The 56,407-nt window shown below is 69.6% G+C and carries 54 protein-coding genes and 1 pseudogene (2 of these 55 only partly in view); 21 read left to right on the top strand and 34 right to left on the bottom strand.

Going from position 1 to position 56,407, the window contains the following annotated elements; translation table 11 throughout:
* Positions 1-94, top strand: partial view of a LysR family transcriptional regulator gene (locus LUX31_RS30410; protein WP_235478503.1) — the final stretch only. It extends 854 nt beyond the left edge of the window; only the last 94 of its 948 coding nucleotides appear in the window; its start codon lies off the left edge, out of view; the stop codon is at positions 92-94.
* A 164-nt stretch (positions 95-258) separates the two neighbouring features.
* Complete coding sequence (locus tag LUX31_RS30405; protein ID WP_235478502.1) at positions 259-918, top strand: ATP-binding protein; 660 nt, start codon at positions 259-261, stop codon at positions 916-918.
* A 297-nt stretch (positions 919-1,215) separates the two neighbouring features.
* Here the strand turns inward: LUX31_RS30405 and aroA are convergent, their stop codons facing one another.
* Both aroA and LUX31_RS30395 read right to left on the bottom strand, forming a co-directional pair.
* The gene (gene aroA / locus LUX31_RS30400) at positions 1,216-2,466 is read right to left on the bottom strand and encodes a 3-phosphoshikimate 1-carboxyvinyltransferase (RefSeq protein WP_235478501.1); all 1,251 of its coding nucleotides are present in this window, start codon (positions 2,464-2,466) and stop codon (positions 1,216-1,218) included.
* 198 nt (positions 2,467-2,664) lie between these two features.
* On the bottom strand, positions 2,665-3,582 hold the full coding sequence (locus LUX31_RS30395) for a peptidoglycan-binding protein (protein ID WP_235478500.1): 918 nt from the start codon (positions 3,580-3,582) through the stop codon (positions 2,665-2,667).
* Between the two features lie 512 nt (positions 3,583-4,094).
* Between LUX31_RS30395 and LUX31_RS30390 the strand changes: the two genes are divergently transcribed.
* Both LUX31_RS30390 and LUX31_RS30385 read left to right on the top strand, forming a co-directional pair.
* A complete protein-coding gene (locus tag LUX31_RS30390; protein WP_235478499.1) occupies positions 4,095-5,897 on the top strand; it encodes a glycoside hydrolase family 3 protein in 1,803 nt (600 codons plus the stop codon).
* A 311-nt stretch (positions 5,898-6,208) separates the two neighbouring features.
* The gene (locus LUX31_RS30385) at positions 6,209-6,904 is read left to right on the top strand and encodes a hypothetical protein (RefSeq protein ID WP_443046014.1); all 696 of its coding nucleotides are present in this window, start codon (positions 6,209-6,211) and stop codon (positions 6,902-6,904) included.
* Positions 6,905-6,972: 68 nt separating this feature from the next.
* Here LUX31_RS30385 and LUX31_RS30380 read toward each other — a convergent pair whose 3' ends face one another.
* The 10 genes from LUX31_RS30380 to LUX31_RS30340 form a co-directional block, all read right to left on the bottom strand.
* Positions 6,973-7,788 (bottom strand): carbohydrate ABC transporter permease, encoded by an 816-nt coding sequence (locus tag LUX31_RS30380; protein ID WP_235478498.1) that lies wholly within the window; start codon positions 7,786-7,788, stop codon positions 6,973-6,975.
* A 1-nt stretch (position 7,789) separates the two neighbouring features.
* Positions 7,790-8,620: a carbohydrate ABC transporter permease gene (locus LUX31_RS30375; protein WP_235478497.1), complete on the bottom strand. Its 831-nt coding sequence runs from the start codon at positions 8,618-8,620 to the stop codon at positions 7,790-7,792.
* 124 nt (positions 8,621-8,744) lie between these two features.
* Positions 8,745-10,043, bottom strand: a complete 1,299-nt coding sequence (locus LUX31_RS30370) for an ABC transporter substrate-binding protein (protein ID WP_235478496.1) — start codon at positions 10,041-10,043, stop codon at positions 8,745-8,747.
* 48 nt (positions 10,044-10,091) lie between these two features.
* The gene (locus tag LUX31_RS30365; RefSeq protein WP_235478495.1) at positions 10,092-11,189 is read right to left on the bottom strand and encodes an LLM class flavin-dependent oxidoreductase; all 1,098 of its coding nucleotides are present in this window, start codon (positions 11,187-11,189) and stop codon (positions 10,092-10,094) included.
* A gap of 147 nt (positions 11,190-11,336) precedes the next feature.
* Positions 11,337-11,411 (bottom strand): putative leader peptide, encoded by a 75-nt coding sequence (locus LUX31_RS37995; RefSeq protein WP_443046080.1) that lies wholly within the window; start codon positions 11,409-11,411, stop codon positions 11,337-11,339.
* Positions 11,412-11,544: 133 nt separating this feature from the next.
* Entirely contained in the window at positions 11,545-12,996 is a 1,452-nt protein-coding gene (locus LUX31_RS30360; protein WP_235478494.1) for a S28 family serine protease, read from the bottom strand.
* A gap of 130 nt (positions 12,997-13,126) precedes the next feature.
* Entirely contained in the window at positions 13,127-13,486 is a 360-nt protein-coding gene (locus LUX31_RS30355) for a hypothetical protein (RefSeq protein WP_443046079.1), read from the bottom strand.
* A 181-nt stretch (positions 13,487-13,667) separates the two neighbouring features.
* Positions 13,668-17,411, bottom strand: coding sequence for an ABC transporter ATP-binding protein (locus tag LUX31_RS30350; protein ID WP_235478492.1), 3,744 nt, complete (start codon positions 17,409-17,411; stop codon positions 13,668-13,670).
* 104 nt (positions 17,412-17,515) lie between these two features.
* Positions 17,516-18,550, bottom strand: a complete 1,035-nt coding sequence (locus LUX31_RS30345; RefSeq protein ID WP_235478491.1) for an esterase-like activity of phytase family protein — start codon at positions 18,548-18,550, stop codon at positions 17,516-17,518.
* Between the two features lie 62 nt (positions 18,551-18,612).
* Positions 18,613-19,470 carry a serine hydrolase gene (locus LUX31_RS30340; RefSeq protein WP_235478490.1) on the bottom strand — a complete coding sequence of 286 codons (858 nt, stop codon included), beginning with the start codon at positions 19,468-19,470 and terminating at the stop codon, positions 18,613-18,615.
* A 207-nt stretch (positions 19,471-19,677) separates the two neighbouring features.
* On the opposite strand from LUX31_RS30340, the gene LUX31_RS30335 reads away from it, so the two are divergent.
* Positions 19,678-21,987 carry an ArnT family glycosyltransferase gene (locus tag LUX31_RS30335; protein ID WP_235478489.1) on the top strand — a complete coding sequence of 770 codons (2,310 nt, stop codon included), beginning with the start codon at positions 19,678-19,680 and terminating at the stop codon, positions 21,985-21,987.
* Between the two features lie 264 nt (positions 21,988-22,251).
* Complete coding sequence (locus LUX31_RS30330; protein WP_235478488.1) at positions 22,252-23,061, top strand: endonuclease I family protein; 810 nt, start codon at positions 22,252-22,254, stop codon at positions 23,059-23,061.
* 130 nt (positions 23,062-23,191) lie between these two features.
* Here LUX31_RS30330 and LUX31_RS30325 read toward each other — a convergent pair whose 3' ends face one another.
* From LUX31_RS30325 to LUX31_RS30305, 5 genes are all read right to left on the bottom strand, one after another.
* Positions 23,192-23,344: a hypothetical protein gene (locus LUX31_RS30325; protein WP_235478487.1), complete on the bottom strand. Its 153-nt coding sequence runs from the start codon at positions 23,342-23,344 to the stop codon at positions 23,192-23,194.
* A 23-nt stretch (positions 23,345-23,367) separates the two neighbouring features.
* Positions 23,368-23,787: a hypothetical protein gene (locus tag LUX31_RS30320; protein ID WP_235478486.1), complete on the bottom strand. Its 420-nt coding sequence runs from the start codon at positions 23,785-23,787 to the stop codon at positions 23,368-23,370.
* Positions 23,788-23,882: 95 nt separating this feature from the next.
* The gene (locus LUX31_RS30315; protein WP_328285706.1) at positions 23,883-24,317 is read right to left on the bottom strand and encodes a hypothetical protein; all 435 of its coding nucleotides are present in this window, start codon (positions 24,315-24,317) and stop codon (positions 23,883-23,885) included.
* Positions 24,318-24,433: 116 nt separating this feature from the next.
* Positions 24,434-27,157: a caspase, EACC1-associated type gene (locus LUX31_RS30310; RefSeq protein ID WP_235478485.1), complete on the bottom strand. Its 2,724-nt coding sequence runs from the start codon at positions 27,155-27,157 to the stop codon at positions 24,434-24,436.
* A gap of 2 nt (positions 27,158-27,159) precedes the next feature.
* Entirely contained in the window at positions 27,160-27,591 is a 432-nt protein-coding gene (locus LUX31_RS30305) for an effector-associated constant component EACC1 (protein WP_235478484.1), read from the bottom strand.
* Positions 27,592-27,878: 287 nt separating this feature from the next.
* Here LUX31_RS30305 and LUX31_RS30300 point away from each other — a divergent pair, with 287 nt between their 5' ends.
* Both LUX31_RS30300 and LUX31_RS37990 read left to right on the top strand, forming a co-directional pair.
* A complete protein-coding gene (locus tag LUX31_RS30300; RefSeq protein ID WP_235478483.1) occupies positions 27,879-28,274 on the top strand; it encodes a hypothetical protein in 396 nt (131 codons plus the stop codon).
* A gap of 23 nt (positions 28,275-28,297) precedes the next feature.
* A complete protein-coding gene (locus LUX31_RS37990) occupies positions 28,298-28,900 on the top strand; it encodes a transposase family protein (protein WP_443046013.1) in 603 nt (200 codons plus the stop codon).
* Between the two features lie 63 nt (positions 28,901-28,963).
* Here the strand turns inward: LUX31_RS37990 and LUX31_RS30290 are convergent, their stop codons facing one another.
* The 7 genes and pseudogenes from LUX31_RS30290 to LUX31_RS30260 all read right to left on the bottom strand — a co-directional run bounded on the left by LUX31_RS30290 (position 28,964) and on the right by LUX31_RS30260 (position 32,654).
* Entirely contained in the window at positions 28,964-29,398 is a 435-nt protein-coding gene (locus tag LUX31_RS30290) for an NUDIX domain-containing protein (protein WP_235478482.1), read from the bottom strand.
* Positions 29,399-29,474: 76 nt separating this feature from the next.
* Positions 29,475-29,847: pseudogene (locus LUX31_RS30285) on the bottom strand (formylglycine-generating enzyme family protein); the annotation flags it as partial.
* Positions 29,848-29,924: 77 nt separating this feature from the next.
* Entirely contained in the window at positions 29,925-30,551 is a 627-nt protein-coding gene (locus LUX31_RS30280) for a hypothetical protein (RefSeq protein ID WP_235478481.1), read from the bottom strand.
* A gap of 9 nt (positions 30,552-30,560) precedes the next feature.
* Positions 30,561-30,725, bottom strand: a complete 165-nt coding sequence (locus tag LUX31_RS30275; RefSeq protein WP_235478480.1) for a hypothetical protein — start codon at positions 30,723-30,725, stop codon at positions 30,561-30,563.
* An 18-nt stretch (positions 30,726-30,743) separates the two neighbouring features.
* Positions 30,744-31,493 (bottom strand): class I SAM-dependent methyltransferase, encoded by a 750-nt coding sequence (locus tag LUX31_RS30270; protein ID WP_235478479.1) that lies wholly within the window; start codon positions 31,491-31,493, stop codon positions 30,744-30,746.
* Positions 31,494-31,551: 58 nt separating this feature from the next.
* On the bottom strand, positions 31,552-31,752 hold the full coding sequence (locus tag LUX31_RS30265) for a DUF397 domain-containing protein (RefSeq protein WP_235478478.1): 201 nt from the start codon (positions 31,750-31,752) through the stop codon (positions 31,552-31,554).
* 143 nt (positions 31,753-31,895) lie between these two features.
* Positions 31,896-32,654, bottom strand: a complete 759-nt coding sequence (locus tag LUX31_RS30260) for a GntR family transcriptional regulator (RefSeq protein WP_235478477.1) — start codon at positions 32,652-32,654, stop codon at positions 31,896-31,898.
* Positions 32,655-32,888: 234 nt separating this feature from the next.
* On the opposite strand from LUX31_RS30260, the gene LUX31_RS30255 reads away from it, so the two are divergent.
* From LUX31_RS30255 to LUX31_RS30245, 3 genes are all read left to right on the top strand, one after another.
* Positions 32,889-33,284 carry an ATP-binding protein gene (locus LUX31_RS30255; protein ID WP_235478476.1) on the top strand — a complete coding sequence of 132 codons (396 nt, stop codon included), beginning with the start codon at positions 32,889-32,891 and terminating at the stop codon, positions 33,282-33,284.
* Between the two features lie 71 nt (positions 33,285-33,355).
* Entirely contained in the window at positions 33,356-33,655 is a 300-nt protein-coding gene (locus LUX31_RS30250) for a hypothetical protein (RefSeq protein WP_235478475.1), read from the top strand.
* Complete coding sequence (locus LUX31_RS30245) at positions 33,652-34,104, top strand: type II toxin-antitoxin system VapC family toxin (RefSeq protein WP_235478474.1); 453 nt, start codon at positions 33,652-33,654, stop codon at positions 34,102-34,104. The genes LUX31_RS30250 and LUX31_RS30245 overlap by 4 nt, the downstream gene beginning before the upstream one ends.
* An 84-nt stretch (positions 34,105-34,188) precedes the next feature.
* Here the strand turns inward: LUX31_RS30245 and LUX31_RS30240 are convergent, their stop codons facing one another.
* Complete coding sequence (locus tag LUX31_RS30240; RefSeq protein ID WP_235478473.1) at positions 34,189-34,953, bottom strand: alpha/beta fold hydrolase; 765 nt, start codon at positions 34,951-34,953, stop codon at positions 34,189-34,191.
* 168 nt (positions 34,954-35,121) lie between these two features.
* Between LUX31_RS30240 and LUX31_RS30235 the strand changes: the two genes are divergently transcribed.
* Both LUX31_RS30235 and LUX31_RS30230 read left to right on the top strand, forming a co-directional pair.
* A complete protein-coding gene (locus LUX31_RS30235) occupies positions 35,122-36,354 on the top strand; it encodes an FAD-dependent monooxygenase (RefSeq protein ID WP_235478472.1) in 1,233 nt (410 codons plus the stop codon).
* A 90-nt stretch (positions 36,355-36,444) separates the two neighbouring features.
* A complete protein-coding gene (locus LUX31_RS30230; protein ID WP_235478471.1) occupies positions 36,445-37,164 on the top strand; it encodes a TetR/AcrR family transcriptional regulator in 720 nt (239 codons plus the stop codon).
* 22 nt (positions 37,165-37,186) lie between these two features.
* Here LUX31_RS30230 and LUX31_RS30225 read toward each other — a convergent pair whose 3' ends face one another.
* Both LUX31_RS30225 and speB read right to left on the bottom strand, forming a co-directional pair.
* Complete coding sequence (locus tag LUX31_RS30225; protein ID WP_235478470.1) at positions 37,187-38,887, bottom strand: thiamine pyrophosphate-binding protein; 1,701 nt, start codon at positions 38,885-38,887, stop codon at positions 37,187-37,189.
* A complete protein-coding gene (speB, locus tag LUX31_RS30220; RefSeq protein WP_235478469.1) occupies positions 38,884-39,900 on the bottom strand; it encodes an agmatinase in 1,017 nt (338 codons plus the stop codon). The genes LUX31_RS30225 and speB overlap by 4 nt, the downstream gene beginning before the upstream one ends.
* A 129-nt stretch (positions 39,901-40,029) precedes the next feature.
* Here speB and LUX31_RS30215 point away from each other — a divergent pair, with 129 nt between their 5' ends.
* Positions 40,030-41,514: a PucR family transcriptional regulator gene (locus tag LUX31_RS30215; RefSeq protein WP_235478468.1), complete on the top strand. Its 1,485-nt coding sequence runs from the start codon at positions 40,030-40,032 to the stop codon at positions 41,512-41,514.
* Positions 41,515-41,586: 72 nt separating this feature from the next.
* Positions 41,587-42,429 carry a phosphatase gene (locus LUX31_RS30210; protein ID WP_235478467.1) on the top strand — a complete coding sequence of 281 codons (843 nt, stop codon included), beginning with the start codon at positions 41,587-41,589 and terminating at the stop codon, positions 42,427-42,429.
* Between the two features lie 10 nt (positions 42,430-42,439).
* On the opposite strand, the gene tesB is transcribed toward LUX31_RS30210, so the two are convergent.
* The 3 genes from tesB to LUX31_RS30195 form a co-directional block, all read right to left on the bottom strand.
* Positions 42,440-43,321 (bottom strand): acyl-CoA thioesterase II, encoded by an 882-nt coding sequence (tesB, locus tag LUX31_RS30205; RefSeq protein ID WP_235478466.1) that lies wholly within the window; start codon positions 43,319-43,321, stop codon positions 42,440-42,442.
* An 82-nt stretch (positions 43,322-43,403) separates the two neighbouring features.
* Positions 43,404-44,561 (bottom strand): acyl-CoA dehydrogenase family protein, encoded by a 1,158-nt coding sequence (locus LUX31_RS30200; protein ID WP_235478465.1) that lies wholly within the window; start codon positions 44,559-44,561, stop codon positions 43,404-43,406.
* A 97-nt stretch (positions 44,562-44,658) separates the two neighbouring features.
* Entirely contained in the window at positions 44,659-45,267 is a 609-nt protein-coding gene (locus LUX31_RS30195; protein ID WP_235478464.1) for an SACE_7040 family transcriptional regulator, read from the bottom strand.
* Between the two features lie 119 nt (positions 45,268-45,386).
* Here LUX31_RS30195 and LUX31_RS30190 point away from each other — a divergent pair, with 119 nt between their 5' ends.
* From LUX31_RS30190 to LUX31_RS30175, 4 genes are read left to right on the top strand one after another with little or no spacing between them, the layout of a single operon-like run.
* On the top strand, positions 45,387-47,003 hold the full coding sequence (locus LUX31_RS30190) for a carboxyl transferase domain-containing protein (protein WP_235478463.1): 1,617 nt from the start codon (positions 45,387-45,389) through the stop codon (positions 47,001-47,003).
* A 59-nt stretch (positions 47,004-47,062) separates the two neighbouring features.
* Positions 47,063-49,051 (top strand): acetyl/propionyl/methylcrotonyl-CoA carboxylase subunit alpha, encoded by a 1,989-nt coding sequence (locus LUX31_RS30185; RefSeq protein WP_235480111.1) that lies wholly within the window; start codon positions 47,063-47,065, stop codon positions 49,049-49,051.
* The gene (locus LUX31_RS30180) at positions 49,048-50,007 is read left to right on the top strand and encodes a hydroxymethylglutaryl-CoA lyase (RefSeq protein WP_235478462.1); all 960 of its coding nucleotides are present in this window, start codon (positions 49,048-49,050) and stop codon (positions 50,005-50,007) included. Before LUX31_RS30185 ends, LUX31_RS30180 begins: the two co-directional genes overlap by 4 nt.
* Positions 50,008-50,013: 6 nt before the next feature.
* Positions 50,014-51,186, top strand: a complete 1,173-nt coding sequence (locus tag LUX31_RS30175; RefSeq protein ID WP_235478461.1) for an acyl-CoA dehydrogenase family protein — start codon at positions 50,014-50,016, stop codon at positions 51,184-51,186.
* Here LUX31_RS30175 and LUX31_RS30170 read toward each other — a convergent pair.
* Both LUX31_RS30170 and LUX31_RS30165 read right to left on the bottom strand, forming a co-directional pair.
* Positions 51,143-51,847: a biliverdin-producing heme oxygenase gene (locus tag LUX31_RS30170; RefSeq protein ID WP_235478460.1), complete on the bottom strand. Its 705-nt coding sequence runs from the start codon at positions 51,845-51,847 to the stop codon at positions 51,143-51,145. The genes LUX31_RS30175 and LUX31_RS30170 overlap by 44 nt on opposite strands.
* Positions 51,847-53,004 (bottom strand): polyprenyl synthetase family protein, encoded by a 1,158-nt coding sequence (locus LUX31_RS30165; RefSeq protein ID WP_235478459.1) that lies wholly within the window; start codon positions 53,002-53,004, stop codon positions 51,847-51,849. Before LUX31_RS30165 ends, LUX31_RS30170 begins: the two co-directional genes overlap by 1 nt.
* Before the next feature lie 243 nt (positions 53,005-53,247).
* On the opposite strand from LUX31_RS30165, the gene LUX31_RS30160 reads away from it, so the two are divergent.
* Both LUX31_RS30160 and LUX31_RS30155 read left to right on the top strand, forming a co-directional pair.
* A complete protein-coding gene (locus LUX31_RS30160; protein ID WP_235478458.1) occupies positions 53,248-54,168 on the top strand; it encodes a hypothetical protein in 921 nt (306 codons plus the stop codon).
* Positions 54,169-54,201: 33 nt separating this feature from the next.
* Complete coding sequence (locus tag LUX31_RS30155; protein WP_235478457.1) at positions 54,202-54,435, top strand: hypothetical protein; 234 nt, start codon at positions 54,202-54,204, stop codon at positions 54,433-54,435.
* Positions 54,436-54,515: 80 nt separating this feature from the next.
* Here the strand turns inward: LUX31_RS30155 and LUX31_RS30150 are convergent, their stop codons facing one another.
* Positions 54,516-56,282 carry an NlpC/P60 family protein gene (locus tag LUX31_RS30150; protein ID WP_235478456.1) on the bottom strand — a complete coding sequence of 589 codons (1,767 nt, stop codon included), beginning with the start codon at positions 56,280-56,282 and terminating at the stop codon, positions 54,516-54,518.
* A 68-nt stretch (positions 56,283-56,350) separates the two neighbouring features.
* Positions 56,351-56,407, bottom strand: the 3' portion of a protein-coding gene (locus tag LUX31_RS30145; protein ID WP_235478455.1) for an SCO4225 family membrane protein. Its footprint extends 291 nt past the window's final position; 57 of the gene's 348 nt are visible here — the last part of the coding sequence; its start codon lies off the right edge, out of view; its stop codon occupies positions 56,351-56,353.

Genomic DNA, 56,407 nt, shown 5'->3' with positions numbered 1-56,407 from the left:
GCGGACGGGGGCGGAGAGAGATCCGGTGCTGGTGGCGGTGCGGGAGCAACTGCGACTGTCAGCCGCGGAGTTGGTCGGCCGCCAAGCAGGGTGACGGGTCGGAGACCTCCGTGTGGGGTACGTCTGCTGCCCGACCGTGACCTCCATGTCCCCGGTGTCCCGGATTGGTCCAGGCGGGCCCTTGAGCGGCGCTCCCCCGTACGCGAGGGTGGCAGGGGCGGCGGGGGCCCGCGGCGGGAACTTGGGGGAGTGACCGGTATGGGGGAACTGGGGGACCAGGGCAGTCCGTTCGTCGGGCGGGGCCGTCATCTCTCGGCTCTGGACGGGCAGTTGGCGCACGTTGCCGCCGGGGCGTCCCGGATCGTGCTGGTCGACGGGCCCGCCGGGATCGGGAAGACCGCGCTGATCGGGCGCTTCGTCGCCGGGCACCCGGACGCCGAGGTACTGAGGGCATGCGGGGAGGAGAACGAGACCGGGCTTCCGTTCGGGCTGCTCGACCAGCTCCTCTCCCGTACCGCACACGACGAGCAGGTCCTCCCCCGGCCCCCGGCAGCCGACGCGCCGACCGCCGGCGCCCGGCTGCTCGACGTACTCGGTGAACTCCAGACCCGTACCGCCGGGCCGCTGGTCCTCGTCGTGGACGACGCGCACTGGGCGGACTCCTCGTCCCTCCAGGCGCTGGCCTTCGCCCTGCGCCGACTGCGCGCCGACCGGGTGCTCACGGTCGTCGTCGTACGGGAGGCCGATGATCCGGCGTTGCCCGAGGGGTTGCGGCGGCTGCTCACCGGAGAGGGGACGAACGCGACGTGCTGCTTGTCCCAGGGGGCCTGGCTGAGCTGCCCGCTGACCACGTTGGCCGGTGTCGTCGGGATGTTCGTGCCGTCGACGAGGTCCTTGACAGTGATCTCGACCTCGTAGGGCGCCCCGATCTGGAAGATGGCGTCGCCCGCCTCCGCCTCGACCGCGACCTCGGCCGGCTCGTTGGGGTTCAGCGTCGGGTCGGCGTTCGGGCTGGCCGGCTTCCGGGCGAACACCCGGACGATCTCGACGTCGCTCGGTCCCACAGCAATCATCTCCCTCGTTCGGGAAGCGTGCCGCCCGGCCCCCTGCCGGGCGTCCTCCGCGTCCCTCGCCGGGAACATTAGGGACGACACGGACCACCGCGCCTCGGGGTACGCCTCAGGGAAGACCCCAGGTGCGACCCCGGGCACCGCCCTAGCGCGGCAGCTCGGTGCTCAGCTCCGCGAACGCCTCGTGGAACCCGGGGAACGTCTTCCGTACGCAGCCCGGGTCGTCGAAGGTGATCCCGGGGGTGCGCAGGCCGGTCACCGCGAAGGACATGACGATGCGGTGGTCGCCGTACGTCTTGATGTCCGTGCCCTGCGCCGGAGCCGTACCGGGCGGACAGGGGTGGATCTCGATCCAGTCCGGGCCCGTCTCCACCCGTACCCCCAGCCGCCGGAGGTTCTCCGCGCAGGCCTCCAGGCGGTCGCACTCCTTCACGCGGGTGTTGGCCACGTCCTCGATGCGTACGGGGCCGGAGGCGAAGGGGGCGAGGGCCGCCAGGGTCGGCATGGTGTCGGAGATGTCCCGCATGTTGACCGTCAGGCCGCGCAGTTCGCCCGTGCCGGTGACGGTCGTACGGTCGGCGGTGGTCTCCACCCGTGCGCCCATTCGCCGCAGTACGTCGACGAAGGCCAGGTCGCCCTGGAGCGCGCCGGTGCCGAGGCCGGGGACCGTCACCTCGCCGCCGGTGAGGGCCGCCGCCGCGAAGAAGTAGCTGGCGGTGGAGGCGTCGGGCTCGACGGCGTAGGTGGTGGCGCGGTAGCCGCCGGGCGGGACCACGAACACGGCGCCCTCCCTGTGCACCTCCACCCCGAACGCCCGCATCATCGCGATGGTGATCTCCACGTAGGGGGCAGAGACCAGGTCCGTGACGTGGATGCGCAGGCCCTTACGGGTCAGGGGGCCGAGGAGCAGGAGCGCGGTGAGGTACTGGGACGACTCGCTCGCGTCCAGGGTGACGTCCCCGCCCTCGACGCCCGCCGCCTGGATGCTCAGCGGGTGGTGGCCCTCCGCCTCCTCGTGCCGCAGGTCCACGCCCAGGTCGCGCAGGGCGCGGGTGAGGGGGGCCAGGGGGCGGCGGCGCATCTGGGGGGAGGCGTCGAAGCGGTAGGTGCCGTGGCCGGCGGCGACGAGGGCCGGCAGGAAACGGGAGGTCGTGGCGCCGTCGCGGCAGTAGATGTCCGCCTCGGGGGCCGCCGGGCCCTGCGGGCGGCCGTCGATCTGCCAGGCGCCGGGAGTCCGGCCGACCCGGTAGCCGAGGCCGACCAGGCCCTCGGCGAAGCCCTCCGAGTCGTCCGAGCGCAGGGGGCGTACGAGGGTGGTGACTCCGTCGGCTGCGGCGGCGAGGAAGAGGGCGCGGGCGGTGATGGACTTGGAACCGGGGATCTGTACGTCGGCCATGGGCCCTATGCTCGCGCGGGCCGTGTCTCGCGCGTCGGAACGTCCGCGAAATGGACCATGAACGGTAGGCGCTCTGCGGGAAGTGCGCGAGGTTCCGGTTGTCGGTTCGCTGCCGCGCCGTCGTGGCTTGTCGCGCAGTTCCCCGCGCCCCTTAAGGGGCGCTGCCGGACCGGCGGTTCGGCAGCGCGCCAACCACGGTTACGAGAACAGCAGGCGCCACGTCAGTGGCCCCGGGTAGCCGTCCGCGTCGCCGCGCAGTTCCTTGCGGGACTTCTGGAAGTCTCGGACGTTGAGGCGGTCGGCCTCGCCCCAGCTGCGGCTCGGGCCGACCTTGTAGTGGTCGCCGAAGCCGCGCTTGACCAGCTGCTTGCCGAGCTTGAGGACGTGGTCGTTCACCGCGCCCGCCGTGAAGTACTTGCGGCCCGGATAGGCGGGCACCACGACCGGCTTGGGCACGGTCGGCGTCGGGGTGTCGTCGTTCACGTCCAGTTCGTCCTTGGCGTGCTTGACGATCGCGGAGAAGTCGATGCCGCCCGGGTCGCCGTGGTCGTTCTCCGGGACGTGCATGTGGCCGCAGACGCCCTTGAACGCCTTCCACTCGGCGAAGGACAGCCGCTGGCCGCCGCCGTCGGCGTACGAGGTCGGGTAGTCCGGCCACGCCTTCGGGCCGGACAGTGCCACGCCGTGCTCCTCGTGCATCCAGGCCAGGAACCGCGCGACCGACTTCAGCGCCCATTCGGGGGCCTCGGGCCAGTAGACGTGTGCCTGGCCCGCCGTCGTCCACTTCTTGTGCGTCTTGGGGTCGCAGGTGCCGACCAGCTCCACCTGGGTGACGTTGAGCGTGTTGGTCTCGACACCGCCCCGCTTGTTGGCGAGGGCCCGGGACGAGGTCTCTATGTCGAAGTGCTGGTACCACTTCAGCTTCTTCGCGGCGAGATCCGGCACCGCCGTCAGGTTGGGCGCCATCGAACCACCGCTGTACGTGGGCAGGCTGCGCCCCTCGGTGGTGTGCAGGACGACGACGTTGACCTGCATCGAGTCGCCCGGGTAGTCGTCCTGGTACCAGTTCGCCCGGCTGGCGCCCGGGTATCTCTGAGGTCCTGTCTTCGTCGCCATCCCGCGCCTCCTCCGTCTCGGCTTCCCCTGGCCGGTCCCCCGACTGGCACTGCTGCGGCGAGAGAGCATGCAGGGCGTTGGTGGGATCATCGCCCAACAGGCTTGGAATGGAAGAGGGTTGACGCGATTCCGGTGTGTCGGTCCGGTTACGGATCGCCCCGCGTGGGTATCGCACCCGCCCCGCCGTCCACCCCCGTACCAACTTCCCGATTTTGGCCGGATTCCGGGAACCCACCCCGACCCGCCCCCGTCCAACCGACACGACTGCCGGATGAGTCACCGTGGTGCGGTGTCGGCCTCGCTGCTGGCTGCGATCGCTGACCTACCCTCTCCAGCCGCCCGCGGCCGGCAGCGAGCCGTCACCGGCGCGCCCCCCTCCGATGCGCCGGTGACGGCCCCTTTCCGGGGAAAAACGGCCATCTCCCGTTAGTGTGCGCACCCTTGACTGGAAGAAACTTCCCGGTTATTCGTAACGTCTCGGAAGTTTCCTTCACGAGGGAAGGAGCGCCCCCGTGCGCGACTCCGGCACCACCAGACGTGCTCTTCTCGCCGCGACCGCCGGCACCGGTGCCGCGCTCGCCCTCGGGGGTGAGGCACAGCCGTACGACAGTGACGCGCGGTTCCGGCGGATCGTCGCCGGGATGACCCTGGAGGAGAAGGTCGGTCAGCTGTTCGTCATGCGGGTGTACGGGCACTCCGCCACCGCACCCGACCAGGCCGACATCGACGCCAACCTCAAGGAGATCGGCGTCCGGACGGCGGCCGAGCTGATCGCCAGGTACCGGGTCGGCGGGATCATCTACTTCTCCTGGGCTCACAACACCCGCGATCCCCATCAGATCGCCGATCTGAGCAACGGGATCCAGAAGGCCTCGCTCGGCCTCCCCCGTGGGCTGCCCGTACTCATCTCCACCGACCAGGAGCACGGCATCGTCGCCCGCGTCGGCAAACCCGCCACCCTCCTCCCGGGCGCCATGGCCCTCGGCGCGAACGGCTCGCGCACCGACGCCCGTACGGCGGGCAGCATCAGCGGCGCCGAGCTGCGCGCCCTCGGCATCCGCCAGGACTACGCGCCCGTCGCCGACGTGAACGTCAACCCGGCCAATCCGGTGATCGGCGTACGGTCGTTCGGCGCCGATCCGGCCGCTGTCGCGGGGCTGGTCGCGGCGCAGGTCACCGGGTACCAGCGGGCCTCCGTCGCCGCCACCGCCAAGCACTTCCCGGGGCACGGGGACACCGCCGTCGACAGCCACTACGGCTTCCCCGTCATCGAGCACACGCGGGAGGAATGGAACACCATCGACGCTCCGCCGTTCCGCGCCGCCATCCGCGCCGGCATCGACTCGATCATGACCGCCCACATCATGGTCCCGGCCCTCGACGGCTCCGGCGACCCCGCGACCCTCTCCCGCCCGATCCTCACCGGCATCCTTCGCGAGGAACTCGGCTACGACGGGGTCGTGGTGACCGACTCGCTGGGCATGCAGGGCGTACGGGAGAAGTACGGGGACGACCGGGTTCCGGTGCTGGCCTTGAAGGCCGGAGTCGATCAGCTCCTCAATCCACCCTCCCTCGACATCGCCTGGAACGCCGTCCTCACGGCCGTACGGCAGGGGGAGTTGACCGAGGCGCGGCTCGACGCGTCGATCCTGCGCGTCCTGCGGCTCAAGAACCGGCTCGGACTGCTCGACCGGCCGTACGTCACCCACGCCGGCGTCGACCGGGCCGTCGGGGTCGCCGGCCATCTCACCGCCGCCGACCGGATCGCCGAGCGGACCACCACCCTCCTCGTCAACGAACGGAAGCTGCTGCCCCTTTCGAGGGTCGCGCAGAAGACCGTGCTCGTCGTCGGGGCCGATCCCGCCTCGCCGTCCGGTACGACCGGACCGCCGACCACCGTCCTCGCGGGCGCCCTCACGGAACTGGGCTTCACCGCGACCGCCCTCTCGACCGGCACCGCGCCCTCCGCCGCCGTCATCGCCCGGGCGGTCGCCGCCACCGGGGAGGTGGACGCGGTGGTCGTCGGGACGTACAACGTCGGTGCCACGAGAAGCCAGCGGACCCTGGTCGCCCAACTCCTCACCACCGGGCGGCCGGTGGTGTGCGTGGCGCTCCGCAACCCGTACGACGTCGCCCAACTGCCCGCTGTACAGGCCTACTTGGCCTCGTACTCCTGGACCGACGTCGAACTCCGGGCCGCCGCACGGGTGATCGCGGGGCGGGTCCGGCCACGCGGGAAGCTGCCGGTGCCGGTGCTGGACGCGGAGGATCCGACGCGGGTCCTTTATCCGATCGGCCACGGGCTGTCGTACTGACGGTTGTCAGTGCACTGCGGCGCCGTCGTGGCTGGTCGCACAGTTCCCCGCGCCCACGGTTTTCAGGGGCGCGGGGAACTGCGCGACCAGCCCCCACCGGGCCCGCAGCCGACAACGCACCACCCCCCTCCAGCGCGCTGCCGAACCGTAGTTGATCTCGCCGAACTCGCTCGGGAAAGAGAAGCAAGGCGGCGTACACGCCGTACGTCGCACAACCGGCGCACCACCCCCAATAGGCGCAAATCCTCTGGACATCTGGCGTGGCCCGGCCGGCGCGGGCCACGCTGAGCGGGGGTACTCGGGGGGATGCGATGCGCAAGAGGCGTTCTGTGGGGTCCACGGAAGTGGTGCGCGTGCGGGTGCTCGCCTGCGCGGTGCTCGCGGTGGTCGCGCTGTTCATGGGGACGGGGTGCCAGCTGGCGTCAGGTGGCGATTCCGAGGACGGTTCCTCTACCGGGACCTCCGGGGCCGCCGACGGTACGGCGGTCGACCAGCGACCGGCGCCGCCCCGGCCCACCGGCTACGGCACCGTCTTCCTCTCCGTCGACGAGTGCAGTTCCTTCGGCACCACCAGTTTCACCGAGGTGCCCTGCACCAGCGAGCGGGCGGCGGCCCGGGTCGTGGCCCGGTACGACGGCAAGGTGAGTGCCGGTCCGGCGTGCCCGGCGACCACCGACTTCGTGCTGCACATCAGCGAACAGCGGCCCGCCGCCGACGAGGACGGCGACGGGGCCGTCCCGCAGGGCTACTCCTGCATGCGCAACCTCCAGGCCCCGCACCCCGGCGACCCGGGCGGCGGCGGAGGTCCGCGCACGATCGTCGGCGACTGCGTGTACAGCGCGGGGCAGGGGGAGGTGCGCGAGACGGCGTGCGACGGGACGGGCGAGAAGAAGCCGGAGTACGAGGTGACCGAGGCGGTCGTCAAACGCGTCAACTGCCCTGCATCCACGGCCCTTTACGTCCAACTGGGCGGGGATCGGCCAGTGGGGTGCGCGAAAGCGGTGTGAGAGATTCCATTTTGTCGGGCGAAGGTTGGGCGAGGAGTTCCTGACGCCAAGTCAAAAGGGTTGGCCCATCAGCCTCTTACGGCTCCCGCCGTCAGCCCGGACACGAAGTACCGCTGGAGCAGCACGTACACGACGACCACCGGCGCCGACGCGATGACGACGCCCGCGAACAGCAGCGGGTACTGGGTGAGGAACTCGCCCTGGAAGTCCAGCAACGCCAGTGGCAGCGTGCGCTGTTCCTGGGAGCGGACGAAGAGCAGCGGGTAGAGCAGGTCGTTCCAGTCCATGACGAACAGGAAGATGCCGGTCGTCGCGAGCGCCGGCTTCGTCAGCGGGAGGGCGAGAGAACGGAAGGTCCGCAGTGGTCCGGCACCGTCCAACTCGGCGGCCTCGTACAGCTCTTCGGGGATCGTCCGGAGGAAGCCGCCGAGGATGAACACCGCCGTCGGGAGCGTCATCGTCGTGTCCACCAGGCCGAGGCCGAGCAGACTGTCCGTCAGGCCGAGCCGGTCGAAGAGCACGTACTGCGGGACGATCGCCGCCTGCGCGGGCACGGCGAGCCCCGCGACGAGCACCCCGAACACCGCCCAGCCGATCCGCCCGGGCATCCGCGCGCAGAAGAACGCGGCGAGGCTCGCGACGACCAGGGTCAGCGCGACCGCGCCCGCCGTGACGACGAGGCTGTTGGTGAAGGCCGTACCGAGTCCGCCCTCGTCCACCGCCCGGCGGTAGTTGTCGAGGGTGGGCGACGACGGCGGGGCCAGCGGTGAGTCGAAGAGCTGCGGCAGGGACTTGAACGTGCCGAACAGCACCACCAGCAGCGGCAGTACGACGGCCAGGGCGCCCAGGATGAGGACGGCGGGGCGTACGGTTTTGTGGAGCACGTCAGGCAGCCCTCCGCAGCGCCCGCCGCTGGACCCAGGTGAGCAGCGCGATCAGCGCCATGAACACCAGGGACTGGGCGGCGGCGTAGCCGAACTGGTTGTTGGAGAAGGTCGTGTAGACCCGGGTGGAGAGCAGGTCGAGGGCGGGTCCTGGCGGGTTGCCGCCGAGGCCGAGGACCAGGTCGAAGGCCTTGAAGGACTGCACGGTGGTGTAGGCGACCACGATCCCGGTGGCCGGTGCGACGAGCGGCCAGGTGATGTGCCGGAACCGGGCCGCGCGCCCGGCGCCGTCCAGTTCGGCGGCCTCGTACAACTCCTTGGGTATCGCCTGGAGTCCGGCGATGTAGACGACCATCATCTGACCCGCGTGGAACCACACCTGGGTCAGCGCCAGCCAGAACACGGCCGCGTCCGGATTGCCGAGATACACCGACTGCCAGGAGTCCAACCCCACCGCTCTGAGCGCCGAGTTGAGCAGCCCACCGTCCGGGTCGTACACGAACCGCCACACGAAGGCGACGGCCACCGACGACAGCACGGTGGGCAGAAAGAACAGCGCCCGCAGGAGAGTTGAGGCTTTCGTCGTCCGTACGAGGTACAGCGCGAGGAGCAGCGCCAGCGCCGTCTGCGCGAGGACGACGGTCACCGTCAGCTTGAGGTTGTTCTCGGCCGCGTTCCTGAACACGTCGTCCCCGGTGGCGAGTTCGGAGAAGTTACGCAGCCCCACCCTGTGATAGGTGGCGCTGTACCCGTCCCAGTCGGTGAGTGCGTACTGAACCGCTTGGAGGGTCGGGTAGGCGAAGAAGAACAGGTAGAGAGCGAGTGCGGGCACGGGGAACAGCCACAGCGCCCGTGAAGCACGCCGCCGCTGTGACGCGCCCCGACAGGGGCGCGGGGAACTGTGCGACAAGCCCCCACCGACCCGCGCGTTCAAAACCGCCCACCCCGCGGAGCGATCACCGCTTCTGGTCGATGACACGCTGGGCATCCTCGGCCGCCTCCGCCGGCTTCTTGCCCCCGACAACCGCGACCGCCGCGTTCTCGACAGCCGTACGGATGTCGAGGTTCAGGAACTGGAACCGCGGAGCGAGCAGCGTCTTCTTCGTCAGCCAGGGCGCGACCGACTTGAGGTCGGCGTTGGTGTAGTCGACGCCCTCGACGGTGACGTGCTGGCCGGTGCCGTTGGCGTAGGTGCCCGCGTTCGCCGGGTCGCTGAGGAACTCCAGGAAGGCGTAGGCGGCCGGCTGGACGTCGGACGCGCTGTTGACGCCGAGGATGAAGGTGGTGTTGAACACGCCCTCGTACCTGGCCTTTTCGGCGGTCGTGGTGATCGGCGCGACGAGGTCGAAGGGGAACTTGGCGCCGAGTGCGCGCACGCCCGCCATCTGGAAGGAACCGGTGGCCAGCAGGCCCGCCTTGCCCTCGGCGAACAGCTGGGTCACGGCGTCGGTCGTCGAACCGGTGGCGCGGGCCTGGAAGTACGGTGCCAGCTGGGCGTACTGCTCCAGGGTGGTGATGAACCAGTCGTCCGTCGCCTTGTACTCGCCCGACTCGATCTTGGTGAACATGTCGTCGCTGGGCGCGTTGTTCATGACCATGGTGTTCAGCAGCTGGCCCGCGTTGGCGGTGTCGCCGCCGGGCCAGGCGATCGGGGTGTAGCCCTTGCCCTTGAGGTCGTCCAGGAGCTGGAGGAAGCCGTCCCAGTCCTTCGGCGCGCTGGTGTGGCCGGCCTTGTCGAGGGCGTCGGTGTTGGCGAGCGGCATGTTGAAGACGAGCTGGTAGGGCAGTCCGTACTGAACTCCCTTCGCCGCGCCGGGAGTTGTCAGGCTCTTCTGGTACTTGCCGGTGACGTCCGTGCCGGTCAGCGGCGCGTACACGCCCGCCTTCACGATCTGCTCGAACTGGGCGCCCCGGAACGAGGTGAACAGGTCGCCGGTCTTCGAGCCCTGGATGCGGCGGAGGGCGGTCGACTGGTAGTCGGCGGAGGGCGAGATGTCCTGCTCGACACCGGCGTCCGGGTACTTCTTGACGAAGGCCTTGATCAGCTCGGCGATCACCGCCTTGTCCTCGGCCCGCCAGTGGGCGAAGGAGACGGTGCCCTTGACGGCGCCGGAGGTGGCGAGGGCTGAGGGGGAGGCGCTCGCGTCCGCCGCGCCCGAGCCGCCGCCGGGGCCGGCGCACGCGGCGGTGGCGAGGCCGAGTCCGGCGGCGCCGAAGAGACGGAGGGCTGTTCGTCTGTCGAGGGTCGAGGGCATGACGGATTTCCTTTCGGTGGAGGGTTGTTGAGGTGACGTCAGAGAACGTCAGGCGGCGGCGAGTTGACCATCGGCCGCCAGCAGCGGCCGTACGCACTCCCCGAACCGGATGGCCTCCTCCAGATGGGGCTGGCCGGAGAGGATGAAGTGCTCGATGCCGAGAGAGGCGAACTCCTCGATGCGCTCGGCGACTTGTTCGTGGCTGCCGACGAGGGCGGTGCCGGCGCCCGGTCGCACGAGGCCGAAACCCGCCCACAGGTTGGGATGGATCTCCAGCCGGTCGGTGCTTCCGCGGCTGAGGGCGGCCATCGCGCGCTGCCCGGCCGACTCGGAGGCCGCGAACCGCTCGTGCGCGGCCCTGATCGCGGCCGGGTCGAGCGTGGCGAGGATCCGGTCGGCCTCCGCCCACGCCTCCTGCGCGGTGTCCCTGCTGATGACGTGCAGCCGGATCCCGTACGACAGCTCCCGCCCCTCGGCGGCGGCCAGTTCACGCACCCGGGCGATCTTGCGGGCGACGGCGGCCGGGGGCTCGCCCCAGGTGAGGTACGTGTCCGCGTGGCGGGCGGCGACCGGCAGGGCGGCCTCGGAGGAGCCGCCGAAGAAGACCGGCGGGCGGGCCAGCGGGGGCCTGCGCAGCCGTCCGCCCGCGACCCGGTAGTGGGCGCCCTCGTAGTCGTACGGCTCCCCTGTCCACGCCGTGTGGAGGAGGGTGAGGAACTCGTCGGTGCGGGCGTAGCGCTCGTCGTGGCCGAGGAAGTCGCCGTAGCCGCGCTGCTCGTCGGCGTCGCTGCCGGTGACGATGTTGAGCAACAGCCGTCCGCCGGACAGCCGTTGGTAGGTGGCCGCCATCTGGGCCGCGAGCGGGGGCGCGATCACGCCGGGCCGGAAGGCCACCAGGTACTTCAGCCGGCTGGTCTGCGGGATGAGGGCGGCCGTGGTGAGCCAGGAGTCCTCGCAGTCGCTGCCGGTCGGGGTCAGCACGGCCTCGAAGCCGGCGGATTCGGCGGCCCGTGCCACCTGGGCGAGGTAGTCGAGGGTGGGCGGTCGGGTGGTGGTGCGGGACTGGAGGGAGTCGCGCGCGGTGACACCGACCACGCTGCGGTCGTCGCCGGTGGTCGGCAGGAACCAGTGCAGACGCACGGTCATGGGGGTCTCCAACGGGAGATGGAGCGGGTCCGGGATACGCAGGGAATATGCCGTTCCGGCGTGGATGCAACGTTGAATCACGCCAAAGCAGAGGCGGCGCACCCGAGGAAGAAGAGGGAGAAAGGCGCCGAAAACAGGCGCGCGGAGTCAGCTACACAGCGCGGTGGCGACCCTGAGCAGGTCGACGTGCACGCGCTTCACCAGCTCGACACCGGAATCCATGGGGCGGGACTATACACATCATCCGTAAATGCCACGACGGCCGGCCGGAATGTGAACCGGTCGGCCGTCGTGGCTGCCTGAGCAGGCAATCCTGGAGCTATTGGAACTAGTGGAACTGCTGGAACTGCTGGAACTACGGGCGCAGGGTGGGCTCGCGCTCGATGTTCCGCTTGTCGAGCCTCGCGTCGTACGTCGCCAGCGGCTTGGCCGCCGACGGGTTGGACTGGACGGCGGTCGAGGCGACTCCGGCCCACTCCAGGATGCGGGCCGTGGCGAGGGCCTTCTGCTCGGGGACCAGAGCCGCGACGTTCGCGCCGTGGTTCAGGCCGGGGGCGGTGAAGACGTACGAGTCCTTCGCGCCCTTGCCGAGGCGGAACGGCTCGGCGCCCCACGGGTCGTTCTGCCCGTACACGAACAGCATCTGGTTCGCGCGGTGCTTGACCCAGTTGTCGACGTCACGCATCGCCCGCGGCTGGAACGTCATCGAGATGTCCCGGGGGACGAACTCCCGCGGCGGCAGGTAGCCGTAGCGGATGGACTTCTTCTCGATGTGCGGGAACTTGATGGTGGGCGCGCCGAGTTGGGTGCCCGCCTGGTAGTAGTACGGCGTGTACGGCTCCAGGCCCTGGTCGGTGTAGAAGGAGAACCCGGCGATCGTGTCGATCGAGGTCCAGATGTCGTCGTCGGTCGCGTTCTTCGCGTCGGCCGGGATCGACTCGCAGTCGGCGAGCAGGCTGTACTGCCAGAAGCCCCAGACGTAGTCGAGCACGGTGGCCTCGTACGCCTTGTCGAGGCTGCCGATGGTGTCGAAGGTGAGGCCCTCGGCGGTGGCGTACTCCGCGTACCGCTTCTCCAGCGGCTCCCGGCGGACGAGGGCCTCGCGCTGGACGCCGTTCAGCCGGTCGCGGCACTCCTTGGTACCGACGGTGGCGAAGAACCGGTCGTACGCCGAGTCCTCCTTGTTCACCACGTCGTTGGGGGCGACGTACGCGACGACGCCGTCCATGTCACGCGGGTAGAAGCGCTCGTAGTACGTGGCGGTCATGCCGCCCTTCGAACCGCCCGTGGACAGCCACTTCTTGGCGTAGATCTTCTTCAGCGCCGTGAAGACGCGGTGCTGGTCGCTGGCCGCCTGCCAGATGTCCAGCTTGGACCAGTCGGCCGGGTCGGGCCGGGACGGCGTGAAGAAGCGGTACTCCAGGGAGACCTGGTTGCCGTCGACGATCCGCGTCGGCTCACTGCGACTGGGGTTCGTGTTGACGAAGTACCCGCTGGTGAAGAAGACGGTCGGGCGTGAGACGTCCTTGTGCAGGACGGTGATGCGCTGCTGGAACGTGCCCTTGGACGGTCGCCGGTGGTCGATCGGCTGGGTGTACTCGAGGACGAAGTACCGGTAGCCGGTGTACGGCTTCTCCTGGATCAGGCTCATGCCCGGTATCGCGAGGAGCTGGTCCTTGATGTCCGCGCTACTGGTCGTTTGTGTGGTGCCGGTGGCCTCCGGCTGAGCGGCGGTCGCCGCTCCCGCCGTACTCAACGTGCCAATGAGCACGGTGAGCGCCAGCAGCCATCTGAGCGCCTTGCGCATGCACCCTCCCCTATGAAACATCTGTGCGCCGGAAGCTATCGGAGCAACTGCCGGACGCACCAGGGGAGATAGGGAAATCCCTCGGGCAGGGGATCAGTAAATAGGGTCGGGGAGGGAACTCAACAGGGACTCAACACCGGATCCAGCCAGAACTGACCGATCCCCGCCCGACCGACCCCTTCACCCACACATGCCGTCGTCCCGCGTGCACGGTCACCGGGCCGGCCCGTTTCGAGAACTCGCCCTCGTCGACGACCGGGCGTCCGCCGCGCGCCCGTACGCTCACCGACATCCACTGGCGGACGCCGGGGCGTTTGGAGAGGGTGATGGCGCAGACGTAGCCGCTGCGCCGGTATATGTGTACCTCGCCGGTGGAGAAGGTGAGTGTGCGTGCCTTGCGGCCGGAGCAGGGCGCTGCCGCTTCGGCGGTTCCGGGGCTGGCTAGGGCGAGCATGCCTGACGCGGTCAGCACGGCCAAGCCGAGGGCCATCCGTCGCCGTACAGAACCACCAGTCACCGTCGCCTCTCCTGTCGCCGCCGCGCTCTACCGTACTGATGTACGGACGCACCGCGCGTGTCGAACGGTTGCGTGGTACTTCGGGTGCGGGTCGTCTTTGGCTGGTCGCGCAGTTCCCCGCGCCCCTGAACGGCCCCTGCGGGGCGTTCAGCAGTCAGGCGCGGGACGATGTGAGCGGTTCCTCCTCGTCCGGGGTGCCTACGAACGTGCGCCACAACTCGGCGTAGCGGCCGTCCAGTTGGAGGAGTTCGTCGTGGGTGCCGTCTTCTGTGACTCGGCCGTCGGCCATGACCACGACGCGGTCTGCGCGGGCCGCCGTCGTCAGGCGGTGGGCTACCACCAAGGTTGTACGGCGGCCTGCCAGGCGGTCCGTGGCCTGGTTGACCTGGGACTCGGTGGCCAGGTCCAGTGACGCCGTCGCCTCGTCGAGGAGGAGGATGTCCGGGTCGACCAGCTCCGCGCGGGCCAGCGCGATCAACTGCCGTTGCCCTGCCGACAAGTTGCGGCCGCGCTCGGCGACCTCGTGGAGGTAGCCGCCCTCCAGCGTGGCGATCATGTCGTGGGCGCCGACCGCCCGTGCCGCCGCCTCCACCTGGGCGTCGGTGGCGTCCGGACGCCCGTACGCGATGGCGTCCCGCACGGTCCCCTGGAACAGGTACGCCTCCTGCGGCACGACCCCGAGGCGATGCCGGTACGAGGTGATGTCGAGGTCGCGCAGATCGGTGCCGTCGACGGTGACCCGCCCGCCGGTCGGGTCGTAGAAGCGGGCGACCAGCTTCACGAGCGTCGACTTGCCGGCGCCGGTCTCTCCGACGAACGCGACGGTCTGCCCCGCCGGAATCGTCAACTCGACCTCGCTCAGGGCCTCTTCGTCGTCCCCGTACGCGAAGTCCACGCCCTCGAAGGCGATGTCACCGCGCAGGGACAGCACCTCCAGCGGCTCCTCGACGGCCTCGGTGGAGGTCCGCTCCTGGAGCAGCTCCTGGATGCGCCCCAGCGACACCGTCGCCTGCTGGTACCCGTCGAAGACCTGCGAGAGCTGCTGCACGGGCGCGAAGAACAGGTCGATGTAGAGGAGGTACGCCACCAGCGCACCCGTCGTCAGTGTGCCGTTCTCGATCCGGCCCGCCCCCACGATCAGCACCGCAGCGGCGGCGACCGAGGCCAGCAGTTGTACGAAGGGGAAGTACACGGAGATCAGCCACTGGCCCCGGACACGTGCCCGGCGGTAGCTGTCGCTGCCCTCGGCGAACCGCTCGCCGCCCGCCCGCTCGCGCCGGAAGGCCTGCACGATCCGCAGCCCGGACACCGACTCCTGGAGATCTGCGTTGACCAACGACACGCGCTCACGGGCGAGTTCGTACGCCTTGACGCTCGCCCGGCGGAAGTAGAACGTGCCGACGACCAGCACCGGGATGGTCACGAACACGACGAGCGCGAGCTGTACGTCGATCACGACCAGGGCGACCATGATGCCGAAGAAGGTGACGACGGAGACGAAGGCAGTGACCAGGCCGGTCTGCAGGAACGTCGACAACGCATCCACGTCCGTCGTCATCCTCGTCATGATCCGGCCGGTCAACTCCCGTTCGTAGTAGTCGAGTCCGAGACGTTGCAGCTGGGCGAAGATCTTCAACCGGAGGGCGTACAGCACGCGTTCGCCGGTACGGCCCGTCATCCGCATCTCGCCGATCTGCGCCGCCCACTGGACGACGACCGACACGAGGGCCAGCGCGGAGGCCACCCACACGGCACCCAGGGCGAGTTGGGAGACCCCGGAGTCGATGCCGTGCCGGATCAGGATCGGCAGGAGCAGTCCCATCCCGGCGTCCACGGCGACGAGCCCGAGGCTCACCAGCAGCGGCTTCCCGAAGCCGCGCAGCAGCCGCTTCAGCCCGTACGACTCCTCGGGCGTGACCGCGCGGGCCTCGTCGATGGCCGGGGTGTCGGCGGCCGGGGGCAACGCCTCGACCTGGGCGAGGAGTTCGGGGGTGGCCGGCATCCCGTCGAACGCCGTGTCCTTGCGCTCGCGGTCACCGGTCCACAGCCTGGGGGTGACCCCGCGCTCGGCATCGAACTCGGCGTCCAGCTCGTCCCGTACGGAGGTGTCCTCGGGCGGCAGGGAGGGCAGGGCGCGGCCTGGAGAGACTCCGCCCAGCTCGTCCGGGTCGGTCAGCAGCCGCCGGTACAGGGCGGAACGGGCCTGGAGTTCCTCGTGGGTGCCGATGTCGGCGAGGCGTCCGGCGTCGAGGACGGCGATGCGGTCGGCGAGGCCGAGGGTGGAGCGGCGGTGGGCGATGAGGAGGGTCGTCCGGCCCTCCATGACGTGCTTCAGTGCCTCGTGGATCTCGTGCTCGACGCGCGCGTCCACGGCGGAGGTGGCGTCGTCGAGGACGAGAAGGCGGGGGTCGGTGAGGATCGCGCGGGCCAGTGCGACGCGCTGGCGCTGGCCGCCGGAGAGGGTGAGGCCGTGCTCGCCGACCTTGGTGTCGTAGCCGTGGGGCAGCTCGGCGATGAAACGGTCCGCCTGTGCGGCACGCGCGGCGGTGAGGATCTGCTCCTCGGTGGCGTCCGGACGGCCGTACGCGATGTTGTTGCGGACGGTGTCGGAGAAGAGGAAGGAGTCCTCGGGGACGAGCCCGATCGCGGCCCGCAGCGATTCGCTGGTCAGCTCGCGGACGTCGTGGCCGCCGACGAGGACCGCGCCGCGCGTCACGTCGTAGAAGCGCGGCAGGAGGAGAGAGACGGTCGACTTGCCGGAGCCCGACGACCCGACGACGGCGAGGGTCTCGCCGGCCCGGATCTCCAGGCTGAGCCCGTCGAGGACGGGGCGCTCGGGGTCGTACCCGAAGGACACGTCGTCGAACTCGACGGTGGCCGGGGCGTCGGCGGGCAGGTCCTTGTGGCCGTCGGAGATGGAGGGCCGGGTGTCGATGAGTTCGAGGACGCGTTCCGTACCGGCCCGTGCCTGCTGGCCGACGGTCAGCACCATGGCGAGCATGCGCACCGGGCCCACGAGCTGGGCGAGATAGGTGGAGAACGCGACGAACGTACCGAGCGTGATGTGCCCGCCCACGGCCAGCCAGCCGCCCACGGCGAGCATCGCGACCTGCCCCAGCACGGGCACGGCCTGGAGGGCCGGGGTGTAGACGGAGTTGAAGCGGATCGTCCGCAGCCGCCCCGCGAAGAGCCGCCGCCCGACCTCCCGGAGCTTCCCGGTCTCCTGGTCCTCCTGCCCGAAGCCCTTCACCACGCGTACGCCGGTCACGGCGCCGTCGACGACACCCGCGACGGCGGCGGCCTGGGCCTGCGCGTACCAGGTGGCCGGGTGGAGCTTCGTACGGCTGCGCTTGGCGATGATCCACAGGGCGGGCGCGACGGCGAGGGCGACCAGGGTCAGCGGGATCGACAGCCAGGCCATGATCGCGAGGGACATCAGGAAGAGCAGCAGGTTCCCGATGGTCATCGGGAGCATGTAGAAGAGGCTCTGGATCAGCTGGAGGTCGCTGGTGGCCCGCCCGACGATCTGCCCGGTCGACAGCTCGTCCTGGCGGCGCCCGTCGAGCCGGGTGATCGTCCCGAACATCTCCGTCCGCAGATCGTGCTGGACGTCGAGGGCGAGCCGGCCGCCGTAGTAGCGGCGGATGTAGGTGAGGACGTAGACGAGGACGGCGGCGACGACGAGCGCGCCCGCCCAGGGGGCCATCGAACGGGTCTTGTCGCCGATGACGTCGTCGATGATCACCTTAGTGATCAGCGGGACGATCGCCATGAGGGCCATACCGCCGAGGGAGGCGCCCAGGGAGAGCACGACGTCCTTCGGATACCGCCAGGCGTATCCGACCAGCCGCCGCGCCCATCCCTCTGCTACCGGCTCCCGCCCCCGTTGGTCCGTCACTCCGGTGCCTTTCGTAGATCCGCGATTCCACTCTCCGCCGGTAAGCACCAACGCGGACGGAAGCGGATTTCATCCCTCCGCAACAAACCCGGGGACGGCTGCGGCTACGGCGTGCGGACCTTCAGGAAGTAGAAACGGGTCGTCTGTACGGCGTTCTGGTTGTCGTCGCTGACCAGGAGAACGCGCAGGCCGCCGTGGGTATGGCCGGTGATGACCATGCCCTCGATGTTGTCGAGGAGGGGGTTGGGCTGGGGCTGCTTGGCGGTCGCTCCCAGTGACGGGCAGTTCACGATGTCGGCGAGGAGGGTCTTCTTGACCAGGCGTACGCCGTCCTGCCCGGTGAGGTTCTCGACGCCGCTCGTGTCGGTGGCGCGGCGCGGGTCGGCCAGGTAGAGGCGGACGGTGTTGCCGACGCCTGCGGTGAAGCCGCGCTCCAGGACGAGAAGGCGTCCGTCGGGGGTGGCCGCGACCTCGGGGACGCCGAGGTTGGTGTCGGTGCGGTAGGCGTACTGGGCGCCGAGGACGAAGGGGCCGCCCTTCCGCTCCCAGGTCTGCCAGCGGACGATGCCCGTGGAGTCGCCGGAGATCGCGTACTCCATGGAGGCGAGGAGCGTACGGCCGCCGGGGAGCAGGGTGAGCCCCTCGAAGGTCTGGTTGGTGGTGGCGCGACCGGCCGGGGCGACCTGGAGCGCGGCCGGCACCGGGAGACGGTCGAGGATGCGGCCGTCGCGGGAGTAGCGGCGTACGGAGGGTTCCGTCTCGGAGGAGACGAGCCGGGTGCCGTCGCGGTCGACGACCAGGCCCTCGGAGTCGAGCGCGGCGCCGGTCTCGTCGGCGAGCGGGACGACGCTCGTCGGGCTCAGGGTCCGCCGGTCGAGGGCGAAGAGGGAGGAGCGGTCGGAGAGGGCGGCGAGGTCGCCGTTCCGGTCGACGGCGAGCGCGGAGAAGTTGCCGACGAAGGTGCCGTCGTACGTCGTCTTGTCGAGGGCGTCGGAGAAGCGGTCGATGGAGACGGTGGGTGAACAGGCGTTACTGGTATGGGCGTTGATGGAGGTGGCGTTCGCCGGTCCGGCGGCGGTCAGGCAGGTGGCCGCCGCCAGGCCGGCGGTGAGGGTGGTGAGTACGGTTCGCAGACGCATGGCGGTCACCGTAAGGCGGGTTGGTGACGGCCGGGAGGCCGCGCAGTGAAGTCGGTCCGCGATCAGCCGGCCGCGAGGTCCTTGTGTACGACCTTGGCGACGCGTTCGATGGTCGTGATGCCGTAGTTCCAGGTGCTGTTGCCGTGGGTGAGCACGGAGATCATGTAGTCGTGGCCGCCGCCCTTGAACGAGCCGACGCTGTGCACCCGCCAGCCGTGCGAGGCGCGCTGCAGCCAGCCGTTCTTGACGTGCACGGAGACACCGGAGGGCACGCCCTTCGGCGTACCCCAGCGCTGCGACGCGACGACCTGGTTCATCAACTTCAGGATGTACGCACGGGAGTTGTCGGTCAGGACCGCGTTGTGGATGGTGGTGAGCGCGAGGAGCTTCTGCTCGTCGCGGGCGGTGATCTGGGTGAGCCCCCAGTAGCCGTTGGCGCCGGGCCGGGTCTGGGTCATGTTGGCGGCGGCGAGGAAGCCCTTGATCTTCGTCAGGCCGAGCTGGCTCCACAGCTTGGTGGTGGCGGCGTTGTCCGACTTGGTGATCATGGCCGTGGCGCGGCTCTTCTCCGTGGCGGTCAGGGCGCGTCCGGTCTTCTGGGCGTCCCAGAGCAGGGTCGCGAGGACGGTCACCTTGACGACACTGGCGGAGTCGAAGGCGGTCTGCGCCCGGTACACACAGGTGGTCTTCGTCGAGCGGTCGAAGACACCGACGCCGATGGAGCCCTGGCGCCCGGCGAGGGCGGAGGTGATGTCCCGCTTCAGCTTGGTGGCGAGGGCGGGCTTGGCCGACGTACAACTGACCGCCGCGGTGGCGGCGTTGGCGGGTGTGGCGGTGGCGAGGAGCGAGATCGCGGTGGCGGCCCCGACGGCGACACCGAGCGCGTGGGCACGCGCGGATCTGGATATGTGGTGAGTCATGGAGGTTCCCCATCCCCGTGAAAGACGTCAGCGGCCCCCCGGCACGCTGGTCCCCTTTGACTCACATGCACGTACGAATGGTTGTACGCCTGCCCGATTTCCTTTGGGTAAAGCATGCACCGCACGTAACACACTGTTGCCCGTATTCACAGGTGGCCCCCAGCTGCACCACAGCCCTCACCCACCCCCCGTCCAGACGATTCGATGGTGACATCTGCCACCGATCCACACCCCCACGCTCCGGAGACCCCCGTGGCCGCGGATCCCGCGGCCCCCGCGGCTCCACCGGCCCCCACCGCGCCAGGTACGCCCGGCACGCTCGAGAAGGCGCCGCGCTGGTCGCTGCCCGCGCTGCTCGCGATCATGGTGCTGGCCGGAGTCCTGTACTCCTGGAACCTCTCCTCCTCCGGCCTCAACAGCTTCTACAGCGCGGCCGTGCTCAGCGGAACGCAGAGCTGGAAGGCGTGGTTCTTCGGCTCGCTCGACGCGGGGAACTTCCTCACCGTCGACAAGCCACCCTTCGTCCTCATGGTCATGGGCCTGTCCTGCCGGGTGTTCGGCTTCGGCACGTGGCAGATGATGGCGCCGCTGATCGCGTCAGCGCTCGGCACCATCTGGATCCTGCACTCCTCCGTGAAGCGGGTGTTCGGCCACGCGGCGGCCACCGTGGCCGCACTCGTCCTGGCTCTCACCCCGATCACCGTGGCCATCAACCGGGACAACAACCCCGACACGCTGCTGGTCTGCCTGATGGTGGCGGGCGCGGCCCTCGCGCTGCGCGCCACGCGTGACGGCAGGCTGCTGCCGCTGCTCGGCTCGGCGGTGTGCTTCGGCCTCGCCTTCAACACGAAGATGCTCCAGGGCTACATCGCCCTGCCGGCCGTCTTCGCGGTGTACCTGTTCGCGGCCAACCTGGGCCTCGTGAAGCGGATCGTGAACCTGCTGCTCGCGGGCGTCGCGCTCGCGGTCGCCAGCTTCTGGTGGGCGACGGCGGTCTCCCTGGTCCCGGCCGACGAACGCCCGTACATCGGCGGTTCGACGGACGGCAGCGCCTGGAACCTGATCATGGGCTACAACGGCCTCGGCCGCGTCCTCGGCGGCGAGGGCAACGGCGGGGGCGGCGGTGGCGGAGGCGGCGGGTTCTCCGGGACCGCGGGCATCGGCCGGATGTTCAACGAGATCCTGGGCGGCCAGATCTCATGGCTGATCCCCTTCGCGGGCATAGCGCTGGTGGGCGGCCTGGTGTTGATCGGCCGAGCCCCGCGCACGGACGCAACTCGCGCCGCCCTGCTGATGTGGGGCGGCTGGACGCTGCTCCACTACCTGACCTTCGCCATGGCCGAGGGCACGATGCACCCGTACTACACGACCGCCCTCGCGCCCGGCATCGCGGCACTGTGCGGTGGCGGCGGAGTGCTCCTGCTGCGCGCGTTCCGCACCGACAAGCGGTGGGTGTGGGTACTCCCGCTGGCGCTCGGCATCACCGGTATCTGGTCGATCGTGCTGCTGCGCCGGACCTCCGACTGGAACGCGTGGCTGTGGCCGACGATCGCGGTGCTGATGGCACTGGCGATCACGGGTTTGCTGGTCTTCCGCACCGGACGCCGCGTCCAGTTGCTGGCGGCCTCGGTGGTCGCGGCGATCGTCGCGGCGGTGGCCGGCCCGGCCGCGTACTCCTTCGCGGAGACGTCGGCGACGGGCGGCGGCATGGGCGGTACGAACCCGACGGCCGGTCCTTCGACGGGCAGCGGCATGGGTGGTCCGGGTGGCGGCGGGGGCGGTGGCAATCGTGCGGGCGGCGGCTTCCCCGGCGGCGGCCAGGGCCAGCAGAACGGCCAACAGCAGGGTGGCCAGGCCGAGGGCGGTCAGCAGCAGGGCGGTCAGATGGGTACGCCGCCCAGTGGCGGGATGCCCAGCGGGGCGCCCGGTGGCACCGGTGAGCAGGGTGGTGGCCAGCAGGACGGCGGTATGGGTACGCCTCCGAGCGGCACCGGCGGTGAGACCGGCGAGGCCGGCGGCCAGCAGCAGGGCGGACAGCCCGGCGGCATGGGCGGTGGCGGCGGAGGTATGGGCGGTGGCGGCATGGGCGGCGGCGCCAGCACCGAGCTGATCACGTACCTGAAGAAGCACCAGGACGGCGCCAAGTGGCTGCTGGCGGTGTCCAATTCGCAGGGCGCGGCGCAGCTGATCGTGAGCAGCGGCGAGCCGGTGATCTCCATGTGGGGCTGGACCGGCACCGACAAGGCGATGACCCTGGCCAAGCTCAAGGAGCTGGTGAAGAAGGGCGAGTTGCACTACATCCAGATCGGCAGCACGGGCGGCGGGGGCGGCATGGGCGGCTCCAGCCTCAGCTCGGAGGTCACGGCGTGGGTGCAGGAGCACGGCACGGCGGTGAAGGAGAGCGAGTACAGCACCTCGTCGAGCTCGACGACGGAGGAGAGCGAGTCGGGCAGCACGCAGACGAGCACGCAATCCACGTCGTCGATCTACCGCCTGGACGCGTCGGACGTCAGCTGAGCCTGATCGACTGACGCCGAGTGAACTGTGTGGCCCCTGACCGGATTTCCGGTCAGGGGCCACACCTATCTCGAGCCTCCAGACCCTCCCATGACCTCCCCATAACGCTCTCTTGGCTCTACGCGCGTCAAATCGGGCCGGAATCAACCGAGTTGCCGCTTCAAGTCACGCAACGGACACGCGCAGTTCATTGCCTGAAACGCATGTCCATGTCACGCTCCCGGATGTCTCGCTCATTCGACACGCGTAGAACGGACACCCCCGATGCCCGCGACGCAGATACGCACCCGCCGTTGGAAGGCCGTGGCGCTCGCCACATCGACGGTTCTGGCCGCCCTCGCCATCCCCACGATGACGGCGACCCCGGCCGGCGCGACGACGACCGCGTACGACTCGACGTACTACAAGAACGCGATCGGCAAGACCGGCACGAGCCTCAAGTCCTCGCTGCACACGATCATCAGCAGCCAGACGAAGATCTCGTACTCCGCCGTCTGGAACGCGCTCAAGGTGACCGACCAGGACCCGAACAACAGCAGCAACGTGATCCTGCTGTACAGCGGTGTCTCGCGCAGCAAGTCGCTTAACGGCGGCGACGTCGGCGACTGGAACCGCGAGCACACGTGGGCCAAGTCCCACGGCGACTTCGGCGAGGCGACCGGCCCCGGCACAGACCTGCACCACCTGCGCCCCTGCGACGTCCAGGTCAACAGCATCCGCGGCAACCTGGACTTCGACAACGGCGGCAGCACGGTCACCAACGGCGGCGGCAGCACCGTCGACTCCGACTCCTTCGCACCGCGCGCCGCGGACAGGGGCGACGTCGCCCGCATGATCCTCTACATGACGGTCCGCTACGAGGGCGACGACGGCTGGGCGGACCTGGAGCCCAACGAGAAGGTGGGCAACGGCAGCAACCCGTACATGGGCAAGCTCGCCATCCTCAAGGCGTGGAACGAGGCGGACCCGCCCAACGCCTTCGAGGAGCGCCGCAACGACCTCATCTACACCAACTACCAGGGCAACCGGAACCCGTTCATCGACCACCCGGAGTGGGTCGAGGCGATCTGGTAGCCGGTCCGACGGCAGACGTCCCGCCTTACCCTGAACGCCCCGTGAGCTACGGGGCGTTCAGTGCGTCCGGACGAGCCCCTGCTTCGCCCAGGGGCGACAGGGATCGGGCGGGCTACTGCCACGTGGCGAGCTACTGACGCGTACGGCGACCGCCCCACGACAGATTGCCCTTCTCGTCGGTCAGCGCGAGAAACAGCAGGCCATGGGCCTTGTGTTTCCCGCTGTAGTTCCTGCGGTTGTCGGCTCCGGTGCGGCGCCGGGTGCCGTCCAGCAGGACGAGCACGCCGCCCCACTGCGCGATCTTCTTCAGGGCCCGGTCCAGGCGCAGGCCACGTCCTTCGCCGTCACCGGACCGCCCGCATCGGTGACGATCTCCATAATCCGCCGATAGTCCGAGGTCAGGACCTCAAGACCCATCCCGTCAACGCGGTCCGGGACCAGCCGCATCCCGGCCGCACCCGGTGTCAAGACCACCGGTTCCGGCTCCGGCTCCGGCTCCGGCTCCTGCTCCTGCTCCTGCTCCTGCTCCTGCTCCTGCTCCTGCTCCACGATGCCTGACGGACTCCGCCCGCCATCCGTTGCCTCGGCCCACTGCCCGTACACCACCTCGGCAGCCTCCAGCCTGGCCACCTCGACGTCGATCGCCGCCAGTTCCTTGCGCAGCAGCTCGGCCCGCTCAGCCAACATCACCCGCCGCTCGATCGTCCACGTCAGCACGTCCGCCATGAACAGTCCCTCTCCGGTCCGGCCTTCCCTCTCGGAGCGTACGAAGAGACCACCGCCGAAAACCGATTCCCGCAGAACGAGCCTGAGACGGACGATCACCTGCTAACGATCTCGCCTCCGGCCAGCACGAGCCAGCCACCACACAGCCACACCAGCCCCCGTGACCTGCGAAATTCAAGACGACAGGGCTTCACTGCGGTGAAGAGCAGCCGTTCCCGTTCGGCGGCGGAGAGCCCGGCGATCAGCCCGGGGGCGGCTCCCCGCTCGACCTCGGTGCGGTGGGCCAGCACAGCGGCGACCTTCTGCTCCAGCCAGGGGCTGACGTCGACGGTCGCGGTGACCCACTCGTCCGGCACCGTGAGCATGGCCTTGCCCATGGCGGCCATGTGTCCGCCCCACACCGTCGAGGCCGAGTGCGGGTGCGTTGCCAGGTACAGGGCGCTCGGCTGCCAGGGGTCGCCGACATCCGGGTAGAGCCGTTCGAGCCCGGCCGCCTGGACGGCGAGCAGGGTCGCGCGGTGCGGGTACATCGGCTGCTGGGCCTCGCGCTGACCCGGATCCGGCAGGCCGGCCGTTCGCCCGCATCCACGGCAACGTGATCTCGACGGGTGGTCGTTGCCGTAGATGAGGCTCCGTGAGCCCCCTGTTAGTCGAAGCGGCCGGCCCGGCGACGGGCTGCGCCTCGCTCGGCGTGGGCCCAGGCCATGGTGGGGTCGAGGTCGAGTGCGGCGGTGAGGTCGGTGATGGCTTGGTCGAAGTGGCCTGCCTGGCGGTGGGTCTGACCGCGAGAGGCGAGAGCCCACGCGTATTCGGGGTCGAGGTTGAACGCGGCGGTGAAGTCGGTGATGGCTTGGTCGAAGTGGCCCGCCTGGCGGTGGGTTTCACCGCGTTGAGCCAGGGCCCACGGGAATTCGGGTTTGAGGTCGAGCAGGGCGGTGAAGTCGGTGATGGCTTCGTCGAAGTGGCCCGCCTGGAGGTGGGTCTGACCGCGAGAGGCGAGAGCCCACGGATATTCGGGCTCGAGGTCGAGTGCGGCGGTGAGGTCGGTGATGGCTTGGTCGAAGCGGCCCGCCTCGCGGTGGGCTGCACCGCGTTGAGCCAGGGCCCACGGGAATTCGGGTTTGAGGTCGAGTGCGGCGGTGAAGTCGGTGATGGCTTGGTCGAAGTGGCCCGCCAGGCGGTGGGCTTCACCACGTTCAGCGAGGGCCCACGGGTATTCGGGTTTGAGGTCGAGTGCGGCGGTGAAGTCGCTGATGGCTTGGTCGAAGCGGCCGGCCCGGCGGTGGGCTGCGCCTCGCTCGGCGTGGGCCCAGGCCAGGGTGGGGTCGAGGTCGAGTGCGGCGGTGAGGTCGGTGATGGCTTGGTCGAAGTGGCCCGCCTCGCGGTGGGCTGCACCGCGAGAGGCGAGGGCCCACAGGTCTTCGGGGTCGAGGTCGAGTGCGGCGGTGAGGTCGGTGATGGCTTGGTCGAAGTGGCCCGCCAGGCGGTGGGCTTCACCGCGTTGAGCCAGGGCCCACGGGAATTCGGGTTTGAGGTCGAGCAGGGCGGTGAAGTCGGTGATGGCTTCGTCGAAGTGGCCCGCCAGGCGGTGGGTCTGACCGCGAGAGGCGAGAGCCCACAGGTCTTCGGGGGCAAGGTCGAGTGCGGCGGTGAGGTCGGTGATGGCTTGGTCGAAGTGGCCCGCCTCGCGGTGGGCTGCACCGCGAGAGGCGAGGGCCCACGGGTATTCGGGTTTGAGGTCGAGTGCGGCGTTGAAGTCGCTGATGGCTTGGTCGAAGTGGCCCGCCTCGCGGTGGGCTTCACCACGTTCAGCGAGGGCCCACAGGTCCTCGGGGTTGAGGTCGAGTGCGGCGTTGAAGTCGCTGATGGCTTGGTCGAAGCGGCCGGCCCGGAAGTGGGCTGCGCCTCGCTCGGTGTGGGCCCAGGCCATGGTGGGGTCGAGGTCGAGTGCGGCGGTGAGGTCGGTGATGGCTTGGTCGAAGTGGCCTGCCTGGCGGTGGGTCTGACCGCGAGAGGCGAGAGCCCACGCGTATTCGGGGTCGAGGTTGAACGCGGCGGTGAAGTCGGTGATGGCTTGGTCGAAGCGGCCCGCCTGGCGGTGGGTTTCACCGCGTTGAGCCAGGGCCCACGGGAATTCGGGTTTGAGGTCGAGCAGGGCGGTGAAGTCGGTGATGGCTTCGTCGAAGTGGCCCGCCTCGCGGTGGGCTTCACCCCGTTCAGCGAGGGCCCAGGCCAGGGTGGGGTCGAGGTTGAGTGCGGCGGTGAGGTCGGTGATGGCTTCGTCGAAGCGGCCCGCCAGGCGGTGGGCTTCACCGCGGCGGCCAAGGGCGTCCTCAGGGCCGGTGCCTGGACTGGCTGAGGCCTGCTGCTGTACAGAAGGAGGGTTGGACGGTACTTCGGACGGCGCTTCTGACGCCGATGTTTGAGGGGCGAGAGACCGCAGGCGCGTGGTGGCGGCGGTGGACACGCGTTTGCTGTCGTCGTCGGTGAGGTGGCGGATCTCATCGAGGACGGTGCTGCGTACCACGTCGTTGCCGATGTCGTGCAAACGGGCGAGCCCATCGAGCGCGGCGAGCCGGTCGTCGGCGATCGGGCTGGTGAGGGCATTGCGCAGGTAGGCAGGCAGGGCCCAGCTGATGTTGAGGGCTATGACGATGCGGCCCTCGACGCTGTCCTGCTTCTTGGGCCGCTGCTGCGGCATCTCCTCGACGACTCGTTCGTGAACGTAGCCGTAGAGTTCGTCCAGGGTGATGTTGCCGTAGCCATCGAGGTCCGCGCTGCCCTCGCGCAGCCCCTCCACAAGGTGGCGAGTGAACACAGACTGCGCCGCCTGACCGTGCACCTGGTTTCCCTCGAATGAATACTGGGTCGCGTCCGATGCAGTGAGCACACATCGGCCGCGAGCATGGAAGCGTTCCAGCGTGTGCACCGCAGTGTCGGCCTTGGCGATCCTGCCCGCCGGGAACGCCCCGCTGTAGCAGCAGTCGAGGATCAGCACCTTTTGCCGGGACGCGGATCCCACCATGGCCTGATCAATCTGCTCGGCGGACAGCGCCGTGAACAGCGGGCTGTCGTGGCGGCTGTCGGCCATCGCCAGGTAAAGCCGGCCCTCATCGTCCTTGAGTCCGTGGCCTGTGAAGTACAGGAGTGTGAGGTCGTCGCGGCGTCGGTCGTGGTAAAGGTCGTTGACGGCCTCACCGACGATGTGATGCGGTTGGTTCACCAGGGTAGTGACCTTGAACCCGGCAATGTCCGGGTCACGCAGCACCGCGGCGAGCGCCTCCGCGTCGTGCGCGGGGGTGGTCAACTGCCGCAGAGCACTGTCCCGGTACTCGTATGTGGCGACAAGTAGCGCCAGCCGGCGGCCCATGGCTAGCTGCCTGTGTGGCGACGGATGTATATGTCGATCAATTCGCGCCGCTCGGCGGTGGATGCCTTCTCCAGTTCGATCGTGTCGCCGTCGATGGTCAGCGAAACACGATGCCGTGCGGAGGACCTGTCGAGCCAATCGCGTACGGTCTCGATGAGCGTCGTGAACACGCCACCGGACGAACTCAGCGCCACCACGATGGCTCCGAGCGTGACAGGATCGGCGGCCTTCGCACCGTCTGGAGCGGGCACGCTTGGGCCAGGACGGACCCACTCGACATCCAGATCGGCAATCTCCGATCTCAGCCGACGGGTCACCCGTTCCCCCGCCTCCGGCTCCACATCAGGATCTGGCGCGACGACCAGCAGCACTTCCATCGCATCGTCCACCCGCTGATCTGCTGGGTGACTTCTCCACGAAACGTCGTCATGCATGCGCTCATCCCCCAATACAAACCGCTACAAATCCCTCATTCCAGTGTGGCGCCAATCGGCCATGGCAGCTAGTTGGCGCCGCTGGCCACCGCAGTGAAGCCCTGTCGTCTTGAATTTCGCAGGTCACGGGGGCTGGTGTGGCTGTGTGGTGGCTGGCTCGTGCTGGCCGGAGGCGAGATCGTTAGCAGGTGATCGTCCGTCTCAGGCTCGTTCTGCGGGAATCGGTTTTCGGCGGTGGTCTCTTCGTACGCTCCGAGAGGGAAGGCCGGACCGGAGAGGGACTGTTCATGGCGGACGTGCTGACGTGGACGATCGAGCGGCGGGTGATGTTGGCTGAGCGGGCCGAGCTGCTGCGCAAGGAACTGGCGGCGATCGACGTCGAGGTGGCCAGGCTGGAGGCTGCCGAGGTGGTGTACGGGCAGTGGGCCGAGGCAACGGATGGCGGGCGGAGTCCGTCAGGCATCGTGGAGCAGGAGCAGGAGCAGGAGCCGGAGCAGGAGCCGGAGCCGGAACCGGTGGTCTTGACACCGGGTGCGGCCGGGATGCGGCTGGTCCCGGACCGCGTTGACGGGATGGGTCTTGAGGTCCTGACCTCGGACTATCGGCGGATTATGGAGATCGTCACCGATGCGGGCGGTCCGGTGACGGCGAAGGACGTGGCCTGCGCCTGGACCGGGCCCTGAAGAAGATCGCGCAGTGGGGCGGCGTGCTCGTCCTGCTGGACGGCACCCGGCGCCGCACCGGAGCCGACAACCGCAGGAACTACAGCGGGAAACACAAGGCCCATGGCCTGCTGTTTCTCGCGCTGACCGACGAGAAGGGCAATCTGATCTGGATTTCCTCGGCCCGGCCCGGCCGGTCCAGCGAGATCACCACCGCCCGCCACGACAAGATCACCACACACCTTCGCGAAGCCGGGCTCGGCGCCCTGGCCGACCTCGGCTTCGTCGGACTCGACGACCAGCCCGACGACGACCCGGTGATCATCACCGAGCCGCAAGGCCACCCGCAACCACCAGCTCACCGACGCGGAGAAGGAGGCGAACCGCCTGCTCAGCCGCGAACGCGCGGCCGTCGAGCACGGCTTCGCCAACCTCAAGACCTGGCGCATCCTCACCAAGGTCCGCATGAACACCCACCACGCGACGACGCTCCTGCGGGCCCTCCTCGTCCTGGCGAACACCGAAGTGCAGAGGTGACCGACGATCTCCCCAGGACGATCATGATGCTGACCGGCACGAGTCCGTCACCCCCGACCCACACCAGCCCCGTGACCTGCGAAATCAGGATGAAAATCTCTCAAGGATGAGGACCGACCTCGCAACAGACTGAGGGGGCGCCCCTACGAGATCCGTCGAGGGGTGCCACCTTCTCAGGCACCCCAATTCTCGACGTACTCCCACAAGTAGTTGGCGAGTTCGGGCGGATGAAGTTCAAGCGCTCGCACGGCTGACGCATCCAACGCGACTCGCACCGGCGAGAAGTCACCTGTATCGGGATCGTCGAGTTCAGGGCCGCTACGGCGACCTGGATCCATGTCCAGCACGTCGGCGCGAAAGAAGTGCTGGATGACGGTGACCTTTTCGCCCGGTTCGGTCAGGGTCAGGAACTCGGTCGCAGGGCCGATCGTGGCGCCGATCTCTTCCATCACTTCGCGACGTAGAGCCGCTTCGAGGTCGGCGTCCTCAGCTTCGACGCCCCCACCGACGGTCGTGTAGTAGAGGGCGCCACCCGGCCATCCTCGGCGCAGGAACACCAACTGACCGCCATCAAGCAGAACCGCACGAACGTTGCGACGGACCTTCATACACGCGACGCTAGCGTGCCCAACCCGGCGAGGGGCCCGAACAGAAGCAGCGAGAAGGCCCCGCGAGGAGCGCTCCCGTACCGGCACGCCAGGCGTGCTCCCACTCGGCTTCGGTCGGCAGCCGGTACCCGTCGGCGGACACGTCCCACTCGACGCCTTCTCCGTCGGTACGGAGGTTGTACGCGAGCGTGAACCCGTCGCGCCGGGACAGGGAGTTGCAGAACCACGCCGCGTCCCACCAGGAGACGGACTCGACGGGCAGTTGCTCCCCCCTGGGCGGCGCTCGGCCGCAGGCCCGTGATCTGTGCGTACAACGCCTGGGTGACGGGGAATGCCGCAAGCTGGTAGGGCGAGAGCTTGACCGGCCAACTGCGCTGCGTCCGCCGGTCAGACAGCGTCACCTGCCCCGGCGGGATGGCGATCATCTCGTTCCCCGTCATCACGTCCATGATCAGGAGACCCTTACGAGCCCAACGAGCCCTGCCCACGCAGGACGGCGGAACAGCGGAACTCCAGTGCTGAACAGTCAGTGGTGCAAGATCTCCGGCGTGCTGTGCTCGTGCCGGACGTCCCTGAACAGGAGATAACCCGGGCCTGCTGGCTCCAGGCAGTACGGACCGTGGAGATCGAGGTTCGCAAGGTCTGTGGGGAACACGAAGTGCTCTCCGACATACGCCGGATCGACGGCGAAGCTCACTCGTGTGCCGCTGCCTTCGGCCGGATGAAACTCCTGGGGACCGTCGAGAGGCCGGATGCCGCGGAGTTCCTGGCGCAACCCGCGCCCCGCGCACCACATCTCGACAGTCACCTGTCGGGACACTGCGGCAGCAGCTGCCAGCAGCCACCACTCGGGGCCCAGAAGGGAATCGTAGTAACCGAGTTCGGGACCACCGGACGCTCCCCAGTCGTGCGGGTGGTCCATGGCCACCGTGAAACTGCTGTCGCCGGTGATCTCGACAAGACCACGCAAGGTATGCTCTGCGGCAACCCTTGCTGCCGGATGAAGCACGTGCCGCGCCACGGCGCACAGCAAGCTGGCCGACAGCTTCGGACTTCCGGGCCCCACCCCGAAGTACATGCCAGGCCGCTTACGCACGGCGGTATCGAACTCCAGTACTTCAATATCCGCCGCGCTGTACGAATACTCCGTCACGGCCACACACTATCGACGCTGCCTCGGCGGTCCGTAGGAGAAGCAGAACCACTCCGCGAAGTCGTCGACGGTGATCTCCGACGCACCCCAACGCTGCTCCAGCGCCGCGCGCTCCGTCCGCATGCCCCAGAAGGACGAGGAACGGGTCGGCAGCGCCGCCCTGATCGACCTCAACAGGCCCTACTCAGGCGGTCAGCCGGACCGGAGTCGGAAGTGCAGCACGCCGGAGGCGTCGGCAGGGGCGGGCTTGCCGTCCGCGTCGGTGACCGCGCTCACCACCAGACCGGCGAGGACGGCCAGTTCCTCGAACTGCTCCCGGCTGTACCAGTGCATGGTCCACGGGCGCTCTTCGACAGTGCTGTCCGAGCCGCGGTGCCGTTCGTAGCGCAGAAGCGTCGTCTGCGTCCGGGCCGTCTCGTCACGCTGCTCGTCGACGACGGACACCCGCAGCTCGGCGCCATCGGCCGCGATGGCCGTGCGCACCCGGCCGATCTGTTCGGCGGGGATCGGCTCGGGGGTGAACAGCGGCACCAGAGCGGTGCCGCCCTCGGCCAGGTGAGCGCGGATACCGCGCAGGGCGGCGAGCGCAGTGACGTCGTCCGGGAGCAGCGTGAAGGTCGGCCCGGCGAGGAAGACCGCCCGGTAGCGGCGGGGCAGGTCCAGAGCCTCCATACGCTGCTGGAAAACGGTGACACCAACGCCTTGTACGTCGGCCCGGCGCCGGCGCCGCTCCAGCATGTCGCCCGAGGAATCGACACCATCGACGTCCAGACCACGCCGCCGCAGCTCGATCAGCGGCTCACCGTCATCGCACCCCAACTCCAGCGCTGGCATACCGACTTGCCGAATGAAGTCCGCGTAGGGCTCGGGGTCCTGGGAGTAGGACTTCAGCGGCCCGTAGAGCTCCGCGACAATGCCGGTGTAGAAGTCAGCTGACTCCACGACGGTCACCCTACGCAGGGCTTTCTGCTCGGTCGCTCGAATATTGACGGCGGGTCACTTATCGCCGAACAACATGCGCGACCCGTTCTACCTCGCCGAGAAACGACAGCCACGCCACGGCGCCGACAGCGACGACAGGGCCAGGCAGGTTCTTCGAGTCACGGACGTCGATACCGGCCGTCCGCAGGCGGATTTCTATGCATTCCCCGTTCTGGCCGCTGTAGCTGCTCTTGAACCAAGTGGTCCGCTGCGACGACATGTGCTGCTCTTCCTTATGAGTCGGTCAGCCCCTCGGCGATCGCCATGATCCGAGACTCGGATTCCATCGCGCCGAGGGCTGCGGCACGGAGGTGATCGAAGGCGCCTCCCAGCGCTAATCGCCGGGTTCCCGCCAGCACCAATTCAGGCCTCGAAGCCGTACTCCAGCACATACGCGGCCGAGTCCAACACCATCTCGTTCACCTCGACGGCCACGCCCTCGGCATCGAACGCGGTCCGGGCAACCAGCACGACAGGCACGCCGGACGGCAACTCCAGTCGCACGGCCTCGTCCCCGCTCGGCATCCGGGAGCGGATCTCCTCGCGGAAGCGGACCGGCTTGCGGCCCAGTTCCTCAAGCCTCGCGTAGATACCGCCAGGGCCCGTGTCCGCCTGCGTGACGGGCGTACCGGCGACCAGGTCTGCCGGCAGATACGACGTGGCGAGAAGCACCGGCTTACCGTCGAGGGTGTAGCGGCGCCGCCGCACACAGACCTGGGCCCCTTCCTCCAGGTCCAGAACGCCGGCGACCACAGCCGGGGCCTCCTCCTCGCTCACCTCGACCGAGTCGACAACGAGTTCACGGCCTGCTGCGTCGGCCGCCCAGATGGACCGGCCTTCGCCCCACTGCGAGTGAGCAACGCGTTGGACACCCCGGCGCCGAATGGGCTTGAAGTCCCGGACGAACACCCCGGCCCCCTTGCGCGCTTCGACGATGCCCTCAGCCTGCAGAACACCGAGAGCCTGTCGGGCCGTCATACGGGCAACACCGTGTACGTCCATGAGGTCGTTCTCGCCAGGGAGCCTCTCACCCGGGCCGTACTCACCGGATTCGATGGCCGCCCGCAGCTCCTCGGCAATGCGCTGGTACTTGGGCTGACGCCCCGCGCCCCGGCCGCTCATCAAGGTCTCCCTCCGATCATCTCTAGACATCCTAGGCACCGCCCACCGCCCCCTCACCACCAGTCAGCTATCACCTCCGAGCAATTTCGCTCACATCTCTAGAGATGTATTGCGAAGGCTCAGCGCGGGCGCTTCAGTGGCTACATCTCTAGAGAAGATTCCGACCCTCTCTCGTCCCCCGCCTTGGAGGTCTTCATGCCGGCCCACACCGCACTTCAGCAACCTGCAAGCGGCATGTCGGAAGCCACCTGGCAGCTCCCCCACACCCCCCGCAGCGCCCCCCGCGCCCGCGAACTCCTCCGCACCCAGCTCACCGACTGGAAGATCGACGGCGAAGTCGCCGAAACCGCCGAGCTGTTGCTCTCGGAGCTGGTCACCAACTCCCTCCGGCACGCCTCCACCCCGCCCGGCCGCGAGATCGGCGTCCGATTCGCCACGCACAACGGATGCCTGCGCGTGGAGGTCGCCGACGCGAACAACCGCCGCCCCACACCCCGACAGACCAGCCCCGACAACGAAGGAGGCCGCGGCCTCACCCTCGTACAGACCCTCGCTGAGCGTTGGGGCTGCTGTCCCCGACTGCACGGCATCGGGAAAGCGACGTGGGTGGAACTGGCGCTTCCACGATGAGCACCGCTCACGCGACGGTACTGTCGGAATCACCGCACATCACACCGAACGGCACACCTTAGGAGATCCCCGTGGCCGACGCCCCCGTTCCACCGCCGGACCACGCGGCCCCGCCCAAGGATGCTGTCACCGTCACCGTCACTTACACGGGCGCCGAAGCCGAAGCACTGCGCACACTGGCCCTTCTGGAGGGGCGCACCCCGGAGGAGGTCGCGCTGGATCGCATCGCTCGCCGCGTCCCGCTGTCCTTCTCCTCCTCCTTTGGCGAGGACTCCGAGGCGATGGCCGCGCTGACGCGTGCGATGTTCGACGGCCCCTCCGACCTCGCAGCCAAGTCCGGCGACGACCTCTTCCAGGAAGGCGACTGTTGAAGCGTCACCGGTTCGCCGTGGCGGACACGTCGGTTCTCCTCGCGATCTACAACCGCAAGGACGATCATCACGAATCCGCCGTACAAGCCCTCTCCCTGGCCGACCGGCTCGTCGTGTCACCGCTGGTCCTGACCGAACTGGACTATCACCTCACGACGAAGATCAGCGGCAGGGCAGCCGCAGACGCTCTGGCCAGCATGCGCGCATGGGCAAGCGCCGATCGCCTCAAGCTCGCCGCCGTGGGATGGCCGTTGCTGAGCGAGGCCGAGCGGCTCATGCGTACGTACGCGGATCATGACGCCATCGGAATGACCGACGCGGTCAACGCTCTCCTGGCATGGACGTTGCCACAGCCCGTCGTGCTGACACTCGATCACCACTATCGGAACGTCATCGCACCCCGCACACCGACAGAGAAGCCCTTGCAGGTACTTCCGATTCCCGAGTAGTACCCATCCGTATGGCCCAGAAGGACTGGGAACGGGCCGGATCGCCCGGCCTCGTACGCAGACCTCGGCGGCCCGTCCGGCCCGTCAGCCGTCCAACGCGTCCCAGAAATCGGTGAGGACCTGGGCGCCCCGTACCGGGTCCTGAGTCATCCACCAGTGGCCCAGGCCGTCGAGTGTCACCGTACGGGCGCCGGCCCGGCGTGCCGTGCGGGTGCGCTGTTCGTCCGTGCCGACCACGCGGTCTTCGGTGGCGAGCAGGGACAGGCCCGGGCGTTGCGCCGCGCGTTCGAGGTTCTGGCCCAGTTCGGCCATCACCGGCTGGGCGGCCGATCGGTAGAGGGCGTACGCCGCTCGGCCCATCGCCTCGTCCTGGCCCGCCGCGACCCGCTGCGCCACCGGCTCGCTCATGCCGAGCTGTACGAGGATCGCGACCCGCATCTCGGGGTCCGGGCCGAGCGGTACGGCGGAGGCCGGGCCCGTGCTCTCCGGCGCCTGCTGGCTCAGGGCGAACTCGTGCCATACGTAGTCCGGGTCGAACAGGCCGATCACATCGCTGACCCAGCTGCGTACGAGGTCCGGGCGGGCCATCACCGCGTTGAGGGCGTGTGCGCCGCCCCAGTCGTGTCCGACCAGGTCGACGGGCTCGGCGAAACGCTCCAACTCGCCGATGAGCCAGTCCCGGTAGTCACCGACGGTCGCACCGAACCCCGTCGGCAAGGGCGCCCCGAAACCGGGCGGGGAGAGGCGGATCGGGGCGGGGCGGGCGGGAGCGACGCGTTCCAGCTCGACGAGCAGCGGCTCCCAGACGTCCTGCGTCTCGGGGAAGCCGTGGACGAAAACGGTTGGCATGGCGGCAACTCCGTTCTTCGTGTTGGTCGCGACTTGATTTCACGACCTATCAGATGACCGATCAGACGGCCAAGCAGTGACTTATCAGTGGCTGGTCAGTCACTGATCAGACAGCCGATCAACGACTGACCAAATGACCAATCTGGTCAGTGAGTATAGTCTGGGGACATGAACACGAACACCAACCCGCGACAGCGGGCCCTCGTCGTCGGACTCGGCGTCAGTGGAACCGCCTCCGCGCTGCGGCTCCACAAGGCGGGCTGGGACGTCACCGTCCTGGAGAAAGCAGCCGAACGCCGGCGCGGCGGGTACTTCCTCACTCTCTTCGGCACCGGGATCACCGCGGCCGAGCGTCTGGGCATCGAGGTGCCGGACCGTTTCTCGGAGGACATCGCCTACTACAACGTCGATCGCGCGGGCCGGCGACGGCGCGGCATGGGTTTCGCCGAGGCCGTGGCCGGCGAGTCACGCCCGGTCGTGCGCGGCGATGTCGAGCAGGCGGCGTTCGACGCCCTGCCCGAGGACGTCGAGATCCGGTACGCGTCCGTGCCTGTGGCGCTGCGCCAGGACGAGGACGAGGACGAGGACGGCGTACACGTCGACATCGAGGACCGGGCCTCGGGGACGGTGACCACCGAACGGTTCGACCTCGTCGTCGGCGCCGACGGTCTGCGCTCGACCGTGCGGCGGCTGGCCTTCGGGCCCGATGACGGCCACATCCACCGTCTCGGCTACATGCTCGCGGCCTGCGCCCTGCCCAGCTCGGTCCCCGGTTTCCGGGGCACGGACGGCATCGTCATGTCCGAACTCGGCCGGTCCGCATGGGTGTTCGCCTTCGCCGACCGGCCCCCGACGGTGCTGTTCAACTACCGCACCGACGATGTGGACGGCGAGTTCACCCGGCCCGCCATCGACTCGCTGCGGGCCGTGTTCGGACCGGAGCCCACGGGCTCGACGCTCGGCTGGCTGCTCGACCAGTTCGAGCAGGCACCGGACCACCTGTTCGACACCGCCGAGCAGGTACGGCTCGACACCTGGCACCAGGGCCGGGTCGTGCTCGTCGGCGACTCGGCCTGGTGTCTGACCCTCTACTCCGGGATGGGGGCCTCCAGCGGCCTGGCCGGGGCCGACATGCTGGGCACGATGCTGGAGCGGCATCCCGGAGACGTGCCGCGGGCGCTGCGGGCCTGGGAGGAGAAACTCCGCCCCTTCATCGAGTTCCACCAGGAGACCGGCATAGCCATGCGCAAGCTCTTCGTCCCGGCCGACCACACCGAGTACCAGATCCGGTCCCTCTTCGACCACGTGGTGGGGACGACGGTCGGCCGTACGGTCATCTCGAAGCTGGAGCATCGCAGCAAGGCTTCCCGGATGAAGACGGTCGACATCGGCCTGTCGTAACCGGTCCGCCCTGGCCTGCTCACCTCCGTGAACCCCCGCGAACCCCCGTGACATCATGCTGCGAAGAGCGAAACGGGAGGAAACACGACGGTGAGCCGGCTGATCGAACACGACTCCGTCAAGGCGGCCAGAATCCTCGACAGCGCGCGCGAGCTGGCCCTCGAACACGGCCTCCGCAAGGTGACCATCGCCGAGATCGCCGCAGCCGCGGCCGTGGGCAAGGGCACGGTCTACCTGTACTGGGAGACCAAGGAAGACCTGTTCGTGGGGCTGGCCGCACGCGAGGTGCTGACCTGGATCGAGACCGTCAACGACCGGATCGCCCAGGACCCGCAGTCCGTCCTGCCCCGCCGTCTCGCTCCGCTGCTCATCCGTACGACGCTGAGCAACCCGTGGCTGCGGTGGCTCCAGAGCGACGACAGCGCCATGCGCCAGCTGCTCCACCGCCCCACCGACCAGCAGCGCTTCGCCGAGGCCACCACGAGCGCGATGGGCAACGCGGTCCTGACGATCCTGCGCGACCACGGGATCGTGCGCGACGACCTCCCGCTGCCCAGGCAGATGTACGCCCTGCACGCCGTGCTGGTCGGGTTCGTCACCGTCATGAGCAACGCCCATGACGCGGGCCCGTTCAGCATCGACGATCCCGAGACCGCCCTGGCCGACACCGTCCAACTGCTGCTCGAACGGCCCCGCGACCCCGCCGCCCGCGATGTCGCCAAGGCGGCGGAAGCGGTACGGGCCCGGTTCACCGAGATCCACGACAACCTGCTGGACCTCGTCGCGACGGGCGCCGCAGGAACCAGGTGACCGCCTCCGCCCTCGAGCGCCGTCAGTCACCCAAATGCGTCGCCGCGAACATCCGCAACACCGCCGGAAGCACCACCACCGAAGGCCCCGCCTCCCCCAACGCCTCAGCCAGATCCTTCTCCAGCGTCTCCGGCGTCGTCCGCACCCCCGGCACCCCGAACGACTCCGCCAGCGCCACATAGTCCGGCCGCGACAACTCCGTCCCCGTCGCCTCCCCGAACGCGTCCGTCATGTACTCGCGCAGAATGCCGTAGCCGCCGTCATCCACGATCAGCCAGGTCACGTTCAGGTCGTACTGCCGAGCCGTCGCCAACTCCGCGATCCCGTACAGCGCCCCGCCGTCCCCCGAGACCGCCAGCACCGGGTACGTCGGGTCGGCCACGGCCGCTCCCAGGGCCGCCGGGAAGGCATAGCCCAGCCCACCCGCCCCCTGAGCCGAGTGCATCGTGTTCGTGCCGCGCGGGTCGAAGCCCGCCCAGGCCCAGTACGAGAGGATCGTCATGTCCCAGAAGGACGGGGACCGGGACGGCAGCGCCGCCCTGATCGACTTCAACAAGCCCTGCTCCAGGGTGAGTTCCTGAGCGGCGATCCGCTCGCCCACCCGGTCCAGCACTCCCCGGACCCGCTCCTCCGCCTCCGTCCTCGCCGCCTCGTCCTCCCTCGCCACCACCGTTTCCAGCAGCGCCTGCAGCGCCAGCCGTGCATCCGCGTGGATGCCCAGCGCGGGGTGGTTGGACTCCAACTTGCCGAGGTCCGCGTCGACTTGGATGACCCGGCCGCGCGGCTTGAACGTGTGGTAGTTCGACGACAGTTCGCCCAGTCCCGAGCCCACGACCAGCAACACGTCCGCGTCCTCAAGGAAGTCCGTCGTGTGCCGGTCCTCCATCCAGGACTGGAGGGACAGCGGGTGCGTCCACGGGAACGCCCCTTTCCCGCCGTACGTCGTCACCACCGGCGCCTGCAGTCGCTCCGCCAGCGCCCTCAACTTGCCCGACGCGTCCGCCCGTACGACTCCGCCGCCCGCGATGATCGCCGGGCGCTCGGCGTTGGACAGCAAGTGGGCTGCCAGGGCCGTCAGTTCGGGGCGCGGGGGCAGCTCCTCGGGGAAGGCGTCGCCGCCCGTCACCACCGGGATCGCAGTCTCCGACAACAACACGTCCTGCGGGATCTCCACCCAGACCGGGCCGTGCGGGACCGTGAGCGCCGACTTCCAGGCATCCGCGATCGCCGACGGGATCTGCGACTGCGTACGCACCGTGTGAACCGACTTCACCACACCCCTGAACGACGCCTGCTGGTCCGGGAGTTCGTGGAGGTAGCCGTGTCGGCCCCCGCCCAGCCCGGCAGTTGGGATCTGGCTGCTGATCGCCAGTACCGGGGCCGACGCCGCCGCCGCCTCCTGGAGTGCCGCCAGTGACGTCAGCGCGCCCGGGCCTGTCGACAGCAGGAGCGGCGCCGCCTCTCCCGTCACCCTGCCGTACGCGTCCGCCGCGAACCCCGCGTTGTTCTCCACCCGTAGGCCGATGTACCGCAGGTCCGAGCGGCGCAGTGCGTCGAACATTCCCAGGGCGTGCTGGCCGGGCAGGCCGAAGACAGTCGTCGTGCCGAGGCCGGCCAGCGTCTCCACGACCAGGTCTCCGCCGTTGCGGCCGGGGGGCGGGTTGAGCGCGGCCTCCGTCTGAGCGGCGGTCGGCTTCAGCACCAGGTCGTGGTCGTGGGTCATTTCGCTACGCCGTCCTCGTTCTCGCCCTCGTCCCCGCGGGCCTGTGCAGTCTGTTGGGCAATCTGGCGGGACATGATCGTCGTCAGTTCGTACGCCGTGTGCGACGCCGCGACCGACGTGATCTCGGCGTGATCGTACGCGGGGGCCACCTCCACCACATCCGCCGAGACCAGGTTGCAGGACGCCAGGCCCCGCAGGATCTCCAGCAGCTCCCTCGACGTCATACCGCCCGCCTCCGGCGTACCCGTGCCGGGTGCGAACGCCGGGTCGAGACAGTCGATGTCGATGGAGATGTACAGCGGGCGGTCGCCGATCCGGTCGCGGAGCTGGTCGGCGACCTCGTCGACCCCCCGCCGCATCACATCCGCCGACGTCACGATGCCGAAGCCCATCTTCGCGTCGTCGTCCAGGTCCTGCTTGCCGTACAGCGGACCACGCGTGCCGACGTGGGAGAGGGCGGAGGTGTCCAAGATGCCCTCCTCCACCGCCCGCCGGAACGGCGTCCCGTGTGTGTACTCGGCCCCGAAGTAGGTGTCCCAGGTGTCGAGATGGGCGTCGAAGTGGAGCAGCGCGACCGGGCCGTGCTTCTTCGCCACCGATCGCAACAACGGCAGCGCGATCGTGTGGTCACCCCCGAGGGTCATCAACCTCGACCCTGCCCCCAGCAGCTCATCTGCCGCCGCCTCCACCGTCTCCACGGCCTCGTTGATGTTGAACGGGTTGGCGGCGATGTCCCCGGCGTCCGCCACCTGCGCCAGCGCGAACGGGGACGCGTCCTGCGCCGGGTTGTACGGGCGCAGCAGCCGCGACGCCTCGCGGATCGCGTTGCCGCCGAAGCGCGCGCCCGGCCGGTACGAGACCCCCGAGTCGAACGGCACCCCGACCACGGCGACATCCGCACGTCCGCCGACCTCGTCGAGGCGCGGCAGCCGCGCGAAGGTCGCGGGACCGGCGAATCTCGGGACGCGGGACGAGTCGACGGGGCCACGGGGCGTCTGGTGGCTGCTGGTCATACCGTTCCGCCTTCTCTCTGCGCCGGACGTGGCCGGCGAGCCGCTGGCGCCAGACTAGGTGGCCGGGACAGCACCAGGAAGTGTACGTTTCATCCACTGTCGCCGCCTCGTACGGATGGAACATCCATCATGTCCACCCTGCCGGACCCGGCCCCCTCCGTACCGCCCACACCCCCGGTCCCCCTCTCCGCCCTCCTCGCCCGCGAGGACCTCGCCCTGCGCCAGATCGCCGGCCCGACCGCCCCCGACCCGGCGATCCACTGGGCGCACGCGTCGGAAATGGCGGACCCGTACCCGTATCTGCTCGGCGGTGAGCTGCTGCTGACGGCCGGGGTGCACATCCCGGAGGCGGCCGGGTCGGGGACGTACTTCGACGACTACGTCTCCCGGATCGTCGAGGCCGGCGGCGCCGCGCTCGGCTTCGGGGTGGCGCCGGTGCACGACAGCGTGCCGCGGGCGCTGGTCGAGGCCTGCGACGCGTACGAGCTGCCGCTCGTCGAGGTCCCGCCGCGGACGACCTTCTCGGGCGTGGCCCGTGCCGTCTGGCAGCTCATGGCGCAGGCCCGGCTGGCCGAACTCCGCCGCGTGACGGAGGCCCAGCAGAGCCTGGCCGCCGCCGCGTCCCGCCCGGACCCGGTGCCCTCCGTGCTGCGCCAGCTGGCCCAGCGAGTGGGTGGCCGGGCGGTGCTGTACGGGCCGGACGGAGCGGAGATCGCGGCTGCGGGGCGGGAGACGGACGCAGCCGGTTCCCTGGCCGACCTCGCGGCCGTGGTCCGGCCCACCCGTGGCCCCGCCTCCGCCACGGACACCGACCCCACCGCCGGCACCCGTCTCGCCGCCTACGCCCTCGGCACCGGCCAGGGCTTCGTACTCGCCGTCGCGGCACCCGAACGTACGTCCGGCGACCACACGATCGCCTCCGTGGCCGCCGTACTCCTCGCCCTCCTCACCGGCGAACACCAGAGCGGCACCGGCGCCGCCCGCTCCTCGGCCCTCGTACGGCTGCTGCTGGGGGCGGCACCGGAGACCGTGGCGCCTCTGCTGGGCGGCGGCGAGCGCTGGACCGTCGTACACGCGCGGCCCGAAGCAGCCGACGGGCCGGCCCCCGATCCGGTGACCGCCTCGGCGCTCGGTACGGCGCTCGGCTCACCGCTGGTCGACGTCGACGGGGATGTCGTACGGGTCCTGCTGCCCGCCGGTCGTGAGGTCGCCCCGCAGCCCGGCTGGACGTGCGGGGTGAGCGCCCCGGCCGGTCCGCGCGAGTGGCCGTCCGCCGACACCCAGGCGGCCCGCGCGCTCGCCCGAGCCAGGGCGACCCGTACGCCCCTCGTCCGCCACGGCGAGCGGGCCGCGCTCTCGGACCTCGTCCCCGAAGCCGACGCGGCGGCCCACGCCCGCACCCTCCTCGCGCCGATCGCCGGGGCCCCGGCGCTGGTCGACACGTTGCGCACCTGGCTCTCCCTGCACGGGAGTTGGGACCGTACGGCGGTCGCGCTGGCCGTGCACCGCAACACCGTCCGGCAGCGGATCGCGCGCTGCACGGCCCTCCTCGGCACGGACCTCGACGATCCCGACGTACGGATGGAGTTGTGGTTCGCGATAAGGCAGTACTGACGTGGCGTGACCTGCGTCCCAGCGGTCGGGACGCCGGGCACGCGGGCTGTTGTCTGCCTCACAATGGGAGGCATGCCGATACCCGGGATTCCCAGCCGCGCCGAGCTTGTCGATCACCTTGTGAAAACCCGTATCGCGGGTGATGTCGCCACGCCCCGCGAGAACAACCTCTCCCATTACCGCAAGCTGGCGAACGGCGAACGGCACTACTGGCTCGGGCTGGAGCTGGGCGACCGCTGGACCGACGAGCAGGACGTGCTCGCGGTGATGGCCGAGCGCGTCGGCGTGAACGACGATCCCGAACACCGGTACGGCCAGGACACCATCGACCCCGAGCTGACGGTCGCCGCGCTGGAGCGGCTCGCGGCCCGGCTGCGCAAGGCGGCCGACGGCCAGCAGCGGGTCCTCTTCGCCACCGGCCACCCGGGCGGCCTGCTCGACGTGCACCGCGCCACGGCCGACGCGCTGCGGTCCGCCGGCTGCGAGATCGTCGTCATCCCGGACGGTCTGACGACGGACGAGGGGTACGTCTTCCAGTTCGCGGACGTGGCGGTGCTGGAGCACGGGGCCACGCTGTGGCACACCCACTCCGGCGAGCCGATGCGCGCGATTCTTACGGGACTTGAGCGCGAGGGCCGTCCGCTGCCCGACCTGGTCGTCGCCGACCACGGCTGGGCGGGGTACGCCGGACAGCACGGCATCGACTCGGTCGGGTACGCCGACTGCAACGACCCCGCGCTGTTCCTGGCCGAGTCGGAAGGCACCCTCCAGGTGGCCGTTCCGCTCGACGACCATGTGACGAGCCCGCGCTTCTACGACCCGCTGACGGCGTTCCTGCTCAACGAGGCCGGGCTGCTCGGCGAGAACGAGAGCGAAACCGACAGCGAAAGCGAAAGCGAAAGCGAAAGCGCGTAGAAACAGCTGGTCAGGAGGCGCGTGGGACCCGGATCACGCCCTCCTGGATGACCGTGATCGCCAGTTGTCCGTCCTGCGTGTAGATGCGGCCCTGGCCGAGCCCACGGCCGCCGGACGCGGACGGCGACTCCTGGTCGTACAGCAGCCATTCGTCGGCGCGGAACGGGCGGTGGAACCACATCGCGTGGTCCAGCGAGGCGCCGACCACGTCGTTCACCGCCCAGCCGCCTCGTCCGTGCGCGAGCAGGACCGAGTCGAGCAGCGTGTAGTCGGAGACGTAGGTGGCGAGGCACACGTGGAGCAGCGGTTCGTCCACCGCGCCGCCGAGCTTGCCGTTCGTACGGAACCAGACCTGGGAGCGCGGTTCGCGGGGCTCGCCGAACCTGCCGTAGGGCGGGTCGTCGACGTAGCGGATGTCGACGGCCTCGCGGGACTCCAGGAACTTCTCGACGATCGCCGGGTCCAGATGCGCGTACCTGGGGAGCTGTTCCTCGGCCGTGGGGAGGGTCGCCGGGTCGGGGGCGGCGGGCATCGGGGCCTGGTGGTCGAGGCCGTCCTCGTGCTGCTGGAAGCTCGCGGAGAGGTGGAAGATCGGCTGTCCGTGCTGGACCGCGACGACCCGCCGGGTGGTGAAGGAGCGGCCGTCGCGGATGCGGTCGACGGTGTAGACGATCGGCGCGCCGGGGTCGCCGGGGCGCAGGAAGTACGAGTGGAGCGAGTGGGCGGGACGGTCCGACGGGACCGTACGCCCGGCGGCGACGAGGGCCTGGGCCGCCACCTGCCCGCCGAAGACGCGGGGGACGATGGCGGGCCGGGACCGGCCGCGGAAGATGTTCTCCTCGATCTGCTCAAGGTCGAGCAGATCGAGGAGAGACTGAAGTGCCTGACTCATGCAGCCATTTCTACTGGCAAGTAATTTCCGGAACCTTACGGGTCCGTGTCCTGCAGGACCATGTCCTTACAGGCCTACTCCCTTACAGGCCCATGTCCTTCGCGATGATCGACTTCATGATCTCGCTGGTGCCGCCGTAGATGCGGTTGACGCGGTTGTCGGCGTACAGGCGGGCTATCGGGTACTCGTTCATGAAGCCGTAGCCGCCGTGCAGCTGGAGGCAGCGGTCGATCACGCGGTGGGCGACCTCGGTGCAGAACAGCTTGGCGCTGGCGGCCTCGGCGGGGGTCAGCTCGCCCGCGTCGAGGGCCTCCAGGGCGCGGTCCACGACGGCCTCGGCCGCGTCCACCTCGGCCTTGCAGGCGGCCAGCTCGAACTTGGTGTTCTGGAAGGACGCGACCGGCTTGCCGAAGACGGTGCGCTCCTGCACGTACTGCTGGGCGAACCGGACGGCGGCCTTGGCCTGCGCGTAGGCGCCGAAGGCGATGCCCCAGCGCTCGGAGGCGAGGTTGTGGCCGAGGTAGTAGAAGCCCTTGTTCTCCTCGCCGAGGAGGTCCTCGACGGGCACCTTGACGTCGACGAACGCCAGCTCGGCGGTGTCGGAGGTGCGCAGGCCGAGCTTGTCGAGCTTGCGGCCGATGGAGTAGCCCTCGGACTTGGTGTCCACGGCGAAGAGGGAGATGCCGTGGCGGCGGTCCTCGGCGCTGGGCGCGTCGGTGCGGGCGCAGACTATGACACGGTCGGCGTGGACGCCGCCGGTGATGAAGGTCTTGGAGCCGTTGAGGACGTAGTGGGTGCCGTCCTCGCTGAGCTTGGCGGTGGTCTTCATGCCCGCGAGGTCGGAGCCGGTGCCCGGCTCGGTCATGGCGAGGGCCCACATCTCCTCGGCGGAGACGAACTTCGGCAGGAAGCGCTTCTTCTGCTCGTCGGTGGCGAGCATCTTGATGTACGGCAGACCGAGCAGGACGTGTACTCCGGAGCCGCCGAACTGGACGCCCGCGCGGGACGTCTCCTCGTACATCACGGCCTCGAACTTGTACGAGTCGATGCCGGCGCCACCGAACTCCTCCGGGACGTTGATCCCGAAGAGGCCCAGCTCGGCCAGCTTGTAGTAGAACTCGCGCGGCGCCTGGCCCGCGGCGAACCACTCGTCGTAGACGGGCACGACCTCGGCCTCGATGAAGGCACGAAGGGTCTCCCGGAACGCCTCGTGATCCTCGTTGAACACAGTACGGCGCACCGCCGCCTCCTCGATTCGACTTGCCTAAGCGCTTGCTCAGATCAACCGTACCGGCGAGTACGAAGCCCCGTCCAGGGGAGTTGGGCCGTAACGCTCGTCACTCTCCCGCCGAGCCCGGCACCTCCGCCGCCGCGAACGCCCCCCTGGCCATCCGGTGCAACAGGGCCGCCGTGGTGCCCCGGCCCGGAAGGGCGCCCGGGCGGCCCAGGTGCGGGGTCGAGTTCAGGAGGCCGAAGACCGAGTGGACCGCCGAGCGGGCCGTCGGTTCGGTCAGCTCCGGGTAGACCTCGCGCACCACCTCCACCCATAGCTCGACGTACTGCCGCTGGAGCTGGCGCACCAGCTTGCGGTCGCTGTCGCGCAGGCGGTCCAGTTCGCGGTCGTGGAGGGTGATCAGGGGGCGGTCGTCCAGGGCGAAGTCGATATGGCCCTCGATGAGGGAGTCGAGGAGAGTCTCGGGGTCGCCGTCGGACTCCGCGACCCGCCGCTTGCCGCCCGTCAGGAGCTGGCCGCTGATGCCCACCAGCAGTTCGGCGAGCATCGCGTCCTTGCCCGGGAAGTGGCGGTAGAGGCCGGGGCCGCTGATGCCCACCGCGGCCCCTATCTCGTCCACGCCCACACCATGGAAACCGCGCTCGGCGAAGAGCCGGGCAGCCTCCTTGAGGATCTGCTCGCGACGGGTCGGGGCGTCGGTTCTGGTGGCCATGCAAATGATTCTAGACACGGAGGTTAGCGGTCGTTAACCTGGAGGAAATGCGTTAACGCTCATTAACTAGTCGGCCGTCGGCGGATCGCCGGACGACCACTGGGTGAGGAGACCGCAGGATGCAGGAGGCACCGGAGCTGCACAGCGCGGCGGACCCCGCGTCGGAGGCCTGGCGGGCCAACGAGGCGGCTCACCGTGCGCTGGTCGAGGAGCTGCACGGCAAGCTGGCCGTGGCCCGGCTGGGCGGAGGCGAGAAGGCCCGGGCCCGGCACACCGCGCGCGGGAAGCTGCTTCCCCGGGAGCGGGTGGACCAGCTCCTTGATCCCGGGTCGCCCTTCCTGGAGCTGGCTCCCCTCGCCGCCGACGGGATGTACGAGGGTCAGGCACCGGCCGCAGGTGTCATCGCCGGGATCGGGCGGGTCAGCGGGCGTGAGTGCGTGATCGTCGCCAATGACGCCACTGTCAAGGGCGGCACGTACTACCCGATGACCGTCAAGAAGCATCTCCGCGCGCAGGAGGTCGCCCTCGAAAACCGGCTCCCCTGCATCTACCTGGTGGACTCCGGCGGGGCCTTCCTGCCCATGCAGGACGAGGTCTTCCCCGACCGTGACCACTTCGGGCGGATCTTCTTCAACCAGGCCCGCATGTCCGGCGCCGGGATTCCGCAGATCGCCGCCGTGCTGGGGTCCTGCACGGCCGGTGGGGCCTACGTCCCGGCCATGAGCGACGAAGCCGTCATCGTCCGCAATCAGGGGACGATCTTCCTGGGCGGGCCCCCATTGGTGAAGGCCGCCACCGGTGAGGTCGTCACCGCCGAGGAGCTGGGCGGAGGGGACGTCCACGCGCGCGTGTCGGGTGTTACGGACCATCTCGCCGAGGACGACGCGCACGCCCTGCGCATCGTCCGGAACATCGCCGCGACCCTCCCCGCGCGCGGGGCGCTCCCCTGGGACGTCCGGCCGGCCATCGAGCCGAAGGTGGATCCGCACGGGCTGTACGGGGCGGTACCCGTCGACCCCCGCACCCCCTACGACGTACGGGAGATCATCGCGCGCGTGGTCGACGGTTCTCGTTTCTCGGAGTTCAAGGCCGAATTCGGGCAGACCCTGGTCACCGGGTTCGCGCGGATCCACGGGCACCCGGTCGGGGTGATCGCCAACAACGGCATCCTGTTCTCCGAATCCGCCCAGAAGGGCGCCCACTTCATCGAGCTGTGCGACCAGCGCGGCATCCCGCTGCTGTTCCTCCAGAACATCTCCGGGTTCATGGTGGGGCGCGACTACGAGGCGGGGGGCATCGCCAAGCACGGCGCCAAGATGGTCACGGCGGTGGCCTGCACGCGCGTGCCCAAGCTGACGGTGGTGGTCGGCGGGTCGTACGGGGCCGGGAACTACTCGATGTGCGGCCGGGCGTATTCACCGCGCTTCCTGTGGATGTGGCCCGGCGCCAAGATCTCGGTCATGGGCGGCGAGCAGGCGGCCTCCGTCCTCGCGACCGTCAAGCGGGACCAGCTGGAGTCCCGTGGGGAGTCCTGGCCGGCGGCGGACGAGGACGCCTTCAAGGACCCGATCCGCGCGCAGTACGAGCGCCAGGGCAACGCCTACTACGCGACCGCCCGGCTCTGGGACGACGGCGTCATCGACCCCCTGGAAACCCGCCAGGTACTGGGACTCGCGCTCACCGCCTGCGCCAACGCGCCACTGGGCGAACCCCAGTTCGGCGTCTTCCGGATGTGAGACGTGAGGGGACCTCTGACGATGACGAAGGCGCAGGCCAAGGCGAAAGGGCGATGACGATGTTCGATACGGTGCTTGTCGCCAACCGGGGCGAGATCGCGGTCCGGGTCGTCCGCACCCTGCGCGCGCTGGGCGTGCGTTCGGTGGCCGTCTTCTCCGACGCGGACGCCGACGCCCGGCACGTCCGGGAGGCCGACACGGCGGTACGGATCGGACCTGCGGCAGCGGCGGAGAGCTATCTGTCCGTCCCCCGCATCCTCGAAGCCGCCGCCGGCACCGGCGCCCGGGCCGTGCACCCGGGGTACGGCTTCCTCGCGGAGAACGCGGGCTTCGCGCGCGCGTGCGTCGACGCCGGGCTCGTCTTCATCGGGCCGCCCGCCGACGCGATCTCCCTGATGGGCGACAAGATCAGCGCCAAGGAGACGGTCCGCGCGGCCGGGGTCCCGGTGGTCCCCGGGTCGAGCGGCAGCGGCCTCACCGACGCCGAACTGGCCGACGCGGCACGGGAGATCGGCATGCCGGTGCTCCTCAAGCCCAGCGCGGGCGGGGGCGGCAAGGGCATGCGGCTGGTGCGGGAGGCAGGCGCGCTGGCGGAGGAGATCGCCGCCGCCCGCCGCGAGGCCCGCGCCTCCTTCGGCGACGACACGCTCCTCGTGGAGCGGTGGGTGGACCGGCCCCGGCACATCGAGATCCAGGTCCTGGCCGACGGCCACGGAAACGTCGTGCACCTGGGCGAGCGCGAGTGTTCGCTCCAGCGGCGGCACCAGAAGATCATCGAGGAGGCGCCCTCCGTCCTCCTCGACGAAGGCACGCGCGCGTCCATGGGCGAGGCGGCCGTCCAGGCGGCCCGCTCCTGCGGCTACGTCGGCGCGGGGACGGTCGAGTTCATCGTCCCGGGCAGCGATCCCGCCTCGTACTACTTCATGGAGATGAACACCCGCCTCCAGGTGGAGCACCCGGTGACGGAGCTGGTCACCGGCCTCGACCTGGTGGAGTGGCAGCTGCGGGTCGCGGCGGGCGAGCCACTGCCCTTCGGACAGGAGGACGTACGGCTGACCGGGCACGCCGTGGAGGCCCGGGTCTGCGCGGAGACCGTGTCCGTCAGGGAGGGCTCCCGCGGGTTCCTGCCCTCCGGCGGGACGGTGCTCGCCCTGCGCGAACCCTCCGGTGACGGCGTACGCACCGACTCGGGGCTGGCCGAGGGCGCGGAGGTCGGTTCGCTGTACGACCCGATGCTGTCCAAGGTGATCGCGTACGGCCCGGATCGTCCTACCGCGCTCCGTAAGCTCCGCGCCGCCCTCGCGGAGACGGTCACACTGGGCGTGCCGACGAACGCGGGGTTCCTGCGCCGGCTCCTCGCCCATCCGGCGGTCGTGGCGGGCGAGTTGGACACGGGGCTGGTCGAGCGCGAGGTGGACTCCCTCGTACCGGACGGGGTGCCGGAGGAGGTGTACGAGGCGGCGGCGGCCGTACGGATGGAGGCGCTGCGGCCGAAGGCGGGGGTAGAGGAGGGCGGCTGGACGGATCCCTTCTCGGTGCCCAACGGTTGGCGGCTCGGCGGCACACCCAAGCCGGTCGGCTTCTCCCTGCGCGTGCCGGGACTTGAACCCGTCACTCATGTGGGACATGGCACCCACACCGTCACCGACGATCAGGTGTCCGTGGTCCTGGACGGCATCCGGCACACGTTCCACCGCGCCGGCGAGTGGCTGGGCCGGGACGGCGACGCGTGGCAGGTGCGCGACCACGACCCCGTGGCCGCCGCCCTGACCGGCTCCGCACACTCCGGCGCCGACTCGCTCACGGCGCCCATGCCGGGGACGGTGACGGTCGTGAAGGTCGCCGTCGGCGACGAGGTGACGGCCGGGCAGAGCCTGCTGGTCGTGGAGGCGATGAAGATGGAGCACGTCATCTCCGCCCCGCACGCGGGCACGGTCGCCGAGCTGGACGTCACCCCGGGGACGACGGTCGCCATGGACCAGGTGCTCGCCGTGATCACCCCCGCGGAGTCCTTGGCAGAGCGGGCCTCGGCAGAGGAGGAGAAATGACGCTCCCCATGGTCGTACCGGCCCCGGGTCTGCCCGCGCGGGTCAGGATCCACGAGGTCGGCGCGCGTGACGGGCTGCAGAACGAGAAGGCGACCGTGCCGACGGCGGTGAAGGCGGAGTTCATCCGCCGACTCGCCGACGCGGGCCTGACGACGATCGAAGCGACGAGCTTCGTCCACCCCAAGTGGGTGCCCCAACTGGCGGACGCGGAGGACCTGTTCCCCCAGATCAGCGATCTCCCCGTACGGCTGCCGGTGCTCGTTCCGAACGGACGCGGCCTGGACCGGGCCCTGGCGCTCGGCGCACGGCAGGTAGCCGTCTTCGCCAGCGCGACCGAATCCTTCGCCAAGGCCAACCTCAACCGCACGCTCGACGAGTCGCTCGCGGTGTTCGAGCCGGTGGTGCGGCGGGCGAAGGACGAGGGGGCGCACGTACGCGGCTATGTGTCGATGTGCTTCGGCGACCCCTGGGAGGGGCCGGTCCCGATCCACCAGGTCGTACGGGTGTGCAGGGCGCTGCGGGACATGGGCTGCGACGAGCTGAGCCTCGGCGACACGATCGGTGTCGCCACCCCCGGCCATGTCCTGGAGCTGCTCTCCTCCCTCAACGAACAGGGCGTGCCGGCGAACGTGCTCGGCGTGCACTTCCACGACACCTACGGGCAGGCTCTCGCCAACACCCTGGCCGCGCTCCAGCACGGCGTCACCACCGTGGACGCCTCAGCGGGCGGCCTCGGCGGCTGCCCGTTCGCCAAGTCGGCGACCGGCAACCTGGCCACCGAGGACCTGGTGTGGATGCTCCAGGGCCTCGGCATCGAGACCGGGGTCGACCTCGCCGGCCTGGTCGCCACGAGCACATGGATGGCGGAGCAACTGGGCCGACCGAGCCCGTCCCGCACCGTACGAGCCCTGTCCCACAAGGATGCGCAGGCCTCACAGCTTCCCCAGGAGAAGTGAACGACCATGGACCACAAGCTCTCCCCCGAACTGGAAGAACTCCGCCGTACGGTCGAGCAGTTCGCGCACGATGTCGTGACCCCGAAGATCGGCGACTTCTACGAGCGGCACGAGTTCCCGTACGAGATCGTCCGTGAGATGGGCCGGATGGGCCTGTTCGGGCTGCCATTCCCGGAGGAGTACGGCGGTATGGGCGGCGACTATCTGGCGCTGGGCATCGCGCTGGAGGAACTGGCGCGGGTGGACTCGTCGGTGGCGATCACCCTGGAGGCGGGGGTCTCGCTGGGTGCGATGCCGATCCACCTGTTCGGCACGGAGGAGCAGAAGCGGGAGTGGCTGCCGCGCCTCTGCACCGGCGAGATCCTGGGCGCGTTCGGCCTGACGGAGCCGGACGGCGGCTCGGACGCGGGCGCGACCCGTACGACGGCCCGCCTCGACCCCGACACCGACGAATGGGTGATCAACGGCACGAAGTGCTTCATCACCAACTCGGGTACGGACATCACGGGCTTCGTGACAGTGACGGCGGTGACGGGCCGCAAGCCGGACGGCAGGCCGCACATCTCGGCGATCCTCGTGCCGTCGGGCACGGCAGGGTTCACGGTGGCGGCGCCGTACTCGAAGGTCGGCTGGAACGCCTCGGACACCCGGGAGCTGTCCTTCGCGGACGTCCGGGTCCCGGCGGCGAACCTGGTCGGCGAGGAGGGGCGCGGGTACGCCCAGTTCCTGCGCATCCTCGACGAGGGGCGGATCGCGATCGCGGCGCTGGCGACAGGGCTTGCCCAGGGCTGTGTGGACGAGTCGGTGAAGTACGCCAAGGAACGGCAGGCGTTCGGGCGGCCGATCGGCGCGAACCAGGCGATCCAGTTCAAGATCGCGGACATGGAGATGAAGGCCCACACGTCCCGCTTGGCCTGGCGGGACGCGGCCTCACGCCTCGTATCGGGCGAGCCCTTCAAGAAGGAGGCGGCCCTGGCCAAGCTGTACTCGTCCACGATCGCCGTGGACAACGCCCGCGACGCGACGCAGATCCACGGCGGCTACGGCTTCATGAACGAGTACCCGGTGGCCCGGATGTGGCGCGACTCGAAGATCCTGGAGATCGGTGAGGGCACCAGCGAGGTGCAACGGATGCTCATCGCGAGGGAGTTGGGGCTGGGGTTGGAGATGGCAGGCTGAGGCCCTCGGACAGGGCCCCGGTGATCGCGGCGGTGTGCCGGTAGGCGATCCGGGCCGCCGCGATGATCTGCTCCTGCGCCTCGGGGGCGGTGAGGGCCTGGTTCATACGGGATGTGAAGCGGGCCCAACGGTCACGGTCGCCGCTGGTGTAGTAGGCGACTCCGTCGGTGCCGGGGAGGCCGTAGGCGGCGGTGACGTACGAGTGGAGGAAGAGGGCGCCGAGCGTCGAGCCCTCCATGACGTAGAGGTACCCGAGGAGGGCGGGGAGGTCGGCGTCGGCGGCGCGCTGCCGTATGTCGGCGGCGAAGGCGTCCGCTTCCTCGGCGGCCCAGGGGCCTGGGACGGTACCGAGGTCGGCGAAGTAGGCCAAGTCGCGCTCGATGAGCGGGAGTTTGACGAGGTCCGGCGACCACACGGCGTCGCCGGCATCGGAGGAGGGGTCCGGGACGGAGGAGGGGTCCGGGACGCGTGGGAGTTCCCCTTCCAGCGCCTCCAACACCACCCGGTAGGCAGCGAGTTGGCCGACGTACCGCTCGACGGGAAGTGTCCCGGCGATCATCGCGCTCGCGAAGGGAGTGGCCTCCAGGGCGTCATGCCAGTCGCGGGTGCTGGCACGCAGCCGCTCAACCACCGTGGCCGGAACCGGAACCGGGGCGGCCATCACGTACCGCTCCGCTGCTGGAGCGTCTCGTGGAGACGGTCGATGAGGTGGCCCTTGCGTTCGATGGTCAGGTCGAAGTAGGCGGCGCTGCGGTCGGACCGGCACACGCGGTACACGCTCTCCTTGGCGTCACGCTTCAACCGGACGGCTTCGGCGGCGAGTTCGAGGAGTGCCGACTCCAGTTTGGGATGCCCGAGGACGTAGGCCTTCAACTGCTCCCCCGCCAGAGCCGGTGACTCCGGGTCGAGCAGTTCGAGGAAGACCCGGTTGCTGAGCCCGTCGTAGTCCTCGTGGATCCTGCCGCCGCCGAACTCGGGTACGAAGTCGGTGAGGTCGTTGAACAGCTGGCTGGCCAGGCCGAGTTGGCGCATGGCGACGTCCAGGATGTCCTGCTCGTCCTCGACGACGCGCAGGCCCGCGAGTGCCGAGTCGAGCGGCATCCGGAACAGCGTGCCGGTCTTGAGGGCGGCCAGCGACTCCCAGTAGGCGACGCGCTCGTCGATGGACGCGGCCGTGAGTTCGGCGCGGGTCTCGGCCGTGTGCGTGGACAGGTCGACGGCCTGCCCGGTGAAGCCGCTCTCGACCGCGCGCACCAGGCTGTCCACGACAGCGGGATCGTCCGCGTGCCGCAGGACGGCCGCGATCAGCCAGGAACCGGTGTTGAGAGCGAGCGGTACGCCATGGGTGACATGGAGCGCGGGTTCGCCGTACCGGACGTCGCTGCCGTCCTGAATGTCGTCGATGGCGACGAAGGCCTTGAGCATGACCCGTACGGACACGGCGGCCCGCCGGACGAGAGCCAGGTCCGCCTCGGCACCGCCGTCCCCGATCTCGTCGGGGAATCCCCGGTAGTTGCGGTAGGCCCAGTAGACCATCGAGGGCCGCAGCGGGGCCCGGTTGCCGCCGGGCGCCCCGGCGGTCGGGGGCAGCGCCTCCTGGCCCACCTTGGACCCGACGGCGTCGGCGACGGGTTGGTAGAGGGAGCGCCGCAGGGCGGCCTCGTACACGGACTGCGCGGAGACCGCCGCAGGGGCGGTCAACGAGCTGAGAAACTCGGCCAGATCCTCCTCCAGCAGAGCGGCGTCACTCCGCACGACGCCCGCCACCGCTTCCCTTACTTCCGCCGCCCCACCAACGACCTTCTCCGTGGCACCCATTCCCGCCTCAGCCTCCGCTTCCGGCTCCCACCCCCGACCCCCGTCGACACGCAGAAGCGTGATCGAAACCGGGGTGTTTCGCAAGGGAGTTCGAGGCCAGGGTGGAGGCCGATATGGCGAAATCCGGCCTCTAAGCCGCCTACGCAGGTCTACCTGGCAAATTCCCATGGCAAAGTCACTCGAACGACTGAACAAGTCACCTTGGCGCCATAGCAACGCATTCAGACCATTACGTTCCATCGCATGGTCAGCTCAGCGCATGAGGCGATGCACCAGATCTTTCGGGAGGATCCGGGGCTGGTCGCCCGAGTCCTCCCGAAGGCCGGCATCGCCTTCCCCGAACCGACGGCCACCCGGCTCGTGGACACCGATCTCACCGAGATCAAGCCCTTGGCACGCCGTGTGGACACCCTGCTGGAAGTCGAGGTCGACACGGCGGACGGCGGAGGCTATCTGCTGCTCGTGGAGTCCCAGGGCAAACCGGACCCGGACAAGTTCAGCAGTTGGGCGTACTACTTGGCGCACGTCCACGCCGAACGCAAGTTGCCCCCGGTCCTGCTGGTGGTGTGCCAGGACAAGAACACCGCCTCCTGGGCAGCGAACCCGATCCGCATCGGACTGCCGGTCCACACCAGCATGATGGTCTTCCCGCTGGTCCTGGGCCCCGACAACGTTCCCTCGATCCTCGACCCGGACGAGGCGGCAGCGGATCTCCCCCTGGCCGTGTTCTCCGCGCTCGCCCACGCCAAGGACCCGGCCCTCCCTGCGATACTGGACACGCTGGCGGCAGCGGTGGACATCGTCGGCGACGACGTCGCGGTGGAGTGGGTGGAATTCACGGAAGTCGGCCTGGACAACACCCAGGCCCGCGCACACTGGAGGAAACTGATGGCAATGCGTACGAGCCGCTTCCCCGGCCGCGGCACCATCATCGAGGAAACCCGCATCAAGGCCCACGCCGAGGGCCGCGTCGAGGGCCGCGTCGAGGGACACACCGAGAGCCGTGCCAAGGACATCCTCCGCCTCCTCGAAGTCCGCGGCATCGACGTCCCCGAGGCTGCCCGCGAACGCATCACCACCTGCGCCGACCTGGACACCCTCGGCACCTGGTTCGACCGGGCCATCACAGCCGCCGACACGGATGAGCTGTTCCGAGAGGCATAGCCAAGAACGGCACACCGGAGAAACCTGATGGCCATGCACGCGAGCCGATTCCCCGGCCACGACACCGTCTTTGAGGAAGCCCGCATCAAGGGCCGCGCCACGGCCCGCTCCGAGGACATCCTCCGCGTCCTCGAACTCCGCGGCATCGACGTCCCCGAAGCCGCCCGCGAACGCATCACCAACTGCACCGACCTGGACACCCTCGGCACCTGGCTCGACCGGACCCTCACAGTCGCCAGCACAGAGGAACTGTTCCAAGAGGCATAACCCCAGAGCCCGCCGACATAGGGCCGCGCCACCGGAGTTCGCCGGTGGCGCGGCCCTATGTCTGCCCAGCCCGGCTCGGCTCAGATCCGATGCACCGTATGCAGCGTCGCGGCATACGTCCCCGCCCCGTCCAGCAGTGACGCGCCGCCCAGGTCGGACATCGTGGGCCCGTTGACGGTCTTGCGGCTGGAGAGGAAGCGGCGTTTGCCGCCCACGTCGAGGCCCAGGTAGATGCCGACGTGGTCGACAGTGACCGTCGGGTTGTCGTCGCCGGAGTCGGCGTTGAAGAGGACCAGGTCGCCGGGCTGGAGGAGCGCGGCGGCGGGCGGGTTGACGCCGTCGGTGCGGTCGATGCGTACGCCGGGGGCGTAGTCGACCATGTGCCGGGACTTGCGCGGGATACGGAGCCCGGTGGTGTCCTCGCCGGCGGCCATCGGAACGCCCAGGTGGTAGCCGTAGACCATGCGTGTGTAGCCGGAGCAGTCGAGGTTGCCGACCTGCTTGCTGGACGGCCCGGTATAGACGCCGTCGTCGAAGGTCCAGCCGAGGTTCATGTACTCGTGGAAGTCGGCGCCCTCGTAGAGGTAACCCTGGGGATCGAGATACCCGTACTCGGCCTTGCCCAGCACCTGCTTGCCCTGGGCGGGCCCGGAACCGGCGGTCACGGCGGGGGCGCCGCCGAGGAACATGGCGGCGTAGGCGAGCGCGTCGGGAGCGGTGGACCCGACCCACCCGCGTATGACGTTCTCGACCTCCCCGTTCCAGGTCCCGTCGAAGGGCTGGGGCAGTACGCGTACCCAGTCGCCGTGGGTGACGCTCGGCGGGACTGCCCAGTTGGCGGCGTCGACCTGGAAGCGGCTGACGGTGAGGGTGACGGGCAGATTGGTGCACCCGGTATTGGCCAGCGCGCGCAGCCCGACCCGCCCCTTGGCGAAGGTGGGGTCGCTGACCTCGAAGGCCCACCCCTCCGGCTCGTCCTCGTCCGACGCGGAGGCCCACGCCTTGGCGCGGATGACGGTCCCCTCGCGGCGCACGCGAATCGTCCACTGGGTACCTGCGGCGACTCCTGTGGCAAGGGTCAGGGATGTGCCCAACTGAGTGACGGCGTCGGCGACTTCCTTCTCGACACGGAACTGCACGGCCCCGTTGGTGAGAAAGGACAGCCGGGCTCGGTAATTACTGTGCGTGCTCTGGTAACCGAAGGTCACCCCGTACGAACACGCCTCCCCCGTCGGCACCTTGTCGAAGGAGGCCACGGCACGCACATCGACGTCGGTGATCTCACCGTCGCGCAGACTGGCGTGCCGACTGACGCCGTCCGTGGTCAGGGCGATCTTCCCGGCCCCGGGCACTACCGAGTAGTCGGCGTCGCCGCCCCCGAGCGTGGCCCAACTCCCGCCACCGGGCGAGGTCCCCCAGTACGCCCGCTCACCCTCCGGCAGGCTCACATCCGGCAGAGTGCGCTGAAAGTCGTCCACGAAGGGCCGCTTGTTCTCGACGAACGTCCGCTCCGGGCCCGGCAGTACGACGGTCCGCGCACCGTGCGTCAGCAACGCGACCCGCTTGCCACCGGAGGCGACCTCGGTGCGGGCCGGGGTCCCTGGGATCACGGTCGCGGTGAGGGCGGTGCCCAGAGTGAGCTGGGCGAAGTAGGAGGCGTCCAGCGGAGGCAGGGTCACTGCTGAACGGGCGCCTGCGGCAAGGCCGTTCGAGGCCGGGAAGGGCTGGACGGTTGCTGCCGAGTCGGCGGCGGCGCGTGCGGGGGCGACGGCCAGGGCGCTGAGGGGGACTGAGGCAGCGGAGGCCGCTATGGCGGCCAGGAGGTGGCGGCGGGAGGTGGCGGGCATAGGGGGCATGATCTCGTACGGGGGTCGGGCGGGCGGAGTGGTTTTCGGCGGTGCGGCTGGTGGTGGGGTCAGACACCGCCGACGGTACGGGCCGACGCCGGACGGATCCTGCGCAGCGCAAACCC

This window comes from Streptomyces sp. GQFP, from assembly GCF_021545335.1.
In the GTDB taxonomy this organism is placed as follows: Bacteria; Actinomycetota; Actinomycetes; order Streptomycetales; family Streptomycetaceae; genus Streptomyces.
This window is presented reverse-complemented; position numbering and strand designations above follow the sequence as displayed.

Excerpts from the sequence above, each read along its gene's own strand:
- LUX31_RS30155 (WP_235478457.1), top strand. The coding sequence starts at position 54,202 with ATGCACGCGAGCCGATTCCCCGGCCACGACACCGTCTTTGAGGAAGCC.
- LUX31_RS30345 (WP_235478491.1), bottom strand. The coding sequence starts at position 18,550 with ATGCGTCTGCGAACCGTACTCACCACCCTCACCGCCGGCCTGGCGGCG.
- LUX31_RS30365 (WP_235478495.1), bottom strand. The coding sequence starts at position 11,189 with ATGACCGTGCGTCTGCACTGGTTCCTGCCGACCACCGGCGACGACCGC.
- LUX31_RS30310 (WP_235478485.1), bottom strand. The coding sequence starts at position 27,157 with ATGGGCCGCCGGCTGGCGCTACTTGTCGCCACATACGAGTACCGGGAC.
- LUX31_RS30355 (WP_443046079.1), bottom strand. The coding sequence starts at position 13,486 with ATGGCCCTCGGCTTGGCCGTGCTGACCGCGTCAGGCATGCTCGCCCTA.
- LUX31_RS30215 (WP_235478468.1), top strand. The coding sequence starts at position 40,030 with ATGTCCACCCTGCCGGACCCGGCCCCCTCCGTACCGCCCACACCCCCG.
- LUX31_RS30150 (WP_235478456.1), bottom strand. The coding sequence starts at position 56,282 with ATGCCCGCCACCTCCCGCCGCCACCTCCTGGCCGCCATAGCGGCCTCC.
- LUX31_RS30170 (WP_235478460.1), bottom strand. The coding sequence starts at position 51,847 with ATGGCCGCCCCGGTTCCGGTTCCGGCCACGGTGGTTGAGCGGCTGCGT.
- LUX31_RS30210 (WP_235478467.1), top strand. The coding sequence starts at position 41,587 with ATGCCGATACCCGGGATTCCCAGCCGCGCCGAGCTTGTCGATCACCTT.
- LUX31_RS30180 (WP_235478462.1), top strand. The coding sequence starts at position 49,048 with ATGACGCTCCCCATGGTCGTACCGGCCCCGGGTCTGCCCGCGCGGGTC.
- LUX31_RS30240 (WP_235478473.1), bottom strand. The coding sequence starts at position 34,953 with ATGCCAACCGTTTTCGTCCACGGCTTCCCCGAGACGCAGGACGTCTGG.
- LUX31_RS30385 (WP_443046014.1), top strand. The coding sequence starts at position 6,209 with ATGCGCAAGAGGCGTTCTGTGGGGTCCACGGAAGTGGTGCGCGTGCGG.
- LUX31_RS30405 (WP_235478502.1), top strand. The coding sequence starts at position 259 with ATGGGGGAACTGGGGGACCAGGGCAGTCCGTTCGTCGGGCGGGGCCGT.
- LUX31_RS30160 (WP_235478458.1), top strand. The coding sequence starts at position 53,248 with ATGGTCAGCTCAGCGCATGAGGCGATGCACCAGATCTTTCGGGAGGAT.
- LUX31_RS30185 (WP_235480111.1), top strand. The coding sequence starts at position 47,063 with ATGTTCGATACGGTGCTTGTCGCCAACCGGGGCGAGATCGCGGTCCGG.
- LUX31_RS30165 (WP_235478459.1), bottom strand. The coding sequence starts at position 53,004 with ATGGGTGCCACGGAGAAGGTCGTTGGTGGGGCGGCGGAAGTAAGGGAA.
- speB (WP_235478469.1), bottom strand. The coding sequence starts at position 39,900 with ATGACCAGCAGCCACCAGACGCCCCGTGGCCCCGTCGACTCGTCCCGC.
- LUX31_RS30330 (WP_235478488.1), top strand. The coding sequence starts at position 22,252 with ATGCCCGCGACGCAGATACGCACCCGCCGTTGGAAGGCCGTGGCGCTC.
- tesB (WP_235478466.1), bottom strand. The coding sequence starts at position 43,321 with ATGAGTCAGGCACTTCAGTCTCTCCTCGATCTGCTCGACCTTGAGCAG.
- LUX31_RS30305 (WP_235478484.1), bottom strand. The coding sequence starts at position 27,591 with ATGCATGACGACGTTTCGTGGAGAAGTCACCCAGCAGATCAGCGGGTG.
- aroA (WP_235478501.1), bottom strand. The coding sequence starts at position 2,466 with ATGGCCGACGTACAGATCCCCGGTTCCAAGTCCATCACCGCCCGCGCC.
- LUX31_RS30290 (WP_235478482.1), bottom strand. The coding sequence starts at position 29,398 with ATGAAGGTCCGTCGCAACGTTCGTGCGGTTCTGCTTGATGGCGGTCAG.
- LUX31_RS30255 (WP_235478476.1), top strand. The coding sequence starts at position 32,889 with ATGTCGGAAGCCACCTGGCAGCTCCCCCACACCCCCCGCAGCGCCCCC.
- LUX31_RS30320 (WP_235478486.1), bottom strand. The coding sequence starts at position 23,787 with ATGGCGGACGTGCTGACGTGGACGATCGAGCGGCGGGTGATGTTGGCT.
- LUX31_RS30235 (WP_235478472.1), top strand. The coding sequence starts at position 35,122 with ATGAACACGAACACCAACCCGCGACAGCGGGCCCTCGTCGTCGGACTC.
- LUX31_RS30175 (WP_235478461.1), top strand. The coding sequence starts at position 50,014 with ATGGACCACAAGCTCTCCCCCGAACTGGAAGAACTCCGCCGTACGGTC.
- LUX31_RS30300 (WP_235478483.1), top strand. The coding sequence starts at position 27,879 with ATGGCGGACGTGCTGACGTGGACGATCGAGCGGCGGGTGATGTTGGCT.
- LUX31_RS30315 (WP_328285706.1), bottom strand. The coding sequence starts at position 24,317 with ATGTACCCGCACCGCGCGACCCTGCTCGCCGTCCAGGCGGCCGGGCTC.
- LUX31_RS30225 (WP_235478470.1), bottom strand. The coding sequence starts at position 38,887 with ATGACCCACGACCACGACCTGGTGCTGAAGCCGACCGCCGCTCAGACG.
- LUX31_RS30395 (WP_235478500.1), bottom strand. The coding sequence starts at position 3,582 with ATGGCGACGAAGACAGGACCTCAGAGATACCCGGGCGCCAGCCGGGCG.
- LUX31_RS30360 (WP_235478494.1), bottom strand. The coding sequence starts at position 12,996 with ATGCGCAAGGCGCTCAGATGGCTGCTGGCGCTCACCGTGCTCATTGGC.
- LUX31_RS30260 (WP_235478477.1), bottom strand. The coding sequence starts at position 32,654 with ATGAGCGGCCGGGGCGCGGGGCGTCAGCCCAAGTACCAGCGCATTGCC.
- LUX31_RS30190 (WP_235478463.1), top strand. The coding sequence starts at position 45,387 with ATGCAGGAGGCACCGGAGCTGCACAGCGCGGCGGACCCCGCGTCGGAG.
- LUX31_RS30340 (WP_235478490.1), bottom strand. The coding sequence starts at position 19,470 with ATGACTCACCACATATCCAGATCCGCGCGTGCCCACGCGCTCGGTGTC.
- LUX31_RS30265 (WP_235478478.1), bottom strand. The coding sequence starts at position 31,752 with ATGTCGTCGCAGCGGACCACTTGGTTCAAGAGCAGCTACAGCGGCCAG.
- LUX31_RS30195 (WP_235478464.1), bottom strand. The coding sequence starts at position 45,267 with ATGGCCACCAGAACCGACGCCCCGACCCGTCGCGAGCAGATCCTCAAG.
- LUX31_RS30370 (WP_235478496.1), bottom strand. The coding sequence starts at position 10,043 with ATGCCCTCGACCCTCGACAGACGAACAGCCCTCCGTCTCTTCGGCGCC.